General features: G+C 71.7%; 52 protein-coding genes (2 of these 52 cut by a window edge). 42 read left to right on the top strand and 10 right to left on the bottom strand.

Annotation, left to right across the window (positions count from 1 at the left end):
• Positions 1-29: the 3' end of a saccharopine dehydrogenase family protein gene (locus V6N00_RS14450; RefSeq protein WP_334233329.1), read on the top strand. It extends 1,288 nt beyond the left edge of the window; only the last 29 of its 1,317 coding nucleotides appear in the window; its start codon lies off the left edge, out of view; it ends in the stop codon at positions 27-29.
• Positions 30-156: 127 nt separating this feature from the next.
• On the opposite strand, the gene V6N00_RS14445 is transcribed toward V6N00_RS14450, so the two are convergent.
• Both V6N00_RS14445 and V6N00_RS14440 read right to left on the bottom strand, forming a co-directional pair.
• On the bottom strand, positions 157-1,215 hold the full coding sequence (locus tag V6N00_RS14445; RefSeq protein WP_334233328.1) for a GTP pyrophosphokinase: 1,059 nt from the start codon (positions 1,213-1,215) through the stop codon (positions 157-159).
• Entirely contained in the window at positions 1,215-3,302 is a 2,088-nt protein-coding gene (locus V6N00_RS14440) for a M3 family metallopeptidase (protein WP_334233327.1), read from the bottom strand. The genes V6N00_RS14445 and V6N00_RS14440 overlap by 1 nt, the downstream gene beginning before the upstream one ends.
• 118 nt (positions 3,303-3,420) lie before the next feature.
• On the opposite strand from V6N00_RS14440, the gene V6N00_RS14435 reads away from it, so the two are divergent.
• The 5 genes from V6N00_RS14435 to V6N00_RS14415 are packed head-to-tail and all read left to right on the top strand — an operon-like array spanning position 3,421 to position 6,360.
• Positions 3,421-3,657 (top strand): FitA-like ribbon-helix-helix domain-containing protein, encoded by a 237-nt coding sequence (locus tag V6N00_RS14435; protein WP_334233326.1) that lies wholly within the window; start codon positions 3,421-3,423, stop codon positions 3,655-3,657.
• Positions 3,654-4,073, top strand: a complete 420-nt coding sequence (locus tag V6N00_RS14430; protein ID WP_334233325.1) for a type II toxin-antitoxin system VapC family toxin — start codon at positions 3,654-3,656, stop codon at positions 4,071-4,073. The genes V6N00_RS14435 and V6N00_RS14430 overlap by 4 nt, the downstream gene beginning before the upstream one ends.
• Positions 4,061-4,855 carry a glycosyltransferase family A protein gene (locus tag V6N00_RS14425; RefSeq protein WP_334233323.1) on the top strand — a complete coding sequence of 265 codons (795 nt, stop codon included), beginning with the start codon at positions 4,061-4,063 and terminating at the stop codon, positions 4,853-4,855. The genes V6N00_RS14430 and V6N00_RS14425 overlap by 13 nt, the downstream gene beginning before the upstream one ends.
• 48 nt (positions 4,856-4,903) lie before the next feature.
• Positions 4,904-5,746, top strand: coding sequence for an endonuclease/exonuclease/phosphatase family protein (locus V6N00_RS14420; RefSeq protein WP_334233321.1), 843 nt, complete (start codon positions 4,904-4,906; stop codon positions 5,744-5,746).
• Positions 5,743-6,360 (top strand): DUF2238 domain-containing protein, encoded by a 618-nt coding sequence (locus V6N00_RS14415; RefSeq protein WP_334233319.1) that lies wholly within the window; start codon positions 5,743-5,745, stop codon positions 6,358-6,360. Before V6N00_RS14420 ends, V6N00_RS14415 begins: the two co-directional genes overlap by 4 nt.
• A 101-nt stretch (positions 6,361-6,461) precedes the next feature.
• On the opposite strand, the gene asnB is transcribed toward V6N00_RS14415, so the two are convergent.
• Positions 6,462-9,125: an asparagine synthase (glutamine-hydrolyzing) gene (asnB, locus tag V6N00_RS14410; protein WP_334233317.1), complete on the bottom strand. Its 2,664-nt coding sequence runs from the start codon at positions 9,123-9,125 to the stop codon at positions 6,462-6,464.
• A gap of 158 nt (positions 9,126-9,283) precedes the next feature.
• Here asnB and V6N00_RS14405 point away from each other — a divergent pair, with 158 nt between their 5' ends.
• From V6N00_RS14405 to V6N00_RS14395, 3 genes are read left to right on the top strand one after another with little or no spacing between them, the layout of a single operon-like run.
• A complete protein-coding gene (locus V6N00_RS14405; RefSeq protein WP_334233315.1) occupies positions 9,284-10,786 on the top strand; it encodes a ferredoxin reductase family protein in 1,503 nt (500 codons plus the stop codon).
• A gap of 45 nt (positions 10,787-10,831) precedes the next feature.
• On the top strand, positions 10,832-11,419 hold the full coding sequence (locus V6N00_RS14400; RefSeq protein WP_334233313.1) for an FMN-binding protein: 588 nt from the start codon (positions 10,832-10,834) through the stop codon (positions 11,417-11,419).
• On the top strand, positions 11,416-12,204 hold the full coding sequence (locus V6N00_RS14395; protein WP_334233311.1) for an FAD:protein FMN transferase: 789 nt from the start codon (positions 11,416-11,418) through the stop codon (positions 12,202-12,204). Before V6N00_RS14400 ends, V6N00_RS14395 begins: the two co-directional genes overlap by 4 nt.
• Positions 12,205-12,228: 24 nt before the next feature.
• On the opposite strand, the gene V6N00_RS14390 is transcribed toward V6N00_RS14395, so the two are convergent.
• On the bottom strand, positions 12,229-13,029 hold the full coding sequence (locus V6N00_RS14390) for an SDR family oxidoreductase (protein WP_334233309.1): 801 nt from the start codon (positions 13,027-13,029) through the stop codon (positions 12,229-12,231).
• 181 nt (positions 13,030-13,210) lie between these two features.
• Here V6N00_RS14390 and V6N00_RS14385 point away from each other — a divergent pair, with 181 nt between their 5' ends.
• The 15 genes from V6N00_RS14385 (at position 13,211) to V6N00_RS14315 (ending at position 31,053) form a co-directional block, all read left to right on the top strand.
• On the top strand, positions 13,211-14,620 hold the full coding sequence (locus V6N00_RS14385; RefSeq protein WP_334233307.1) for an aldehyde dehydrogenase family protein: 1,410 nt from the start codon (positions 13,211-13,213) through the stop codon (positions 14,618-14,620).
• Positions 14,617-15,570 carry an MBL fold metallo-hydrolase gene (locus V6N00_RS14380; RefSeq protein WP_334233306.1) on the top strand — a complete coding sequence of 318 codons (954 nt, stop codon included), beginning with the start codon at positions 14,617-14,619 and terminating at the stop codon, positions 15,568-15,570. Before V6N00_RS14385 ends, V6N00_RS14380 begins: the two co-directional genes overlap by 4 nt.
• Before the next feature lie 120 nt (positions 15,571-15,690).
• Positions 15,691-16,419 (top strand): IclR family transcriptional regulator, encoded by a 729-nt coding sequence (locus V6N00_RS14375; RefSeq protein ID WP_334233304.1) that lies wholly within the window; start codon positions 15,691-15,693, stop codon positions 16,417-16,419.
• Between the two features lie 167 nt (positions 16,420-16,586).
• Positions 16,587-17,576 (top strand): PDR/VanB family oxidoreductase, encoded by a 990-nt coding sequence (locus V6N00_RS14370; RefSeq protein WP_334233302.1) that lies wholly within the window; start codon positions 16,587-16,589, stop codon positions 17,574-17,576.
• 40 nt (positions 17,577-17,616) lie between these two features.
• Positions 17,617-18,843 carry a cytochrome P450 gene (locus V6N00_RS14365; protein ID WP_334233300.1) on the top strand — a complete coding sequence of 409 codons (1,227 nt, stop codon included), beginning with the start codon at positions 17,617-17,619 and terminating at the stop codon, positions 18,841-18,843.
• 2 nt (positions 18,844-18,845) lie between these two features.
• Complete coding sequence (locus tag V6N00_RS14360; RefSeq protein WP_334233297.1) at positions 18,846-20,279, top strand: MFS transporter; 1,434 nt, start codon at positions 18,846-18,848, stop codon at positions 20,277-20,279.
• A gap of 146 nt (positions 20,280-20,425) precedes the next feature.
• Positions 20,426-21,076 (top strand): pyridoxal 5'-phosphate synthase glutaminase subunit PdxT, encoded by a 651-nt coding sequence (gene pdxT, locus V6N00_RS14355; RefSeq protein ID WP_334233424.1) that lies wholly within the window; start codon positions 20,426-20,428, stop codon positions 21,074-21,076.
• A gap of 2 nt (positions 21,077-21,078) precedes the next feature.
• A complete protein-coding gene (locus V6N00_RS14350) occupies positions 21,079-21,837 on the top strand; it encodes a YebC/PmpR family DNA-binding transcriptional regulator (RefSeq protein WP_334233295.1) in 759 nt (252 codons plus the stop codon).
• Between the two features lie 16 nt (positions 21,838-21,853).
• Positions 21,854-22,501 carry a crossover junction endodeoxyribonuclease RuvC gene (gene ruvC, locus V6N00_RS14345; RefSeq protein ID WP_334233293.1) on the top strand — a complete coding sequence of 216 codons (648 nt, stop codon included), beginning with the start codon at positions 21,854-21,856 and terminating at the stop codon, positions 22,499-22,501.
• A 585-nt stretch (positions 22,502-23,086) separates the two neighbouring features.
• Positions 23,087-23,785, top strand: coding sequence for a Holliday junction branch migration protein RuvA (gene ruvA / locus V6N00_RS14340; protein ID WP_334233291.1), 699 nt, complete (start codon positions 23,087-23,089; stop codon positions 23,783-23,785).
• 22 nt (positions 23,786-23,807) lie between these two features.
• On the top strand, positions 23,808-24,890 hold the full coding sequence (gene ruvB / locus V6N00_RS14335) for a Holliday junction branch migration DNA helicase RuvB (RefSeq protein WP_334233423.1): 1,083 nt from the start codon (positions 23,808-23,810) through the stop codon (positions 24,888-24,890).
• Between the two features lie 286 nt (positions 24,891-25,176).
• Positions 25,177-25,647, top strand: coding sequence for a preprotein translocase subunit YajC (gene yajC, locus V6N00_RS14330; RefSeq protein ID WP_334233289.1), 471 nt, complete (start codon positions 25,177-25,179; stop codon positions 25,645-25,647).
• A 72-nt stretch (positions 25,648-25,719) separates the two neighbouring features.
• Positions 25,720-27,474 (top strand): protein translocase subunit SecD, encoded by a 1,755-nt coding sequence (gene secD / locus V6N00_RS14325; RefSeq protein WP_334233287.1) that lies wholly within the window; start codon positions 25,720-25,722, stop codon positions 27,472-27,474.
• Positions 27,474-28,463, top strand: a complete 990-nt coding sequence (secF, locus tag V6N00_RS14320; protein ID WP_334233285.1) for a protein translocase subunit SecF — start codon at positions 27,474-27,476, stop codon at positions 28,461-28,463. The genes secD and secF overlap by 1 nt, the downstream gene beginning before the upstream one ends.
• 205 nt (positions 28,464-28,668) lie before the next feature.
• Positions 28,669-31,053 carry a RelA/SpoT family protein gene (locus tag V6N00_RS14315; protein ID WP_416385091.1) on the top strand — a complete coding sequence of 795 codons (2,385 nt, stop codon included), beginning with the start codon at positions 28,669-28,671 and terminating at the stop codon, positions 31,051-31,053.
• Positions 31,054-31,085: 32 nt separating this feature from the next.
• On the opposite strand, the gene V6N00_RS14310 is transcribed toward V6N00_RS14315, so the two are convergent.
• Positions 31,086-31,637, bottom strand: a complete 552-nt coding sequence (locus V6N00_RS14310) for a protein kinase family protein (RefSeq protein ID WP_334233283.1) — start codon at positions 31,635-31,637, stop codon at positions 31,086-31,088.
• Positions 31,638-31,906: 269 nt separating this feature from the next.
• On the bottom strand, positions 31,907-33,991 hold the full coding sequence (locus V6N00_RS14305; protein ID WP_334233281.1) for a DUF349 domain-containing protein: 2,085 nt from the start codon (positions 33,989-33,991) through the stop codon (positions 31,907-31,909).
• A 290-nt stretch (positions 33,992-34,281) separates the two neighbouring features.
• On the opposite strand from V6N00_RS14305, the gene hisS reads away from it, so the two are divergent.
• Positions 34,282-35,634, top strand: a complete 1,353-nt coding sequence (hisS, locus tag V6N00_RS14300; protein WP_334233279.1) for a histidine--tRNA ligase — start codon at positions 34,282-34,284, stop codon at positions 35,632-35,634.
• Between the two features lie 84 nt (positions 35,635-35,718).
• Positions 35,719-37,590: an aspartate--tRNA ligase gene (aspS, locus tag V6N00_RS14295; protein WP_334233277.1), complete on the top strand. Its 1,872-nt coding sequence runs from the start codon at positions 35,719-35,721 to the stop codon at positions 37,588-37,590.
• 68 nt (positions 37,591-37,658) lie between these two features.
• On the opposite strand, the gene V6N00_RS14290 is transcribed toward aspS, so the two are convergent.
• Both V6N00_RS14290 and dtd read right to left on the bottom strand, forming a co-directional pair.
• Positions 37,659-38,246 (bottom strand): hypothetical protein, encoded by a 588-nt coding sequence (locus V6N00_RS14290; protein ID WP_334233275.1) that lies wholly within the window; start codon positions 38,244-38,246, stop codon positions 37,659-37,661.
• A 185-nt stretch (positions 38,247-38,431) separates the two neighbouring features.
• Positions 38,432-38,869, bottom strand: a complete 438-nt coding sequence (gene dtd / locus V6N00_RS14285) for a D-aminoacyl-tRNA deacylase (protein ID WP_334233273.1) — start codon at positions 38,867-38,869, stop codon at positions 38,432-38,434.
• Positions 38,870-38,980: 111 nt separating this feature from the next.
• Here dtd and V6N00_RS14280 point away from each other — a divergent pair, with 111 nt between their 5' ends.
• The 10 genes from V6N00_RS14280 (at position 38,981) to aroB (ending at position 50,323) form a co-directional block, all read left to right on the top strand.
• A complete protein-coding gene (locus tag V6N00_RS14280; RefSeq protein WP_334233271.1) occupies positions 38,981-40,441 on the top strand; it encodes a replication-associated recombination protein A in 1,461 nt (486 codons plus the stop codon).
• 356 nt (positions 40,442-40,797) lie between these two features.
• Positions 40,798-41,424 (top strand): 30S ribosomal protein S4, encoded by a 627-nt coding sequence (rpsD, locus tag V6N00_RS14275; RefSeq protein WP_188666284.1) that lies wholly within the window; start codon positions 40,798-40,800, stop codon positions 41,422-41,424.
• Positions 41,425-41,596: 172 nt separating this feature from the next.
• Positions 41,597-41,980, top strand: coding sequence for a DUF948 domain-containing protein (locus tag V6N00_RS14270; protein WP_334233268.1), 384 nt, complete (start codon positions 41,597-41,599; stop codon positions 41,978-41,980).
• 48 nt (positions 41,981-42,028) lie between these two features.
• The gene (alaS, locus tag V6N00_RS14265; RefSeq protein ID WP_334233266.1) at positions 42,029-44,707 is read left to right on the top strand and encodes an alanine--tRNA ligase; all 2,679 of its coding nucleotides are present in this window, start codon (positions 42,029-42,031) and stop codon (positions 44,705-44,707) included.
• Positions 44,704-45,252: a Holliday junction resolvase RuvX gene (gene ruvX, locus V6N00_RS14260; RefSeq protein ID WP_334233264.1), complete on the top strand. Its 549-nt coding sequence runs from the start codon at positions 44,704-44,706 to the stop codon at positions 45,250-45,252. Before alaS ends, ruvX begins: the two co-directional genes overlap by 4 nt.
• Entirely contained in the window at positions 45,249-46,433 is a 1,185-nt protein-coding gene (mltG, locus tag V6N00_RS14255) for an endolytic transglycosylase MltG (protein ID WP_334233262.1), read from the top strand. The genes ruvX and mltG overlap by 4 nt, the downstream gene beginning before the upstream one ends.
• Positions 46,424-47,401: a shikimate dehydrogenase family protein gene (locus V6N00_RS14250; protein WP_334233260.1), complete on the top strand. Its 978-nt coding sequence runs from the start codon at positions 46,424-46,426 to the stop codon at positions 47,399-47,401. The genes mltG and V6N00_RS14250 overlap by 10 nt, the downstream gene beginning before the upstream one ends.
• A 29-nt stretch (positions 47,402-47,430) precedes the next feature.
• A complete protein-coding gene (aroC, locus tag V6N00_RS14245; protein WP_334233257.1) occupies positions 47,431-48,639 on the top strand; it encodes a chorismate synthase in 1,209 nt (402 codons plus the stop codon).
• Positions 48,639-49,235: a shikimate kinase gene (locus V6N00_RS14240; RefSeq protein ID WP_334233255.1), complete on the top strand. Its 597-nt coding sequence runs from the start codon at positions 48,639-48,641 to the stop codon at positions 49,233-49,235. The genes aroC and V6N00_RS14240 overlap by 1 nt, the downstream gene beginning before the upstream one ends.
• Positions 49,232-50,323, top strand: coding sequence for a 3-dehydroquinate synthase (gene aroB, locus V6N00_RS14235; protein ID WP_334233253.1), 1,092 nt, complete (start codon positions 49,232-49,234; stop codon positions 50,321-50,323). Before V6N00_RS14240 ends, aroB begins: the two co-directional genes overlap by 4 nt.
• 59 nt (positions 50,324-50,382) lie before the next feature.
• On the opposite strand, the gene V6N00_RS14230 is transcribed toward aroB, so the two are convergent.
• Positions 50,383-51,162 (bottom strand): IclR family transcriptional regulator, encoded by a 780-nt coding sequence (locus V6N00_RS14230; RefSeq protein WP_334233251.1) that lies wholly within the window; start codon positions 51,160-51,162, stop codon positions 50,383-50,385.
• Between the two features lie 149 nt (positions 51,163-51,311).
• Here V6N00_RS14230 and V6N00_RS14225 point away from each other — a divergent pair, with 149 nt between their 5' ends.
• The 5 genes from V6N00_RS14225 (at position 51,312) to nusB (ending at position 55,774) form a co-directional block, all read left to right on the top strand.
• Entirely contained in the window at positions 51,312-52,634 is a 1,323-nt protein-coding gene (locus V6N00_RS14225) for an MFS transporter (protein WP_334233249.1), read from the top strand.
• Positions 52,631-53,899, top strand: coding sequence for a CaiB/BaiF CoA transferase family protein (locus V6N00_RS14220; protein ID WP_334233247.1), 1,269 nt, complete (start codon positions 52,631-52,633; stop codon positions 53,897-53,899). Before V6N00_RS14225 ends, V6N00_RS14220 begins: the two co-directional genes overlap by 4 nt.
• Complete coding sequence (locus tag V6N00_RS14215) at positions 53,896-54,669, top strand: enoyl-CoA hydratase/isomerase family protein (RefSeq protein ID WP_334233245.1); 774 nt, start codon at positions 53,896-53,898, stop codon at positions 54,667-54,669. The genes V6N00_RS14220 and V6N00_RS14215 overlap by 4 nt, the downstream gene beginning before the upstream one ends.
• Before the next feature lie 134 nt (positions 54,670-54,803).
• Complete coding sequence (gene efp, locus V6N00_RS14210) at positions 54,804-55,364, top strand: elongation factor P (protein ID WP_334233243.1); 561 nt, start codon at positions 54,804-54,806, stop codon at positions 55,362-55,364.
• Complete coding sequence (gene nusB / locus V6N00_RS14205) at positions 55,364-55,774, top strand: transcription antitermination factor NusB (RefSeq protein ID WP_334233241.1); 411 nt, start codon at positions 55,364-55,366, stop codon at positions 55,772-55,774. The genes efp and nusB overlap by 1 nt, the downstream gene beginning before the upstream one ends.
• A 68-nt stretch (positions 55,775-55,842) precedes the next feature.
• Here the strand turns inward: nusB and V6N00_RS14200 are convergent, their stop codons facing one another.
• Complete coding sequence (locus tag V6N00_RS14200) at positions 55,843-57,162, bottom strand: PrsW family intramembrane metalloprotease (protein ID WP_334233239.1); 1,320 nt, start codon at positions 57,160-57,162, stop codon at positions 55,843-55,845.
• A gap of 93 nt (positions 57,163-57,255) precedes the next feature.
• Between V6N00_RS14200 and pyrR the strand changes: the two genes are divergently transcribed.
• Positions 57,256-57,671, top strand: partial view of a bifunctional pyr operon transcriptional regulator/uracil phosphoribosyltransferase PyrR gene (pyrR, locus tag V6N00_RS14195; protein WP_334233236.1) — the 5' portion only. The gene runs 199 nt beyond the window's last position; the window shows 416 of its 615 coding nt (coding positions 1-416); its start codon is at positions 57,256-57,258; its stop codon lies beyond the right edge, outside the window.

Here is a 57,671-nt window from a genome sequence, read left to right as displayed (position 1 = left end):
GCTTCGACATCGGCATCCGGGCCGACTGAGCTGACGCTCCGCCAGCACATGGCCGGTGCCGCAGCCCGGCGCCGGTCGCGTGAGTCCGGTCGCGCCGAGCTCCGTCGCGGCCGTGCAGCGCCGCCGGCCGCGCCGACGGCAGTTCCGCGCCGCCGTTCAGTCCCGCGCCGGCAACTCCACCGGGTAGTAGTAGAGGCCCTTGCTGTTCTCCTCGACGTCGACGGTCAGCTCGTCGCCGACATCCAGGTGGTCGTCGACGTCGATGCGCGCGTCACTGCCGAGCAGTTCCTTGATCCGCGGGGCCGGGATGAGGCCCTGCCGGCCTTCCGCGTCCACGGCGAGGGCGAAGCGGGCCCCCGTCGTGCGCACGGTGACGGTGCGCCGGCCCCGGTGGGTCGCCGCCTCGCCGTCGATCACGACCGCTTCCCGGCGTTCCTCGCCGCCCTCGGTGCGGGCGTCCAGCTCCGTGGCCAGCTCGTCCGCGAGCATGTCCACCTCGGACAGCAGTCCCGCCATCGCCCGCGCCACCGAGGTGTGGAAGCGGTCCGGTTTCAGGGCGCCGCCGGGCTTGTACATGTCCTCGTGGGTCAGCTCGCTCCACGCGTCCTGCAACCGGGTCTTGACCTGCACCTCGACGCTCACCGCGTCGGGCCCGTCCGTCCCGTCGATGGGCACCCGCATCAGCAGGTGGAACGCCCGGTAGCCGGATTCCTTCGGGGCGGAGACGTAGTCGCGCACCTGGATGAGATCGACGTCCGAGTCGGCGGACGCGCAGTACTCCCGCAGCGCCTCCACCACGTCGGCCAGGTCGCGGGGCGTCTTGCAGAGCACCTTGAGGCCGACGACGTCGGGCACCACGCGCTCGGGGTCGGACCGGACGAACGGCGCCAGCTCGGGCTCGTCGCGCAGCACCCGGCGCATCTTGTCCGCGGCCCGGAGCCGGTCCTTGATGCGGGACTGGCTGACGTCGAGCCGGCTGGCGTCACCGCCCGCGGTGGTCGCCCGGGCGACCCGGGTCAGCACGCCCTGCGCCCGCTTCCGTGCCTGCTCCCAGTCCGGCATCCGGCGGGCGTACAGGTCCTCGACCGCACGGGCGATGTCCCGCTCGGTGGGCACGACGCTTGTCTCCGCGGTCCGCGGACGCGTCTGCCGCGTGGCGCCGGCAGGGGAGTGGGCCGGCGCGGCGGGGGTGGTGCGGTCGTTCCGGTCGGTCATCAGCCGAGCCCCCGGCGGGTCAGGAGCGGCTCGACCGCGGCGTCGCGCCCACGGAACGCCCGAAACGAGGCGAGCGGGTCACGACTGTTGCCGCGTCCAAGCAGCTCGCGGCGGAACGTGTCGCCGTTCTCGCGGGTCAGGCCGCCGTTCTCGCGGAACCACTCGACGGTGTCCGCGTCGAGCACCTCGGACCAGATGTAGGAGTAGTAGCCGGCCGCGTACTCGCTGGCGAAGATGTGCTTGAAGTAGCCGGTGCGGTAGCGCGGGGGCACGGCCTCGACGGCGAGCCCGGCCCGGGAGAGCGCCTCCTGCTCGAAGGCGAGGGGGTCGGCGACGGGCTCGATGCCGGTCTGCTCGTGCCAGGCGAGGTCGAGCAGCGCGGCGCCGAGGTACTCCGTCGTCGCAAAGCCCTCGCCCCACTGCTGGGCGGCGAGCAGCTTCCGGACCGTCTCGTCCGGCAGCGGCTCACCGGTGCGGTGGTGGCGCGCGTAGTTGGCCAGCACCTCCGGCCACAGCATCCACATCTCGTTGACCTGCGAGGGGTACTCGACGAAGTCCCGGGGCACGTCCGTGCCGCTGAGCCGGCGGTACGTGACGTCCGAGAGCAGTCCGTGCAGGGCGTGGCCGAACTCGTGGAAGCAGGTGGTGACCTCGTCGAGCGTCAGCAGGGCGGGCTCGCCCGGTGCCGGCTTCGTCAGGTTGAGGTTGTTGACGACCACCGGCTTGTCCCCGAGCAGGCGGGACTGCTCGACGATCGGGTTCATCCAGGCGCCACCGTTCTTGGTGGGCCGCGTCCAGTAGTCGCCGAGGAACAGGCCGAGACCCGTCCCGTCGGCGTCGTGCACCTCCCAGACCCGCACGTCGGGGTGGTAGCCGACCAGGTCGGTCCGCTCGGTGAAGCTCAGCCCGTAGAGCTCGTGGGCGGCGAAGAACACGCCGTCGGTGAGCACGCGGTCCAGCTCGAACCACGGGCGCAGCGCCGCGCCGTCGACGCCGTACCGCTCGCGGCGCACCGCGTCGGACCAGAAGGACCAGTCCCACGCCTCGACGGCCGTGCCCGCGGCCTCGGCCAGGGCGTCCCGCTCGTCGCCGGCGTTGCGGACGGCGGCCGGGGCGAGCCGCTCGAGCATGGCGCGGACGCTCGCGTAGTCCGGCGCGGTCTGGTTCTCGACGGCGTACTCGGCGTAGTTGGCGAAGCCGAACAGCTGCGCCTTCTCGGCGCGCAGGGCGGCCACGCGGGCCGCGATGGGGGTGACGTCGACGCGTGACGTGGGAGCGTCCCCGCCGTTCTCGGCGCTGTTGGCCGCCCGCGCACCGAGCCCGCGGTTGACGGACGCGGTGTGGATGCGCCGCCGGGTCGCGCCGTCCGTCAAAGTGGCGAGGACGGGCTGGTTGGACGGCAGGATCAGGGTGATGAGGTACTGGCCGGGGTGGCCGGCCTCCTCGGCGGCCTGCGCGGCGGCGGCGATGTCGTCCGCCGACAGGCCGTCCAGCTCCTCGGCGCTGTCGACCAGCACCGCGGCGTCGTTGCCCTCCTGCTGCACGAGGGCCGAGAACTCGGTCGTCAGCTCGGCGACGGTCGTGTTGATCTCGCGGACCCGCTGCTGGGCGACGTCGTCGAGTTCGATGCCGCGGTGCACGGCGTCGCGCAGGAGGTCCTCCGCGAGACGGCGCGTCTCGTCGTCGGCGTCCGTCAGATCCACCGCGCGGATCCGCTCGTAGAGGGCACGGTCGAGCACGACGTCGTCGTCGGCCGCCTGCATCGCCGGCTTGAGCGCGGCGGCCAGGTCCGTGATCGCGGGGGTCGCGTCGGCGAGCTGGACGGTGAAGAACGCCAGCGCGGCGCGGCGCAGCAACTGACCGGCGGTGTCCAGGCGTACCAGGGTGTTCTCGACCGTGGCCGGCTCAGGGTTGGCGACGATCAGCTCGATCTCCGCGCGGCGGGTCTCGATGCCGGCCTCGATGGCCTCCCGATAGTGTTCGGGCACGACGGCGCCGTAGTCGGGCAGGCCATAGGGCAGCGCGGAGGCGGTCAGCAGCGGGTTGGGCTGCGCGACCGGGGTGGTGGTCGGCGAGGTGGTCGTCATGCTTTCACTGTGCCACAGGCCACTGACAGAACCGCAGGGCGCATGACGGAACAGCGACGGCGCCCCGGTGCTTCGCCATCCTTGATAGCATTGCTGTCAATTCGGTGAGGAGGCGTTCATGTCGACCATCACGGTCCGCAAGCTGGCAGACGCGACGCATGACAGGCTGCGCGAGCGTGCCGCGAAGAATGGCCGCTCCGTCGAGGCTGAGGTTCGCGACATCCTCGACAACGCCGTCGGTCACGGGTCGGGCAACATTCTGACGGCCGTGCACGAGCAGTTCGACGGGCGGCACTTCCTGGATCTGGAACCGATCGACCGACCCGATCTGCCCAGGTCGGTGGACCTCGGGTGATCGTCGCTGACACGAATGTCGTCTCGGAATTGATGCGGCGGGAGCCCGACGCGGCCGTGGTCGCCTGGTCCGAGACGATGGCGCGTCATGACGTCGGCATCACGGCGATCACCGTCGAGGAGATCGAGCGAGGCATCGGGCGGGTCGCACCAGGACACCGGCGGGACGACCTCGCCCGCCGTTGGCAGTTGGTCGTCGACGGTCACGCCGACCGTGTCCTGCCGTACGACGAGATCGCGGCACGGCAGACCGCGAGGCTCCTCGTGAAAGCGCAATCAAGCGGTCGAATCATCGGGCTGGCCGATGCGGAGATCGCCGGGATCTGTCTGGCGAGAGCCGCCGATCTTGCGACCCGGAATCTGAAGGACTTCCGCGACATCGACGGATTGACGGTGCTGAACCCGTGGCAGAGCTGATCTCACCAGCCGCGGAACCCACCGTCTCCGTCGTCATCCCCGTCAAGGACGACGCCGTGGCCCTGACCGTGTGCCTGCACGCCCTGGCGCTGCAGTCGCGGCATGCCGACGAGATCGTCGTCGTCGACAACAACTCGACCGACGACTCCGCCGCGATCGCCCGCCGCGCCGGTGCTCGCGTCCTGCCGTGCCCGGCCCCGGGCATCCCCGCCGCCAGCGCCACCGGTTACGACGCCGCCACCGGCGACCTGATCCTGCGCCTCGACGCCGACTGCCTGCCGGCCCCGACCTGGATCGCGACGATGGTCGACGCATTCGCTCACAGCCCCGAGGTGGCGGCGTTCACCGGACGCGCCCGGTTCACGGACGGCCCGACGGCGCTGCGGGACCCGCTCGCCACGATCTATCTCGGCGCCTACGCCCTGGCCGCGTCCGCGGCACTCGGCCACCTCCCGCTGTTCGGCTCGAACCTGGGGATGCGCCGCGACGCCTGGCGCGACGTCCGTGAGTCGGTGCACCGGCACGACCCGCTGCTGCACGACGACCTCGACCTCTCCTTCCACCTGGGGGAGCGGCACCGGATCCGCTATCTGCCGACGGCGTCGATGGGCATGTCGATGCGGCCGTTCTTCAGCGGCCGCGCCTTCGCGCACCGGTTGCGGCGGGGGATGCGCACCGTCGTCATCCACTGGCCCGACGACCTGCAGCCGGTGCGGACCCTACGGCGTACCCGGACCGGCGTCGACCCGCTCCGTGCACGCCTCCGCCAACCGGCACGCTGACCTCTCGACAACCGAGACATCGGACGCTTCCCGTCGTACGGTGGAGCCATGAACGACGCGCTGATCGGGCCACCGGCGCGTCCCGACGTGCACGTCATGACCCTGAACGTGCGGCGGCGCATCCGGATGACGCCCCGCCGCGCGGACCGGTGGGCAAACCGTCGCCCGGCGGTCCAGGCGCTCGTGCGCGCCGAACGGCCCACCGTCCTCGGCGTCCAGGAGGCGATGCCCGACCAGGCGGACGCCCTCCACGAGGCGCTCGGGGAGCGCTACGGTCGGGTCGGCCACGGCCGCAACGCCGACGGCGGCGGCGAGGGCTGCCCCCTGTTCTACGACGCCGGTCGTCTCGAGCTGGTCGGCTGGGAGCAGGCCGCCCTCTCCGACACCCCGGACGTGCCGGGATCGACGTCGTGGGGCAACATGGTGCCGCGCATCATGGTCCTCGCCCAGCTGCGCGACCGCGCCACCGGCGCCCTCTTCCTCGCGGTCAACACCCATTTCGACCACCTCTCCCGGCGCTCCCGCGTTCGGTCCGCCGAGGCCGTCCGCAAGACGGTCGCCGGCCACGGGCTGCCGGCGATCGTGACCGGCGACCTCAACGCGGGCCAGCGGTCGCCGTCGGTGCAGACGCTGCTGGCCGACGACGCCCTCGAGGACGCCTGGAGCGCGGCGGACCTGCGGATCACCCCACCGTGGGGCACCTTCGCCAACTACCGGCAGCCGCGAGCCGGAGGACGCCGCATCGACTGGATCGTCACGACACCGGACATCGACGTCCGTCGCGCCGGGATGAACGCCCGCCGACCCGACGGCGTGTGGCCCACGGACCACCTGCCGGTCCAGGCGATCGTGCGGCTGCCCGACGCCGACGCCCCGGGTGACGTCCCGTGATCGAGAACTTCCTGCGGCCACCAGCAGCGGTCGGCGAGATCATCGCCGACGTCCTGCGCATCGTCGGCGTTCTCGGCATCGTCGTCGCCGGGGTCGGCTGGAGCCTGACCGACGCCGGGATCCTCGCCTTCGTGCTGCCCGGCCTGCTCGTGCCGCGCTTCCTCGGCGTGCGCTCGGGCTTCGACATCGTCTACGTCGCCTCGCTGCTCGTCGCAGGGTGGAGCAACGTCCTCGACCTGTACACGACGGTCGACTGGTGGGACGTGCCGGTGCACTTCGTGTGCACCGGGGTCGTCAGCGCGGCCGCCTACCTGCTGCTGGCCGAGCTCGGCATCGTGGCACCACCGCGGGCGGCGGGCGTCCGGGTGATCGCGCCCGTCGTGCTCACCGCCGTGATCGGGCTCGCCATGAGCGCGGTGTGGGAGATGGTCGAGTGGTTCGGCCGCACCTTCATCACCGCCCAGATCTTCGTCAGCTACGACGACACGATCGGCGACATGACGACGGGCGGGCTCGGCGCGATCGTCGCCGGCCTCGTGCTCGCCCGCGTGCGGCTGCTGCGAGCACCGACCGAGGCGCGGGTGCGCATGCCCGCCTCGATCCTCCGGGGCTGACGAGCGCAGCCAGCGCACGAGACCGTCGGAGACGACGAAGGGCGGGACCCGGAGAACCGGATCCCGCCCTTCTTGTCGAGCGACTGACGTCGAACGCGTGACTACCGCGCGACCACGATCGACATCGGGGTCTGCTCGGTGGTCTGGCCCTGCGGGTTGTCCTTGAAGATCGCCTCGACGGTGGCCTTGTCCAGGTCGGTGCCGTTGCCCAGGCAGACGACGCCGAGGTCGTTGGCGTCCATGATCGCCGTGCCCGCGAACGTCGCCGCGTACTGGGCGGGGACGGTCCGACGGATCAACTCGGACAGCCGGTCGGCGACCTTCTCGGGGTCCTTCGGGGCGAGCTTGACCGAGTGGGTGGAGGTGCCCACCTGGTACCCGGCGGCGCCGTCGATGGCGTTGATGTTGCCGCCGGCCACCTCGTAGAACACGCCCTTCTTGCCCTGGAACTTGCCGACGACGGAGCGGGCGGACGCGTAGAGGATCCGCGGCAGGCCCACCTCGTCGATCGCCAGCTGCATCGACCACGGGCTGGCCAGGCCGATGCCGCCGGGGTTGCGCACGACGGCCTTCGAGAGCATCCGCGCGGCGGGGGAGACCTTGATGTCCCACACCGGGATGGACCGGCCCTGAGTCATGGCGACGATCTTCTCGGAGACGAACAGGTACCACGGGGAATTGTTCAGCGCGGTGGCGTGGTCGTCACCGGCCTCCCCGATTCCGTCGACGAACCGGGACACGTAGCCGATCACGGCCGGCTCGAAGTCGGTGTCCCGGTAGAAGATGTCGGTGCGCAGCGGGTAGCGGCGGAACGTGTGGCCGTTCGGCACCGTCAGCTCGAGCTGCTTGCCCGGGTTCGGCTCGTAGTCCGTCTTGTCGACCTTGCCGGCCTTGGGAGCCGGGGCGCCGTCGATGAACTCGCGCAGCCACAGCTCGACGTTGAGCAGCCGCCAGAACACCATGGTCGAGGCACCGTTGCGGTCCTGCAGGTACTCCTCGAACGCGTACAGCACGGCGTCCTGATCCCAGTACGGCCGATCCTCGAAGGAGGACGAGAGGAAGATCTCGTAGATCCGCTCCTTCATCAGCTTGAACCACTCCGCCTCGGGGGTGGTGAAGCCGATCTTGTTCCGCCGGTCGCTGATCATCGACGGCAGGAGGCCGCGGGTCGCGTCGCGCAGGATCCGCTTGTTCCAGCCGTCCTTGATGATCGCCTCGTCCGAGAGCGAGAACAGGAACTTCACGACCTCCTTGTCGAGGAACGGCACACGCCCCTCGAGCGACCAGCGCATCGTGTTCTTGTCCTCGTACCGCAGCACCGACGGCAGCGACTTGCGGAACAGGTCGTCGATCAGGCGCAGCTTGAGGTTGTCGCCGATGACGCGGAACGTCTCGCCGGCGAACTTGCCGGTCCACTCCTTGCGCAGCAGCGAGGAGATCGTCAGGTCCTTCTTCAGCGTCAGCTTCGACTGGATCCGGAAGCGGCCGAGCCGGTAGAAGATGTCGGTGGCGTTGGCCATCTCCTTGGCCAGCTTGTCCCACTGCTTGTTCTTGCGCAGCTGGCCGAGGTAGGCGAAGTAGTAGGGGATGTAGCCGGCCATCATCTCGTCGGCGCCCTGCCCGTCGAGCAGCACGGTGACGGTCTCGGAGGCCTTCTTCATCACCCGGTACTGGGCGTAGGGGCCCGAGGAGATGATCGGCTCCTCCTGGGTGCGGACGAAGTCGAGCAGGTCCTCGGCGAACTCGTGCGCCTTCGGCAGGATCTTGTGGCTCTCGACGTTGCCCTTGACGCTGGCCAGGACGGCGTCGGCGTACTTCTCCTCGTCGTTGATCGAGTTGGGGAAGACGGCGGAGAAGGTCTGCTGCTTGGCGCCGAGCGAGTCGGTCGCGGCGGCCTTCTCCTGCATCAGCTTGTTGATGGTCACCACGACGGCGGAGGAGTCCAGGCCGCCGGACAGGGCCGTACCGACCGGCACCTCGGACTGAAGCCGGAGCCGCACGCCCTCGGTGAACCGCTCCCGGTACTCGTCGATGACGCTCTGGTCGTAGGGCCGCTCGACCGAGGAGAGCTCGGCCAGCTCCTCCTCGAGGCGGGTGAACTTCGCGACGGTGTGCTCACCCGTCGTCGTGTCCAGGACGAGCTTCTCGCCCGGGAGCAGCTTGTCGATGCCGGCGAAGAAGGTGGCCGACTCCTCGTCGTGGATGCGGAACTGCAGGTAGCGGTACAGGATCCGCTCATTGACCTTCCGCTCCAGCTTCTCCGCGGCGAGGATCGGGCGGATCTCGGAGGCGAACAGCAGCTTCTTCTCGCCGCCCTCGGTGAAGGACGCGAAGTACAGCGGCTTGATGCCGAAGTGGTCGCGGGCCAGGACCAGCCGGTTGTTGCGCCGGTCGTGGATGGCGAAACCGAACATGCCGTTGAAGCGGTCGAACGCGTCGTCGCCCCACTCCTCGTAGGCCTGCAGCACGACCTCGGTGTCCGAGACGGTGCTGAAGGTGCGGCCCAGGGCCTCCAGCTCGGCCCGCAGGTCGAGGTAGTTGTAGACCTCGCCGTTGTAGATCAGCACCACCTGTCCGTCGGCGCTGTACATCGGCTCCTGGCCGTGCGCGACGTCGATGATGGACAGCCGGCGGTGCGCCAGGCCGACCTGGCCCTCGGTGGCGTAGCCCTCGCCGTCGGGACCGCGGTGCACGATGCACTGGTTCATGGCCCCCAGCAGGTCCCGGTCCTCACCGAAACCGTAGTAACCGGCGATTCCACACATAGATACAGACCTCATCCTCGGGAGACGCGTGAATTTCCACGCTGATGGTTCAGCTGACCATGCTATCCGGGCCCGTCTGCCCGGCCGTCCGTGACTCGCACAGGTTCCGCACAGGTCCAGAACATGGCCGTACTAGCCCGACGCCCGACAGTAGTGATATGACCACACAACAGCCCACTCGCCCGCTGCGCCGCATCGAGCCGCGGGAGACGGGCACGGGGCGCGTTCCCCGGGCGACGACGGGCCGGCGGGACGTCCCGAGCGGACCGCCCCGTCCGCAGCAACGCCCGTTCGTCCCGGTGGGGGTCTCGCATCCTCCGCTGTGGTGGCGCGACGCCTCGGTGCTCGCGATGTGGACGGTGCTGCTGATCGTGGTCGCCCTGTGGGTGTCCGGTGGCGGCGTCCAGTCCCTCGGCACGCTCGGCGGAGCGCTCCTGTCGACGGGCCGGCTCACCGGGCTGGTGGCCTCGGCCCTGCTGCTCGTGCAGGTCTTCCTGATGGCGCGCATCCCCTGGTTCGAGAAGGCCTGGGGCCAGGACTCGCTCGCGCGGACCCACCGGCTGGTCGGGTTCACGTCCTTCACCCTGATGCTCGCGCACATCGTGCTCATCACGCTCGGCTACGCCGCCGGGACGCCCGCCGGCCTGTGGGGCACCATCGTCGACTTCACCCTCAACTACCCCGGCATGCTGCTCGCCATCGCCGGCACGGCCGCCCTGTGCATGGTGGTCGTGACGTCCTACCGCGCGGCCCGCCGCCGGCTGCGGTACGAGTCGTGGCACCTCATCCATCTCTACGCCTACCTCGGCGTCGGCCTCGCGCTGCCGCACCAGCTGTGGACCGGGCAGGAGTTCCTCTCCTCGCCGGTCGCCACCGTCTTCTGGTGGGGGCTGTACATCGTCTGCGCCGGCGCGGTGCTCGTCTACCGGATCGGCGTGCCGCTGTGGCGTTCGCTGCGGGCGCCGCTGCGCGTCGTCCACGTGCGCCGCGAGTCGGCGACCACCACGACCGTCGTCGTCGGCGGCCCGGGCGTGGCTCGGCTGACGGCGAAGGCCGGCCAGTTCTTCCAGTGGCGCTTCCTCGACGGTCCCGGCTGGACCCGGGCGCACCCCTTCTCCCTCTCCGCGGCTCCCGACGGGGCGACCCTGCAGTTCACCGCGAACCGGGCCGGCGACGGCACCTCCCGCCTGCACCGGCTCAAGGCCGGCACCCGCGTGCTGATCGAGGGCCCCTACGGGCGCATGCACCCCGGGGTGCGCACGCAGCGGAAGGTCACGCTCATCGGCGGCGGCATCGGGATCGCCCCGATGAAGTCGCTGCTCGAGGGGCTGGCGCAGGCGCCGGGCGACGTCACGGTCATCCACCGCGTCGGATCCGAGCAGGACCCCACCCTGGCCGCCGCGATCGACGAGACCGCCCGCCGCCGCGGAGCCCGGTACATCCGTCTGGCCGGGCCCCGCAACCGGGCCCGCGACAGCTGGCTGCCCGGGTGGGCGGACGCCTGGGACGACGCCGGTGCCCTGCAGCACCTGTGCCCGGACATCGCCGAGCACGACGTCTTCGTCTGCGGGGCGCCGGACTGGATGGACCGGGTGCGCGCCTCCGCGCTCGACGCCGGGGTCCCCGCCGACCGCATCCACCTCGAACGCTTCCAGTACTGACCCCCCGTTCTCCTCCCGCATCCTTTCCTTCCAGGAGTGCCCCTCATGCGTCGCATCGTCCTCTGGGCCGCCGTCACGGTGACCGTCTTCGTCCTGCTCTTCAGCTATCGCACCTCGACCAACGCCACACCCGCGTCGGCCGCGGTCGCCCCGGACACGTCCCGGTCGACGACGTCCAACGGGTCGACCTCCAGCGGCTCGGGGTCCGGCAGCTCGGCCAGCGGGTCGGGTTCGGGATCCTCCGGCACCTCCACCGGGTCCTCCGGCTCCTCCTCGTCGTCGGGCACCTCCGGCTCCTCCTCGTCGTCGGGCTCCTCCTCGTCGTCGGATTCGTCCGGCTCCGGGTCGACCGCGTCCGGCACCTACACCGGTGACGCCGTCGACACCCGCTGGGGTCCGGTGCAGGTGCAGATCACCGTCAAGAACGGCAAGATCACCGCCGCGGAGGCCGTCGTCTACCCGCAGGAGAACGGCCGCGACCAGGAGATCAACGCCGTCGCCATCCCGGCCCTGAACCAGGAGGTCGTCACCGCCCAGAGCGCGAACATCGACATGATCTCCGGGGCCACGGTCACCTCGGACGGGTACCTCAGCAGCCTGCAGTCCGCCATCGACCAGGCCCACCTCTCGTGAGCCTCGCGGCGTTCGGCCTGCCCGCGGTGCTGCCGGGCAGCATCCGCACCGTGCGGGCGTGGGTGCGCCAGGTGATGGGGCTGCCCGTCTCCGTGCACGTGCGGGCGGCGGACCCGGCCCGTCCCGACATCGACGCGGCGGTCGACGCCCTCTTCGCCGACCTCGAGCGCGCCGACGCGGTGTTCTCCCTGTGGCGGCAGAACAGCGACCTGAGCCGGATCCGCCGCGGCGTGCTGGCCGAGGCGGACGCGGACCCGTGGATCGCGGAGGTGCGTGACCTCACCGAGCGGGCCGTCGACGCCACGGAGGGCCTGTTCACGACGGACCTGACCGGCCCGGACGGCGCCCGCGGATGGGACCCGACCGGCGTCGTCAAGGGATGGGCCGTCGAGCGGGCCGCCGCGCACCTGCGGGCCGTGCCCGGCATCGCCTTCAGCATCAACGCCGGCGGGGACCTGGTGTGCGGCCGCGGACCGGCGTCGTCGCTCGTGGACCCGCACTGGCGGATCGGCGTCGAGAAGCCGGGTGCCCCGGGCGCGTTCAGCACCGTGGTGACGGTCACCGAGGGAGCGCTGGCCACCTCGGGCACGGCCGCGCGCGGCGACCACATCGTCGATCCGCGCACCGGTGCGCCGGTGGCCGGGGGCCGCACGTCGGTCACCGTCGTCGGGCCGGACCTGACGTGGGCCGACGTGTGGGCGACGGCGTGCTTCGTCGACCCCCATGCCCTCGGGCAGGCCGGCCCGGAGTGGTCCGGCTACCGGGTCGCGAACGTCACGGACTGATCGGACTCGCCGGCCGCGGCGGCGTCAGACACGGGCCGTGACGGTCTCCTGGTGGAATCGGAACGCCCCGAGACCACCGTCGACGCGGATGTCGCTGCCGTTGATCCACCGCGCGGCGGGGGAGGCGAGGAAGGCGACCACCTCGGCGATCGACTCCGGCGTCGCAGCCCCACCAGTGAGGCGGATGGCGCCCTCGACCTTGTCGACACCGTGGTCGCGCTTGAAGTCGTCCAGGATCGGCGTGCTCACGGGTCCAGGGCTCACCGAATTGATGCGCACGTGCCCGATCGCCCCGGCCGCGGCCGTCTGGGTGAGGACGCGCACGCATTCCTTGGAGAAGCGGTACGAGTTACCGGTGACCTCGGGATCCTGCTCGACGGAGCTCAACGCCTCCTCGTCGCTCGCGTGCGCGAGGAACTGCCGGATCGGCGTCGTGCGCTCGGTCCAGCCGTCGCCGACGGCGGACGCGAGATTGACGACGAAGCCGCCGTCCTTCAGTGCCGGCAGCAGGGCGTCCGTCAGCGCCCGCAGGCCCAGGACGTTGACCGCCAGGACGGTGCGCCACGGTGCGGTACCGGGCACCCCGGCGATGTTGGCGAGGCCGTCGATCGTTCCGGCCCGGGCGAGGACGGACCGGGCCGCCTCGACGGCGCCACGGCTCGTCGAGAGATCGGCCTGCACGATGTCGGCGGCGCCGTCGGGCACCTGACGGTCGATACCGATCACGCGGGCCCCGGCCCGGGTGAAGCGGGCCGCCGTGGCAGCGCCGATGCCCGAGGCCGCTCCGGTGACGACGACGGTCTTCCCGGTGAGGTCCGGCTCCATGGTTATCCCTTCGCTGACGGTCTGCTGGCGTGCGGCCTCCAGTCTGGACAGCGGCCGGGGCGGCAGCAATCGCGGTTTCCCACTGGGCGGAAGCGGGCCGTTGTGGGTGAGGGCGTCACCGGACACGCTGGTGGCCAGTACCGACGCCCTGGTCCGCGGCGTCCGTCGAGGAGGGACTGCCATGACGACCTATGACGTGTTCGACCCGGCCACGCTGGAACTGGTGGGCCGCGCGCCCCTGCACGGGGCGGAGGACGTGGACGCCGCGGTCTCCCGCGCCGTCGCCGGCGGGCGTGCGTGGGCGAGGGATCGCGAAGGACGACGAGCAGCCCTGCGCGCCGCGGCCGCCGCGCTGCGGACCGCGGCCCCCGGCATCGGCCGCCAGCTCTCGCTCGAGCAGGGCAAGGTGCTCCGTGAGGCCGTCGGTGAGGTGCTCGTCGCGGCCGACGTGTTCGACTACTACGCCGATCTGGCCTGGGACGAGCAGGAAGGCCTGCCGGAGCGACAGGGCCGCTCGTTGCTGGTGCAGCGCCGCCCGGTCGGCGTGGTGGCGGCCATCACCCCCTGGAACTTCCCGATCTCGCTGCTGAGCGTCAAGCTCGCGCCCGCCCTCGCGGCCGGCTGCACCGTCATCGCCAAGCCGTCGCCGACCACGCCGCTGTCGACGATCGCCCTGATCGACACCGTCGCCGGATACGTCCCGGCCGGCGTGGTCCAGTGGCTCACCGGCCGGCGTGAGGTCAACCGGGCCCTGAGCGAGCACCCCCGCGTCCGCAAGATCTCCTTCACCGGATCAACCGAGGTGGGCGCGGCGATCGCCGCGCAGGCGGCGCCGACGGTCAAACGGGTCACCCTCGAACTCGGCGGCAACGATCCCGCGATCGTGCTGCCCGATGCCGACGCCGCGTTCACGGCCGCCGGCGTCGTCGGCTCCGCATTCCGCAACGCGGGCCAGGTGTGCATGGCCGTCAAGCGCGTGTTCGTGCCGGCGGACCGCGAAGCCGAGTTCGTCGAGGCCATCGCCGCGGAGGCCGCGACGGCGGTCCTCGGGCACGGCGTCGCCGAGGGCACCACGATGGGTCCGATGCACAACCGATCGCAGCTGGACCTGGTGGAGGGTCTCGTGCGGCAGGCGCTCGACGACGGCGGTCGGCTGGCCGCGGGCGGGGGGCGGGGTACCGCGCTGCCCGGCTACTTCCTCGAGCCGACGGTCGTCGCCGGTGCTTCGTTCGACAGCCCGCTCGTGTCCACCGAGCAGTTCGGTGCAGCCCTGCCCGTCGTCGGGTACACGGACGTCGACGACCTCGTGGACCGGCTCAACGCGCAGGAGTTCGGTCTGGGTGCCTCCGTCTGGAGCCCGGATCTGGACCGGGCCCACGACCTGGCGTGCGGCATCGAGGCGGGCACGGTGTGGATCAACCAGCACACGCAGGTGGAGCTCGATGCGCCGTTCGGCGGCTGGAAGGCCTCCGGTGTGGGGCGTGAACGCGGCCTCGTCGGTCTCGAGCCGTACCTGGAGTACCGCACGGTCAACTCCCGCGCCCACGCGACCGCCGTCACCGCGACCGGCGCCGCGAGCGTGGCCCGATGACGGCGTCGTCCGGGGCTGCCGCCGACGCCTCGAACGTGACCGCGGGCCTGGACGTGATCACCCTCGGCACGGCGGCCGGTCCCGCCATCCGCAGCGGCGCACCCGGCATCGCCACGGCGATCGTCATCGACGGCCTGCACTACCTCGTCGACTTCGGTCTCGGCTGCACCCGGCAGGCGCACGACGCGGGTCTGCGCGGCCGGGACCTGCGCGCCGCGTTCATCACGCACCTGCACTCGGACCACGTCGGCGAGCTGCCGGCCTACCTGCTGTGGAACTGGGGAGCACCGGTGGACGGATTCACCGACGACGTGCCGATCCACGGGCCGGGACCGCGGACCGGTGCCATGATCGAGCATGTCCTCGCCGCTTTCGACGAGGACATCAGCATCCGCATCGTCGACGAGGGACGCCCGGACCTGCGGCGCATCGTCCGGCCCGTGGACATCGTGCTGCCGGCGGACGCCGCCGGGGCCGGCCCGGAGGCCACCCCGGCGATGCGACCGTTCGAGATCCACCGGGACGAGCGCGTGACGGTCACGGCGATCCTCGTGCAGCACCCGCCGGTGTTCCCGTCCTTCGCCTTCCGCTTCGACACCCGGTACGGCTCGGTCGTGATCTCGGGGGACACGACCGAGTGCGCGAACGTGGCGACGCTGGCGGCCGGCGCGGACCTGCTCGTGCACGAGGCGGTCGATCTCGCCTATTTCGCGTCGGGGGACTTCTCCGCCGAGTTCCTCAATCACCAGCAGATCTCCCACACGACGCCGGCGGGCGTGGGCCGCGTCGCGACTGCGGCCGGTGTGGGGCACGTCGTCCTGTCCCACCTGGCCGGGGTGGCCACGGATGCCCAGTGGGCCGCCGGGGTGGCCGCCGAGTTCGCCGGTCCGGTGACCGTGGCCCAGCCGGGGCAGCGCTTCGTTCCCGGGCGGGTGGCGGCGAGTAGCTGACCCGCCCGGGTACGGGCAGCGCTCTGCGGCGCTACCGTGGACGAGCACCGGGCGTCGGGCCGGGCGCGGGGTCGGTGAGGTGACACGGTGGCAGGACACGCGAGGGACGCCGGGAGGTCGGTGACCTCCCGGGCGCTCAACGTGCTCGCGGCGTTCGACCAGGAGCATCCGGTCCTCACGATGTCGGAGATCGCCCGGCGGTCGGGAACGCCCGTGGCCACCTGTCACCGGTTGATCGGCGAGCTCGCGGACTGGGGCGCGCTGGCCCGCACCGCGGACGGCCGCTATCAGATCGGCCACCGCCTGTGGTCGCTGGGAATGCTCGCTCCCGTGCAGAAGGGGCTGCGGGAGGTCGCCGCTCCCTACATGCACGACGTTCTCTTCGCCACCCGGCACGTCGTCAACCTGTTCGTCCTCGACGGCGGACGCGCCCTGCTGCTCGAGCGGATCGCCGGGACCGCCGTCGGCCAACCGGTGGCGCGCGTGGGGGAGCGCCTGGCCCTGCACACCAGTGCCGCCGGCAAGGTGCTGCTCGCCTACGCGCCGGCAGCCGTCGTGAACCAGGTCGTCGCCGAGCTGACCCGGGAGACGCGGCACAGCATCACCGACCCCGCCAGGCTCCGGCGCGACATCGCACGTGTGCACGAACGGGGCTACGCGACGACCGTCGAGGAGCACGCGCTCGGCACCTCCGGTCTCGCGGTTCCCGTGCGGGCGAGCGGAGGTCGCGTGCTCGCCGCTCTCGGCGTCGTCGGCATCGGCGCGACGCCGCCACCGGTCCAGCGCACCATCCCGGCCCTGCAGGTGGCGGCCAACGCGATCGCCCGCGCCCTCGACCGGAACGGCTGAGCGCAGGCCGGAACCACCGGCCGCGGGCCGACCGTTCGGGCCCGTCGGCGTGGGTCCCACCGTGCTTTCCGTCCAGTGGGAGAGAGGGCGTGATCTCCGGCACGTTGCGGTCCTATCGTCGTCCCGTGATGACAGGCAGCCGACAGGCTCGAGCGGAAGGACAGCGGATGACGGCTCACGCCGAGGTCTCGGACTCCCCGCTCACGGTGTCCGCCGACCAGGACGCGATCGTGATCGCACGGCGGCACGCGGCCGACGGCGTCGCGCACCTCACCCTGCAGTCCGCCGACGGAGGCTCCTTCCCGGCCTGGGAGGCGGGCGCCCACATCGACCTGCACGTGCCCGGGCACACACGCCAGTACTCCATCTGCTCCTCGCCGAGCGACCGGTCGAGCCTGGACATCGCCGTCCTGCACGACCCCGGGTCGCGTGGCGGATCCGCCTGGGTGCATGCCGAGCTGACCGTCGGGACACGGGTGGTCATCGGCGGCCCGCGGAACACCTTCGCCCTCGCGCCGTCACGCAAGTACCTCTTCATCGCCGGCGGCATCGGCATCACGCCGATGCTCGCGATGATCGAGGCGGCCGAGCAGGCGGGCAGGGAATGGCGCCTCGCCTACGGCGGCCGGAACCTGCGGACCATGGCCTTCGCCGAGGAACTGCTCGACACGTACGGCCCCGACCGCGTCCTGCTCTACCCGTCGGAGGAGACGGGCCGCCTGGACCTGGAGGCGCTGCTCGGGGTCCCGCGGGCGCTCATGCTCGTCTATGCGTGCGGCCCCCAGCGGCTCCTCGACGCGGTCGAGGACTACTGCCTCGGCTGGCCGGCCGGTGCGCTGCACATCGAGCGCTTCGCCGCCGCTGCGCCCGGGCAGGGTACCTCCGGCGCCTTCGACGTCGAGCTGAGCCGGACGGGACGTCGCGTCCACGTCCCCGCGGACCGCACAATCCTCGATGCCGTCGAGGACGCCGGGGTGCGGGTCCTCTCGTCCTGCCGGGCCGGGGTGTGCGGCACGTGCGAGATCCCGGTCCTCGCCGGCGACGTCGACCACCGGGACGCCGTCCTCACCGCCGAGGACCGGGCCCGCAGCGGCTCCATGATGGTCTGCGTCTCGCGTGCCGCTGCCGGCTGCAGCACGCTCACCCTCGACCTCTGACTCGACTTCTGACTCGACTTCTGACCTCCGGGAGGACCCCATGTCGCTCATGACCCGTCACGATGCGCCCGTGCTCGACATCGACCCGTTCTCCCCGGAGAGCCTCGTGGGCCGCTACACCCTGCACGAGACGCTCCGCGAAACCGGTCCCGTCGTGTACCTGGAGCAGTACGGCGTCTACGCCGTCAGTCACTTCGACGCCGTCCACGAGGTGCTCATGGACTTCGAGACCTACTGCTCCTCCGGCGGCGTCGGGCCCACGGACATCCGCACCGCATCGGAGTGGCGCCCCGCCGGCATCCTCGAGTCGGATCCGCCGACCCACACCGCCATGCGCCGTGGTCTGTCCAAGGTGATCCACCCGGGCTCCGTGCGTGAGTTGGCCGCCGGCTTCACCCCGACCGCGGAGTCCCTCGCCGAGACGCTGGTGGCCCGCGGTTCCTTCGACGCCGCCACCGACCTGGCCCAGGTGTACCCGCTGCGGGTCTTTCCCGACGCCGTCGGCATCCCCGACACCGGGCGGGAGAATCTCCTGCCCTACGGGAGCATGGCCTTCAACGCCTTCGGCCCGCGCAACGCGATCTACGAGCAGGCCTTCGTCGGCGGCGAGGCCGTGGCGGCGTGGGTCGAGGAAGCCTGCGCCCGAGGCAGCCTGCTGCCCGGCGGGTTCGGCGAGAAGATCTGGGAACAGGCCGACCTGGGCAACATCACCGACAGCGAGGCATCGTTCCTCGTCCGGGCCCTGCTCTCCGCCGGCGTCGACACCACCGTGGCCGGCATCGGCAACACCGTCCTGTGCCTGGCACGCGAACCGGAACAGTGGAGCCGCCTGCGGCGCGATCCCCACCTGGTCAAGTTCGCCGTCGACGAGGCGCTCCGTCTCGAGTCGCCGTTCCAGATGTTCCACCGCACCACGACGGTGGACACGGAACTGGCAGGCGTGCGGATCCCGGCCGACGCGAAGCTGCTGCTGTTCCTCGGCGCCGCCAACCGGGACCCGCGTCGGTGGGGCGACGCCGCACAGTCCTTCGACCTGGAGCGGAACGCCACGGGGCACGTCGCCTTCGGCATGGGCCTGCACCAGTGCATCGGGCAGCCGATCGCCCGGCTCGAGATCGAGCTGGTCCTCAAGGCCCTCGTGGCTCGCGCCGCCACGCTCGAGCTCGACGGCGACCCCGTCGAGCAGCTCCACAACACCCTGCATTTCTTCTCGTCCATCCCCCTGACGGTCTCCGCCGCGGCGCGGACCGGAGCTACGAAGGAGTAGCCATGACCCAGATCGCCGACCCCACCCCGCACCGGGGGACGGGGGAGTCCGCTAAGGACCCCGCCTCCTGGTCCTACGCCCGACGCCGCCGCTACGGTTGGGTCGTCACCGGCTCTCTCCTGTTCCTCATGATGCTCAGCTGGGCGGACAAGGCCGTCCTCGGCCTGGCGGCCGTGCCGATCATGAAGGACCTGCACATCACCCCGGAGATGTTCGGCGTGGTCAGCAGCGCCATGTTCTTCACCTTCGGCGTCGCGCAACTCGTCGCGGCGCCGCTGGCCAACAAGGTGCAGAGCCGGTGGATCCTGCTGGTCATCTGCATCCTGTGGTCGATCGCCCAGGCCCCGGTCCTGGTCTTCGTCTCCCTCCCCGCCCTGTGGGTCAGCCGGTTGCTCCTGGGCGCCGGTGAGGGACCGCTCGCTCCTGTCATGATGCACGGCGTCTACAAGTGGTTCCCCGCGAAGAAGGGCGCCACCCCGGCGGCGCTCGCGTCCTCGGGTGTGACGCTCGGCATCGTCGCCTTCGCCCCGGTGCTCGCCTGGGTGATCGGATCCTTCGGATGGCGCGCCGCGTTCGCCGTCCTCGCCGTCGTCGGGCTGCTCTTCGCCGTCTACTGGGCGTTCGTGGGCAAGGAAGGTCCGTACACGAGCCACGCCGCCGAGCGCGAACTCGACGGCGTCGGGGAGGCCGAGCTGGCCGCCCACGGGGCCGAGCCGGGCCTCGACGTGCCCGAGCCGCGGATCCCCTACCTGCGCACGATCCTCTCGCCGAGCTGGATCTTCGCCGTCCTGACGTCGTTCTTCGGCTACTGGACCTTCACCCTCGCCATGTCCTGGGGACCGGCCTACTTCCAGACGGTGCTCGGCCTGACGGGCCAGCAGGCCGGCAGCCTGATCGCCCTGCCGGCCGCGTGGGGTGCCGTCGCGACGGTCGGGCTCAGCGCGCTGACCCAGCGGCTGCACGGACGCGGGATCCCCACCCGTCGATCGCGCGCCTGGGTGCTCGGCGGCGCCGCCGTGTTCGGTGGCACCGCATTGTTCGCCGCATCCCTCGTCCCGAGCCCGGTGCTGGCCGTCGCCCTGATGGTGTTCGGTTTCGGCACGGCGCCGGCCCTGTTCGCCCTGAGCTACCTCGTCGTGGCGGAGCTGACCTCGGTGGCCCAGCGCGGGGCGAATCTGTCCATCGCCAACGCGGTCTTCACCACGGGCGGCGTCTTCGCTCCCGCCGTGTCCGGGTTCCTGATCGGCGGTGCTGCGACACCGGCTGCCGGCTACACGGAGTCCTTCGCCCTCGCCGGCGGACTGCTGCTGGTCTGCGGGGTCCTCAGCCTCCTGTTCGTCAACCAGCAGCGGGACCGTCGCCGGCTCGGGCTGGCCGCGCCGGCGGCTCCGACGGAGCCTCGGCCCGGTCGTCGTGCGGCGGCCGTCTCCGCCTGACGGGCCACTCGACGCCACAGGAGTGCCGGACCGGATCACCGGTCCGGCGCTCCTATCATGGACCGGTGCCTTCCTCTCTGACCCGTGATCTCGAACCCCGCGTTCTCGACACCGTCCCGCAGCCCGCGCTCGCCGGCGCGGACGGTCTGCGTCTCGGGGTGCTGGCCGTCCAGGGCGACGTCCGGGAGCACGCCGCGATCCTCGACGAGTTCGGCGCCGACGTCGTCCTCGTGCGCCGGCCCGGCGAGATCGACGGCCTCGACGGCCTCGTGATCCCCGGCGGGGAGTCCACCACGATGGACAAACTGACCCGGGCCTTCGACCTCGCCGAGCCGTTGCGTGACGCCATCGCCGGCGGCCTGCCCGTGTACGGTTCGTGCGCCGGGATGATCATGCTCGCCGACCGCGTCGCCGACCCAGCCCTGGACCGGCAGGGTGACCCGCAGCGCACCCTCGGCGGCATCGACATGACCGTGCGACGGAACGCCTTCGGCCGGCAGCGGGAGTCCTTCGAGGTCACACTGGACTTCACCGACGTCGGCGACGTGCCCGCCGTGTTCATCCGCGCACCGCTGGCCGAACAGGTCGGCGACGGCGTCGAGGTGCTCGCCCGCACGCCGTCCGACGCGCCCGCTCAGCACCCCGACGGGGATGCTGACCCGGAGGTCCGCGACACGGCCGGTAGAATCGTCGCAGTGCGGTCGGGGAAGCTCCTCGCCACGTCCTTCCATCCGGAGGTCACCGGCGAGCGGCGGATCCACGACCTGTTCATCCGGATGATCAGAGGAGAAGCGTAGGTATGTCGGGCCACTCCAAATGGGCGACCACCAAGCACAAGAAGGCCGTCATCGACGGCCGCCGCGCGAAGGCGTTCGCCAAGTTCATCAAGAACATCGAGGTCGCGGCGCGCATGGGCGGCCCGGACACGTCCGGTAACCCGGCCCTCGAGCTCGCGGTCTCCAAGGCGAAGAAGAACTCGGTCCCCAACGACAACATCGATCGCGCGGTCAAGCGCGGCGCGGGGCTGACCGGCGAGACGATCGACTACTCGGAGATCTTCTACGAGGCTCGCGGCCCCCAGGGGTCGGCGCTGCTCGTCGAGTGCCTGACGGACAACAAGAACCGCGCCGCCTCCGAAGTGCGCGTGGCGATCACCCGCAACGGCGGCACCGTGGCCGACCAGGGGTCGGTCAACTACCTCTTCACCCGCAAGGGCGTCGTCCGGCTGCCGAAGAACGACCTGTCCGAGGACGACGTCCTGATGGCCGTGCTCGACGCGGGCGCCGAGGAGGTCAAGGACGAGGGCGAGAACTTCGAGGTGATCTCCGAGGCCAGCGACCTGCCCGCCATCCGCGCCGCCCTGACCGACGCGTCCATCGAGTACGAGACGGACGAGGCCGAGTTCCTCCCGTCGATGCACGTGGACCTCGACCCCGACGCCGCCCGCAAGTTCCTGCGCCTGGTCGACGCCCTCGAAGAGCTCGACGACGTGCAGAACGTCTACTCCAACGCGGACATCAGCGAGGCCGTCATGGCCGAGCTGGACACCGAGGACTGACGGGACGGTCGACGGCGTGAGCCTGCGCGTGCTCGGGGTCGACCCGGGCCTCACCCGCTGCGGGCTCGGCGTCGTCGACGTGACCGCCGACCGGCGCGCCACCCTCGTCGAGGTCGGCGTCGTCGGGACCCCGGCGGGCACACCGCTCGACGCGCGGCTCTTCGCCATCGACGCCGCCGTCGAGCAGTGGCTGGATCGCCACAACCCGGACGTGCTCGCCGTCGAGCGGGTGTTCAGCCAGCTCAACGTCTCCACCGTGATGGGCACAGCGCAGGCGTCCGGCGTCGTCATCGCCGCAGCGGCCCGGCGCGGCATCGCGGTCGCGCTGCACACGCCGACCGAGGTCAAGGCCGCCGTCACCGGCAACGGTCAGGCGGACAAGGGCTCGGTCGCCCGGATGGTCGTGCGCATCCTCCGCCTTCCTGAGGCACCGACACCCGCGGACGCCGCCGACGCCCTCGCCCTGGCCATCACCCACGCGTGGCGGTCGGGGCTGAGCGCCGTCGCGTCGTCGACGGCCGACGCCGGGTCGACCTCGCGGGCGGCCGCCGCGGCGCGGGCCGGTCAGCGCACGCCGGGCGGCACGCTCACCGCGGCGCAGAAGCTCTGGGTGCAGGCCGAGGCCAGCGCCCGCCAGGCCGGTCACGGCCGCCGCCACCGGTAGGAGCGGCAGCCGGTTCGTCCTTGCTGCCGCAGCCACGTCGCTCCGTCCCAGGACACGTCGAGCCGGCGGGGGACAGGACGACCCGCGCAGGTCGTCCTGTGGCCCGGACCCACGACACGCCGACGTCCGTCGGGACAGGGTGATCCGACCGGCTCGTCCTGCGCCCCGTCCCGGGACACTCCGACGCGCTGAGGGATACGGCGTCACGGCCCCCGTGCGTGCGGCGTGTCGTGGGACCCAGTGCACGTCCCGACCTGCACGTCCCGACCTGCACACCCTCTCGTATCGTCGCGATCGGTGACAGATCCGACGGGCTCCGGCTGGGCCGCGCTCACCCGGTCCCAGGACCCGCCGGCGTCCATCGGGATCGGGCGTCGCAGCCCGGATCCGTGCGGCGTGTCGTGGGACCCGGTCTCGACCGTCGACCTTCCCGCGGCGTCCGACGTCGCCCCCTCCGGCGATGGGCGCCTCGCCGCGACGCGCGTGGTGATGCCGGGTGCTGTCGGTGCGCTCCCGTAGGGTGTTCGTAGATATGTTCGACCCCGCGATCCCCGCCCGGATCCCGCCCGAGAGGAGTGACCCGTCGTGATCAGCTCGCTTCGCGGCACCGTGACCCACGTCGGCCTCACCTCCGCGGTGATCGACGTCAACGGTTTCGGCATGCTCGTCAACGCCACCCCGCAGACCCTCGCCTCCCTCCGCCCGGGGGAGAGCGCCACCGTCGCGACGTCGATGGTCGTGCGCGAGGATTCGATGACCCTCTTCGGCTTCCCCGACGCCGAGCACCGCGAGGTGTTCGAGACCCTGCTCGGCGTCAGCGGCGTCGGTCCCCGGCTGGCCCTGGCGGTCCTCGCCGTACACGATCCGGAGACGGTGCGGATCGCCGCGGCGTCGGGCGACGACAAGGCGTTCAGCAAGGTCCCCGGCATCGGCCCCAAGGGTGCGCGGCGCATCGTCCTCGAGCTCGCGGACAAGCTGGTGCCCACGGGCGCGACCCCGGCGGCTGCGACGCCGGCCGGTCCCGTGTGGCAGCCGCAGGTGCTCCAGGCGCTCACCGGGCTCGGCTGGTCGGAGAAGGACGCGACGGCGGCGCTCGAGTCGGCCACGGCGGACGAGCCCGACGTCGCGGCCCGCGGCAACGTCGCCGAGATCCTCCGCCTCACGCTGCGCTGGCTCGGCCAGGACACCGGACGCGCCTCGCGCAGTGCCGGCACCCGCGCCCGGACGTCCACCCTCTCCCCGGCCGCCACCGACGACGACACCGTGACGGCCGGCCGTGGCTGAGAGCCAGGACGCCGGCGCCCGCATGGTCTCGGCCGACGGCGAGCCCGAGGAGCGGATGATCGAGGCCGCCCTGCGGCCCAAGAGCCTCGACGACTTCGTCGGGCAGAAGCGCGTGCGTGAGCAGCTCTCCCTCGTCCTGGAGGCCTCGCGCCTGCGCGGCCGCAGCGCCGACCACGTCCTGCTCTCGGGTCCGCCCGGACTGGGCAAGACGACGCTGGCCATGATCATCGCCGCCGAGATGAACGCACCGCTGCGCATCACGTCCGGCCCGGCCATCCAGCACGCCGGTGACCTCGCTGCGATCCTGTCCTCCCTCAGCGAAGGGGAGGTGCTCTTCCTCGACGAGATCCACCGCATGTCCCGGCCCGCCGAGGAGATGCTCTACATGGCCATGGAGGACTTCCGCGTCGACATCGTCGTCGGCAAGGGTGCGGGCGCCACCGCCATCCCGCTCGACCTGCCGCCCTTCACCCTGGTGGGCGCCACCACGCGGGCCGGGCTGCTGCCCGGCCCCCTGCGGGACCGGTTCGGCTTCACCGGCCACCTCGAGTTCTACGCCGTGGACGAGCTCGAGCGCGTGCTGCGCCGCTCGGCCGGCCTGATGGACCTCGCCGTCAACTCCGCCGGATTCGCGGAGATCGCCAAGCGCTCCCGGGGCACGCCGCGCATCGCCAACCGGCTGTTGCGCCGGGTCCGGGACTGGGCGCTCGTGCACGGGGTCCAGCAGATCGACGCCCGATCCGCCTCCGCAGCACTGGACATGTACGAGGTCGACGCGCGCGGCCTGGACCGCCTCGACCGGGCGGTGCTGCACGCCCTCGTCAGCAAGTTCCACGGCGGCCCTGTCGGCCTGTCCACCCTCGCCATCGCGGTGGGGGAGGAGACCGAGACCGTCGAGACCGTCGCCGAGCCGTACCTGGTGAGGGAGGGCCTTCTCGGCCGCACGCCGCGCGGACGCATCGCGATGCCGGCCGCCTACGAGCACCTCGGCATCGAACCGCCCGCCGGTTACGCCGCGGCGTCCCTCTCGGCCCGGCTGGACGAGGACGGCCCCGTCGCCGGCGGAACCGTTCCGTTGTTCGCGACGGACCAGCTCGACGACTGACCAGTTGGCGACGGACCAGGTCGCCGTGGATCCATCAGCCGTGGATCCATCAGCCGCGGATCAGTTCGACGACTGATCCGTTCCCCGCCCCGGCGGTCGCAGGTGCACCGATCCATGTCGATGCACGCACGTCAGCGCGCCGTCGTCACGGGCTCCGGCTGGGTGGCCTAGACTGAGCCGACACTCGTGATGCCTCTGCGCGCCCGATCAGGTTGCCGTGCCACCATCAGGAGTGCTCGCCGCTGGACGGCGTGATCCTGCACTCGACGAATGGACTCTCAGGACCGTGGATCCCCTTTTCCTCATCATGATCGTCGTGCTGATCTTCCTGATCTTCACGATGTTCCGTCGCAACAAGAAGGCCCAGGCCGAGGCTCAGGCGCGCAAGTCGTCGATGGCTCCCGGCCAGGAGGTCATGACCAGCTACGGGCTGTTCGGCACCGTGCTGTCCGTCGACGCGGCCGAGAACAAGGTCGTCCTCGAGCTCTCGCCCGGCAACACCGCCACCGTGCACCTGCAGTCCGTGACCAAGATCCTGGACCCGGCGGAGCCCGCTGCCGATGACGCCGGGGCCACGGCGACGGGTGCCCCCGTTGCCGCCGAGCCGCTCGACACGCCCGTCGGCACCGATCGTCCGCGCACCGACGCGCCCGCCACGGACGGCTTCGCCGGCTCGGACGCGACCGCGACCCGCGCGGAGACGCCGGAGGAGACCATGCGGCGCCTCAACGAGCACAACGACAACAACAACCGCTGACCCGACGCCGGCGCCCACCACACCAGGCTCACCCGCGGGGTGGGCGCCGCGTCCGCAGGAGACCCTCCCCCCATGGCAAAGAACCGGGCTGGTACGAACCGGACGGTGTCCGGTGCCCGTCGCACCATCATCTGGCTGGCCGTCCTCTTCATCGCGCTCGGCGCCGTGCTGACCGGCGGCGCCCTGACCGGTCAGGCGAGCGCCGCTCCGAAGCTCGCGCTCGACCTCGAGGGCGGCACCGAGATGATCCTCGCGCCGCGCACTCAGTCGGGCGCGGACATCAACGAGGAACAGCTCGCGCAGGCGGTGGAGATCATCCGGCAGCGTGTGGACGGCTCCGGTGTCGCCGAGGCGGAGATCAGCACCCAGTCCAGCCGCAACGTCGTCGTCAGCATGCCGGGCATCCCGAGCGCGCAGACCCGGGAGCTGATCCAGGCGTCGGCGGACATGACGTTCCGTCCCGTCCTCCAGGTCGGTGACGCCGCCCCGGTGACGGGGGCGAACCGGGCGAAGGACTCGGCGCTGCCGAATCCCAAGGCCAAGCCGACCAACGCGAGCGACGCCAACTGGATCACCGGGCCGGTGTACCGCGCGTTCGAGGCGAAGGACTGCCGGCCCGCCGCCGCTGCCAAGCAGCAGCCGCCGACCGATCCGGCCAAGCCCGCGATCGCCTGCGACGCGTCCACGGGCGGCAAGTACATCCTCGGCCCCGTCGAGGTGCCCGGCGCGGACATCCAGACCGCGAGCTTCGGCCAGACGACGGGCGCGAACGGCGCCAACACGGGCCAGTGGGCCGTGAACATCCAGTTCAACGGCGCTGGCACCGACAAGTTCCGCGCCGTCACGCAGCGCCTGTTCGGTCTGCAGCAGCCCCGCAACCAGTTCGCCATCGTGCTCGACGGCCGGGTGCTCTCCGCTCCGGTGACGCAGGCCGTGATCACGGACGGCAAGCCGCAGATCACCGGCAACTTCACCCAGGACTCGGCCAAGGCCCTGTCCGAACAGCTCAAGTACGGCGCCCTGCCGATCAGCTTCGAGATCCAGAGCGAGCAGCAGATCTCCGCCACGCTCGGCAGCCAGCAGCTGCTGATGGGCATCATCGCGGGCCTCATCGGCCTCGCCCTCGTGTGCGTCTACTCGCTCTTCCAGTACCGCCTGCTCGGCTTCGTGACCATCGCGTCCCTCGTGGTCGCGGGCGTGCTGACCTGGCTGGCGATCGCCATCCTCGGCTGGACCGCCAACTACCGCCTGTCCCTGGCCGGTGTCGCCGGCCTGATCGTCGCCATCGGGCAGACGGCCGACTCCTTCATCGTCTACTTCGAGCGCATCCGCGACGAGCTGCGTGAGGGCCGGTCGGTCATCTCCGCCGTCGACCACGGCTGGAAGCGCGCGAAGCGGACGGTGCTCGCCTCGAAGGCGGTCAACCTGCTGGCCGCCGTCGTGCTCTACTTCGCCGCGGTCGGCAACGTGCGCGGCTTCGCGTTCACCCTCGGCCTGACCGCGATCGCCGACCTCATCGTCGTGTTCATGTTCACGCACCCGACGATGGTGTTGCTCGCCCGTACCCGCTTCTTCGGCGGGGGACACCGCATGTCCGGGCTGGACCCGGAGCGGCTCGGCGCGGTGCCGTTCTACCGCGGCGCCGGGCGCATCCGTGAGCCGGTGCTCGCCGGGGCGGGCAGCACGCCCGTCCGCAAGGGACGCAACGCCGGCGCCAGCCGTGAGGCCGAGCGGCGCATGACGATCGCCGAGCGGCGCGCCGCGGAGCAGCGCGTCGGTGCCACCCATGATCGTTCCGGCAGCACCGCTGTCGGAGAGGACGAGTGATGATCAGTTTCTCCCGCTTCGGCAACGACCTCTACAGCGGTCGCCGTTCCTTCGACTTCGTCGGCAAGCGACGGATCTGGTTCCTCATCGCGATCATCGCGATCGTCGGCTCGATCCTCGTGCCGACCCTCAGCGGCGGCTTCAACCTCGGCATCGAGTTCCGCGGCGGCTCGGAGTTCACCGTCTCCGGCACCAGCCACACCGACATCGATCGCGGCGAGAAGGCGGTCAGTTCGGTCGCCGGCGACAAGAACGCGACCGTCACCAACATCGCGCCCGGCACCATGCGGGTGCAGACGGAACGGCTCAGCGACGACCAGACGCTGCAGGTGCGCGACGCCCTGCGCAGCGCGTACGACGTGTCCGCCGGCCAGGTGACGTCGACCTTCGTCGGACCCACCTGGGGCGCGGACGTCACCCGGCAGGCCCTCCAGGGGCTCGTCATCTTCGTCGTGATCGCCGCCGTGCTCATGGCCCTGTACTTCCGCACCTGGAAGATGTCGGTGGGCGCCCTCGGCGGGCTGGTGACCGTGATGGTCGTGACCGCCGGGCTGTACGCCCTGAGCGGCTTCGAGGTGACCCCGTCGGCGATCATCGGCTTCCTCACGGTGCTGAGCTACTCGCTCTACGACACCGTGGTGGTGTTCGACAAGATCCGCGAGAACACCGCGAACATCGCGACGAACACACAGCGCAGCTTCGCCGAGGAGGTGAACCTCGCGATCAACCAGACGCTCGTCCGGTCGATCAACACCTCGGTGGTGGCGATCCTGCCGGTCGCGGCGATCCTCTTCATCGGGGCCTACCTGCTGGGTGCGGGCACGCTGAAGGACCTCTCGCTCTCGCTGTTCATCGGCATCATCCTCGGCACGCTCACGACCCTCTTCATCGCCGCGCCGCTGTACGCCGCGCTGCGGTCGCGGGAGACGGACCTGGTCCACCAGGCGGAGCGCGTGACCGCGCGGCGCGAAGCGGCGACGACCGTCTGACGACGCCGACGCCGGCCCCTCGATGCGGGCCGGCGGACGCGTCCCGAACGCCACGCCGGCCGTCGCAACGGCCGAGAGTAAACGTTTGCGTTCGGAGGGCATAAACTGTCACAACCGTTCTCGCGGACGGCCGGTGCGGTGATGCGCACGGTCGTCCCACGTCCTCGGCGGCCGTACCACTGCTGACCGAGTAAGGGAGGTGGCAGTGGCCGAGAAGAGCCAGACCCCCGGGTCCATGGCCGCACAGTCGGGCGCGCCCGCCGTCCTGGACACCACCACCGGCACGCCTCCTCGCGATCCCGCCGGTAGCCGGCCGAGCCCCTCGCCCGCGGCCCCTCCGGCCGGGCGGCGTGAGCGCACCCGGTCCCGGATCGCCCGTCTGACCGGGCGGGGGACGACGGCGTATTCGCCGATCCTCGAGCCACTGATGCGCACGGTGCGGGCCAACAACCCGCGCGAGGACCTCGACCTCATCCAGCGGGCCTTCGCCGTCGCCGAGCGCGCGCATCGCGGGCAGAAGCGCAAGAGCGGTGACCCCTACATCACCCACCCGGTGGCGGTCGCCACGATCCTCGCCGAGCTCGGCATGTCCGGCTCCACCCTCGCCGCGGCCCTCCTCCACGACACCGTGGAGGACACCGAGTACACGATCGAGCAGCTGAGCAAGGACTTCGGCGAGGAGGTCGCCCGCCTCGTCGACGGCGTGACCAAGCTCGACAAGGTGACGTTCGGCGACTCCGCGCAGTCCGAGACGGTGCGCAAGATGATCGTCGCGATGTCCAAGGACATCCGCGTGCTGCTGATCAAGCTCTCCGACCGGCTCCACAACGCGCGGACCTGGCGTTTCGTCTCGCCGGAGTCCTCGGCGCGCAAGGCCCGGGAGACGCTGGAGATCTTCGCGCCGCTGGCCCACCGCCTGGGGCTGAACACGATCAAGTGGGAGCTCGAGGACCTCTCGTTCGCCGCGCTGTACCCGAAGGTCTACGAGGAGATCGTCCGGCTCGTGGGGGATCGCACCCCGGAGCGGGAGAAGAATCTCGCCGCGGTCAGTGCCAAGATCGCCGAGGACCTGCGGTCCGTGCGGATCCGCGCCTCCATCAGCGGCCGGCCGAAGCACTACTACTCGATCTACCAGAAGATGATCGTCAAGGGTCGCGACTTCGACGACATCTACGACCTGACCGGTGTGCGCGTGCTCGTCGACTCGGTCCGGGACTGCTACGCCACCCTCGGTGCGCTGCACGCGCGGTGGAGCCCGCTGCCGGGCCGGTTCAAGGACTACATCGCGATGCCGAAGTTCAACATGTACCAGTCGCTGCACACGACGGTGATCGGACCGGGCGGCAAGCCGGTGGAGATCCAGATCCGCACCCACGAGATGCACAAGCGCGCCGAGTACGGCATCGCGGCGCACTGGAAGTACAAGGACCGCACCCTCGCCACGGACGCCTCCGGCAGCCACGACACCACCGACATGAACTGGCTGCGCTCCCTCGTGGCCTGGCAGCAGGAGACGACGGACCCCAACGAGTTCCTCGACTCGCTGCGGTTCGAGATCAATGCGAAGGAAGTCTTCGTCTTCACGCCCAAGGGCGAGGTCATGGCGCTGCCCGCCGGTTCGACCCCGGTCGACTTCGCGTACGCCGTGCACACCGAGGTCGGTCACCGCACGATCGGCGCCCGGGTCAACGGCAAGCTCGTGCCGCTGAACAGCGAGCTCGCCAACGGCGACTGGGTCGAGATCTTCACGTCGAAGGCGGAGAGCGCCGGCCCGAGCCAGGACTGGCAGAACTTCGTCAAGTCGCCCCGCGCCCGCAACAAGATCCGCGCCTGGTTCTCCAAGGAACGGCGCGAGGAGAACATCGAGAAGGGCAAGGACCAGCTCACCAAGGCGATGCGCAAGCGACGCCTGCCGCAGCGTCTGATCACCCACGACCTGCTGGTCGCCGCCGCCGACGAGTTGCGCCACGCCGACATCTCCGCGCTGTACGCGGCCATCGGCGACAACCAGGTGTCCGCTGGGCGCGTGGTCGACTGGCTGGTCGAGTCGATCGGTGGCCACGAGGGCGCCGAGGAGGACCTGTCCGAGACGGTCTCGGCCGCTGCACCGGAGCGGCCCCGGTTCTCGGACTCCGGCATCCTCGTCAAGGGCGTCGGCGATGTGTGGGCCAAGCTCGCGCGCTGCTGCACCCCCGTTCCCCCGGACCCGGTGGTCGGGTTCATCACGCGTGCGCACGGCGTGTCCGTGCACCGGGCCGACTGTTCCAACCTCGGCCCCATGCGCGCCGAGCAGGAACGGTTCGTCGAGGTCGAGTGGGCGCCGACCCAGTCCAGCGTGTTCCTCGTCGAGATCCAGGTCGAGGCGCTCGACCGCAAGAGTCTGCTCTCCGACGTGACCCGCGTCCTCTCGGAGAACCACGTCAACATCCTCTCCGCGACGGTGTACACCTCGAGCAACCGGCAGGCCATCAGCCGGTTCTCGTTCGAGATGGGTGATCCCCGCTACCTGAACCACGTCCTCACGGCCGTGCGCAAGATCGACGGCGTCTACGACGTGCATCGCACCACGGGCGGCGCACGTCTGACCTGACGAGCTGCTCTCCGGTAGGGCGGCTCGCCAGGTCAGGCCGGCAGCAGGGCGTCGAGCCGCCCCTGCGCGACCGTGCGTCCGGGCCGCCGGGGCAGGTCCGCCAGCCGCTCCCGCACCTGCCCGCGCGCGTCCGGGGTCAGCCCACGGATCGCGGCGCGCAACAGCGGCAGGTCCTCCGTGCCGCCGTACTGGGCGAGGTCGAGGACGGTCTGCGGCAGCGAGGTGGTGAGCACCCCCGCCACCACCGCCGCGTCGACCCCGGCGCACACCGTCTCGTGGACGCGCAGTCCGGGCGGCGCCCGCTTCGCCCGCCGCCGCGCGTCGAGGAGTACGTCGACCACCGCCGGGGGAGACCCGCCCACGTGCAACCAGACCGCCGTCGCGCGGCACACCAGGGCGCGACGGCGGTACACCGGGTCGAGGAGGGCGTCGAGGGCGAGTGCCCGGAGGGCGAGAGTCTCGGGCATCCCGACCGCCACGTGCACGTCCTGAATCACGCGCCGAAGGACGCCGTCCCGCGTCATGACGGCCAGTTCCTCGGTGCGGAACGGTCGACCGGGTCGGAGCAGGGGGACGGTGGTCATGCCGTCAGTCTCGCCCCGCGGCGAGGGGTCGACGCCGCTGCCGACCGGGTCTGTGGACAATCGGGCTCATCAGGTCGGCTGGGGAGGGAGAACCGGGGGAGGTCCACCACAGGGCGGCCGCGGGGACGATCGCGCGAACGCCCGTCGCACGACCTGGACCGGCCCGTCAGCGGGCGGCGAGGACAGCCGCGGACCGCCGCACCCGGAACGGCGACGGCGCCGGCACCCCCGTGGGGTACCGGCGCCGTCGTCGGCCGATTCGGGTCAACTCAGCGGAAATCCTGAGCGGATCGCTGCAGCGTCTCGAGCCACTGCTGCCGCGCCTCCAGCGCCTGGCGGGCCTGGGCGATGCGGTTCTGGTCGCCCGCGGACTCGGCGGCGGTCAGGTCGTCCTGCAGGGAGGCGATGGTCGACTCGAGCTGGCTGAGCGCGCTGTTGGTCCGGGCCTTCGTCTCGGGATCGGTGCGGCGCCAGTGCTCACGCTCGGCCTTCTGGACGGCGTCCTCGACGGAGCGCATGCCGGACTCCATGCGATGCATGTCGCCGCGCGGCACCTTCCCGGCGGCCTCCCAGCGCTCCTGGATGGAGCCGAGCGCCTTGCGGGCCGCCGCGAGGTCGGTGACCGGCAGCAGACCCTGGGCCTCGCGCAGCAGCTGCTCCTTGACCTTCAGGTTCTCCGAGAACTCGGCGTCCACGGCCGCGTTGGCCTGCGACCGCGCCGAGAAGAACGTGTCCTGCGCCGCCCGGAAGCGGGCCCACAGCGCGTCGTCGTCCTTGCGGCTCGCCCGGGGCGAGGCCTTCCACCGGTCCATCAGGCGCCGATACTCGCCGGCGGTCGCACCCCAGTCGGTCGACCCGGCGAGCGCCTCCGCCTCGGCTATGAGCTTCTCCTTCTCGCGCCGCGCCGTCGCGTTGGTGTCGTCCAGCTGCGAGAAGAACGCCCGGCGGTGCTTGTCGAACGTCGTCCGAGCCGTCCGGAACCGCTTCCACAGGCCGTCCTCGGCGCTGCGGGGGAGCCGGACGCCGCTCTTCTGGGCGCTCTTCCACGCGTCGAACAGCTCGTTCATCCGCGTGCTGCTGGCCTTCCACTGCACGGTGGACGGATCCTTGCCGGCGAGTTCCTCGGCCTCGACGACGATCGCCTCCCGGGCGCTCACCGCCTCCTGCCGCGCCTGCTCGTGGACCTTCTTCTCCTCGCCCTCGAGCTCCGTCACCTTCTCGACGAGCACGTCGAGGCGCTGCTCGAGGTCGCGGACGTCGCCGACCATCGCCCGCTCGGCCAGCTGCTCGCGCGCGTGGTCGATCGTGCGGCGCATGTCGGCGCTCGGGGCGTGGGCGAACACCCGCTGCTCGAGCAGTTCGACCTTGCCGCGGACCTCGTCGAACTTGCGCACGAAGTAGGCCAGCGCCTCCTCCGCAGGGGCGCCCGGGTACTGCCCGGCGACCTGCTCCTGGCCCTCCACGATGAGGTAGACGGTCCCGTCCGCGTCGACACGGCCCCAGCGGGCCGCTTCCTCCGGCGTCATCGACGGCGTCGGGGGAGCGATCACCGGCAACGACGACGTCTCCGGGTGCGGGCCGCGGACGGCGGCCGGGGTCGGCGGTGCCGGGTGCGGAGTCGCCCGAGGCCCCGGGCGCGGTGCGCCGGGCTTCGGCGTGGCAACCCCGGGCGCGCCAGGGCGCGGGGCACCGGGACGGGGAGCAGGGGGGTGCGGTGCGGCGGGGTGGGGAGCGGCAGCGGCCGGCGTGGGGGCGGCGGAGGGCTCCGGTGCCGACGGCGCGGCAGGTGCCTTGGTGGTCACCGCCTCGTTCGCCGGCGCGGACGCGTCGGTCGCCGGTGACGCGGGCTCGACGGACGCGTTCTCGTCCGGCGCAGCGTCAGCGGAGTCCGCACGGGACGCCGCGTCCTCGGGGGCCGGGCCGCCGGGCTCGGCGCTCGGGTGTTCCAGCGAGGACGTGTCGCTCTCGTCGTCGGCCGTCGGGTCCACGGGTCGGTCGTCCCCGCTCTCCGGCGCGGAGGCGGGCTCGGACGCCGGCTCGGTCACGCGCTCGGGCTCCCTCGGAGTGGCCTCGGCCGGCGCGTCGGCGTCGGCGGCGTCCTCCGTGAAGGTGGTCGGCTGGTCGTTCTCGCGCCGGCCGTTGTCGGGTGCGTCCGCCGGCTCACCGGTCTCGGCGTCCGTGGAGGCCGTCGGCGCCGCGCCGGATGCGTCGGCATCACCGGCGGCCGGGGACTCGACGAGATGGTCGGGGGCGTCGGTGGGTGCCGCCGTCGGATCGGGCACCACCGTGTTCTCGGTGCCGGACTGCTCGGCGGGCTGGACGCTGCGTTCGTCGGATTGCTGACTGTGTGTCACCGCTGAAACTTCCTACTCGGTACTGCACCGGCACCCGGACGGGCGGATACTGCCGAAGACAGGCACCGGCGACATGACTCAGGAGCCTGAGTCTAGCGTCACAGTGTCGGGCCCCGCATCGGCGTCGTCCGCGGCTTCCTGCGGCAGCCCGGGTCCCGGTGAGCAGCGCGGTTGGGAGCGGATGCGGCGCGCGGAATAGACTGTCAGGCGCGCGTGATGACCTCGCCCGATCGGTCGTCGCCACGCGATCCCCGCATCGAACCGCCCGAATCGAAAGGTGTTGCCGCTCCATGGCCCGTCAAGCATCCCTGTCCGGCTTCACGGAACTCCTTCCGGCCGAACGGGTGGTGGAGCTGCATGTGCTCGACAGCCTGCGTCGCACCTTCGAACTGCACGGCTTCTCCTCGCTCGAGACCCGCGCCGTGGAGACCGTCGGCTCGCTCCTGCAGAAGGGCGAGATCGACAAGGAGGTCTACGCCGTCAGCCGGCTGCAGGCCGACGAGGACGAGCGCGGCGGCCGCACCGACCCCCAGCAGCTCGCCCTGCACTTCGACCTGACCGTGCCGTTCGCCCGATACGTCGTGGAGAACGCCGGCTACCTCGCCTTCCCGTTCAGGCGCTACCAGATCCAGAAGTGCTGGCGGGGGGAGCGTCCCCAGGAGGGCCGGGCCCGCGAGTTCACCCAGGCGGACATCGACGTCGTGGGCGACGGCGAGCTGCCCTTCGTGTACGACGTCGAGATGGCCCTGATCGCCGCCGAGGCCCTGGAAGCCCTGCCGATCGGCGACTTCGTCATCCGCATCAACAACCGCAAGCTCGCCGAGGGCTTCTACCGTGGCCTCGGCGTCACCGACCCCGCCGCCGTGCTGCGGGCCGTCGACAAGCTCGAGAAGATCGGTGAGGACGGCGTGGTCGCCGAGCTGGTCGAGACGGGCGGGGCCACCGAGGAGCAGGCGCGCGCTGCGCTGCGCCTGGCCGCGATCCGCACCCCCGACACCGGTTTCGTCGAGCAGGTCCGCGCGCTCGGCGTCGAGCACCCGCTGCTCGAACAGGGTCTCACCGAGCTGGCCGAGGTGATCGGGCTGGCCAGCCGCCGGGCACCCGGCCGCGTCGTCGCCGACCTCTCCATCGCCCGGGGCCTCGACTACTACACCGGCACCGTCTACGAGACCGTCCTGGTCGGCCACGAGTCGCTCGGCTCGATCTGTTCGGGCGGGCGCTACGACGCCCTCGCCGTCAAGGGTGACCGCCGGTTCCCCGGCGTCGGTCTCTCCGTCGGCGTGACCCGGCTGCTCGCGCGGGTACTGGCCCAGAAGCTCGCGACCGCGACGCGGCCCGTGCCCACCGCCGTGCTCGTCAGCCTCGCCGACGAGGACGGCTGGGCGGCCGCCGACGACGTCGCCACCCTGCTGCGCGCCCGCGGCGTCCCCACCGAGGTCGCCGCCACCGCCGCGAAGTTCGGCAAGCAGATCAAGTACGCCGATCGCCGCGGCATCCCCTTCGTGTGGTTCACGACCACCGACGGCGACGGCGTGCGCCACGAGGTCAAGGACATCCGCTCCGGCGAGCAGGTGCCCGCCGACCCGGCCACCTGGGCCCCGCCGGCCGACGACCTGCTGCCGCGCGTCGTTCCCGGCACCTGACCCACCCGTTCCACCCCACCATCCCGAACCGCCCGGTCGGTAGACTCGACCGGACGTTTCCCCTTGTTCTTCGGAAGGACCCCTGTGCTGCGCACCCATGAGGCCGGCTCCCTGTCGGCCGAGCAGATCGGACAGACCGTCACCGTCGCCGGGTGGGTGGCCCGCCGGCGCGACCACGGTGGCGTCGCGTTCCTGGATCTGCGGGACGCGAGCGGGATCGTCCAGGTCGTTGTGCGCGACGAGAGCGTCTTCCACGGGTTGCGCAACGAGTTCGTCCTGCAGGTCACCGGCGTGATCGAACGGCGGCCCGAGGGCAACGAGAACCCGACACTGCCGAGCGGCGAGGTCGAGCTGATGGCCGACGACGTCGTCGTGCTCAACACCTCCGCACCGCTGCCGTTCCAGGTGGACGAGCACGTGGAGGTCGGCGAGGAGGCGCGGCTGCGTCACCGCTACCTCGACCTGCGCCGGCCCGGCCCGTCCGCGGCGATGCGGCTGCGCTCGACCGCCAACAAGGTGGCGCGGGACCTGCTGCACGACGACGGGTTCACCGAGGTCGAGACCCCGACCCTGACCCGGTCCACCCCCGAGGGCGCCCGCGACTTCCTGGTCCCGGCCCGCCTGGCGCCCGGCAGCTGGTACGCCCTGCCGCAGTCCCCGCAGCTGTTCAAGCAGTTGCTGCAGGTCGGCGGGATCGAGAAGTACTACCAGCTCGCCCGCTGCTACCGGGACGAGGACTTCCGCGCCGACCGGCAGCCCGAGTTCACCCAGTTGGACATCGAGGCGTCCTTCGTCGAGCAGGACGACATCATCGATCTCGGCGAGCGGATCGTCGCGGCGCTGTGGAAGCTGATCGACGTGGAGATCCCGCGACCGATCGCGCGGATGACCTACGCCGACGCGATGGCGAAGTACGGCACGGACAAGCCGGACCTGCGCTTCGGCCTCGAGCTGACCGAGCTGACCACCTTCTTCAAGGACACGACCTTCCGCGTGTTCCAGGCCCCGTACGTCGGTGCCGTCGTGATGCCCGGCGGCGCCTCCCAGCCGCGGCGCACGCTGGACGCCTGGCAGGAGTGGGCCAAGCAGCGCGGCGCGAAGGGCCTGGCCTACGTGCTCGTGCAGGAGGGCGGCGAGCTCACCGGCCCGGTCGCCAAGAACCTCACCGACACCGAGCGGGCCGGCCTGGCCGACGCCGTCGGCGCCTCTGCGGGGGACTGCATCTTCTTCGCCGCCGGCGACGCCAAGTCCGCCCGAGCCCTGCTCGGCGCCGCGCGCGTGGAGATCGGTCACCGCACCGGGCTGATCGCCGATGGCGACTGGGCGTTCGTGTGGGTCGTCGACGCGCCGCTGTTCGAGCCGGCCGCGGACGCCGTCGCCTCCGGTGACGTCGCCGTCGGGCACGGCGCCTGGACCGCCGTCCACCACGCCTTCACCTCCCCGAAGCCCGAGTTCCTCGACACCTTCGACACGGACCCGGGGTCGGCGCTGGCCTACGCGTACGACATCGTGTGCAACGGCAACGAGATCGGCGGCGGCTCGATCCGTATCCACCGCCGGGACGTGCAGGAGCGCGTGTTCGCCGTCATGGGGCTGAGCGAGGCCGAGGCGCAGGAGAAGTTCGGCTTCCTGCTCGAGGGCTTCAAGTTCGGCGCCCCGCCGCACGGCGGCATCGCGTTCGGTTGGGACCGCGTCGTCGCGCTGCTCGCCGGGTACGACTCGATCCGCGAGGTGATCGCGTTCCCGAAGACCGGCGGCGGCTATGATCCGCTGACCGCTGCGCCCGCGCCGATCACCCCGGAGCAGCGCAAGGAGGCCGGCGTCGACGCGAAGCCCGAGCCGACGTCGCAGGCCGTGAAGAACGAGCCCGAGGGCGGCACCGGCATCAAGACCGAGCCGGCCGAGTCCGCCGCTCCGGAGAAGTCGCAGAGCGCCGAGGGCGACGCCGCGAAGTAGCTCACCTCGTGACGCCGGCTCGTCGATGGGTGTCCCGTCCCGCCCCCTGAGTGAGGGCAGGGGAGCACCTACCGGCGAGCCGGCGTCGTTCTGGAGGAGGACGGTGAGGCGCGGATCGCCGCGACGACGGCGGTCAACGTGGGCGGCAGCGGCTCGGTGAGGGACGTCCCGGGCAGGGTGCGCACCCGTTCATCGTCGTCGACGATCAGTCGTCCGGTCGGGCCGCTCAGGATCGCGCGCCTGCCGTCGACGGCCTGGTCGAGGAAGAAGACGGCCCGCTCGCCGGCGCGCAGCAGCGGATCGTCCTCGACGGTGACCGCCCGGCCGTCCACGACCCCTCCGGTCTGGCGGATCGTCAGCGTGCCGGTGACGCCGGCGCGACCGGCGACCCAGCGGGTGACCGCGACCGGCGTGTCCAGGAACGGCAGCCCCTCCACGACGGAGGTGCGCGCGCCCGGCAGCACCGTTCCCACGACGACGACGTCGGCCGCGCGGGTCAGATCCGCGAGCCTCGGGTAGCCCGTCGTCCAGCTCCCGCTGAGGTCGGCGGCCACCGGGGGCGGCGTCACCTGGACGGCCGCGGCGTCCCGCGCCGGTGGCGTGTCCGTGACGGCGGGGACGCAGCCGGAGACGGTCAGGGCCAACGCGGCCGCCACGGCGGTCACCATCCGTCGTGCCACGCAGCACCCCCACGTCTCGACCCGGGTGCGCCGCCCCCAGCGCGTCGCCCGATGCACGATGCTGACCCGTGTCCCGCCAGCTCGTCAAGAGACGCTCCATCGACGCCTCGTGAGTGCGTGCGGTGTGCCTCGGTCGGCGAGCCGGCGGCGCGTGCGCCGGGTCAGGCGAGGTCGGCGCTGTCGACCAGGACGGTGAAGGGGCCGCTGTTGACCGACTCGACGTCCATCGTCGCACCGAACACGCCGGTCTCGACCCGGGCACCGCGGTCGCGCAACTCGGCGACGAACCGCTCGTACATCGGTTCGCTGTGCGCCCGTCCGGCCGCGCGACTCCAGGACGGGCGCCGCCCCTTGCGGACGTCTCCGTAGAGGGTGAACTGGCTGACCACGAGCAGGGGCGCGCCTGCGTCCGCGCACGAGACCTCGCCGTCGAGGATCCGCAGCCGCCAGCACTTCTCCGCCACGGCGGCGCACGTGGCCTCCGTGTCCTCGTGGGTGACGCCGAGCAGCACGAGCAGCCCCGGTCGGTCGATCGCACCGACGACGTTTCCGTCGACGGTCACCCGGGCCCGGCTCACACGCTGCAGGACGGCTCGCATCCGGGCAGTCTCCCACGAGGCACTCGCCCGGACGGCACGCGCGCGCCGTCGCTGGCGGTGGACCGTGGCTGCCGTCGGCTTCCGTCGGTGCGGGGACGTAGCCTGAAGGACGTGCAGGATCTCTTCAGCGCCGCCGCCGATCCGGATGACGAGGACGACGTCGTCGCCCCCCGACGCGGCCGCGAACGGCAGCCCCTGGCCGTGCGCATGCGCCCGCGCAGCGTCGAGGAGATCGTCGGGCAGCAGCACCTGCTCAAGGACGGCTCGCCGCTGCGGGTGCTCTCGGGCAGCCAGGCCGGCCCGACCGGACCGTCCTCGGTCATCCTGTGGGGCCCGCCGGGAACCGGCAAGACGACGATCGCCCACGTCATCGCCCGCGCCGGCGGTCGCCGCTTCGTCGAGCTCTCCGCCATCACCGCCGGCGTCAAGGACGTGCGCACGGTGATGGACGACGCCCTGACCCACCGGGATCTGCACGGCACCACCACCGTGCTCTTCCTCGACGAGATCCACCGGTTCAACAAGGCGCAGCAGGACGCGCTGCTGCCCGGCGTCGAGAACCGGTGGGTGGTGCTCGTCGCCGCCACGACCGAGAACCCGTCCTTCTCCGTCGTGTCCCCGCTGCTGTCCCGCTCGCTGCTGCTGACGCTGCGGTCCCTCACCGACGACGACATCAGCGGGCTGCTGCGCCGCGCCGTCGAGGACCCGCGGGGCCTGGACGGGACCGTCGCGGTCGAGGACGACGCCCTGGCCCACCTCGTACGCCTGGCCGGCGGCGACGCCCGGCGCGGGCTCACCGCCCTGGAGGCCGCCGCCGGCGTCGCCTTCGCCGAGGCCGCCGAAGCGCGTGCGTCAAGCACGGCGACGGGCACGGCATCGGACAAGAGCACGAAGAACCAGCCGGACCGGCAGGACGGCGAGGAGGACGGCCGGATCCCCGTCACCCTCAGCCACGCCGAACGCGCGCTGGACCGGGCCTCCGTGCGCTACGACCGGGCCGGGGACGGGCACTACGACGTGGCCAGTGCCCTGATCAAGTCGATCCGCGGCTCCGATGTCGACGCTGCCCTGCACTACCTGGCCCGCATGGTCGAGGCGGGGGAGGACCCGCGCTTCATCGCCCGCCGCCTCGTCATCTCCGCGTCCGAGGACGTCGGCATGGCCGACCCGACCGCGCTGCAGACGGCCGTGGCCGCCGCTCAGGCCGTCCAGCTGATCGGCATGCCCGAGGGGCGCATCGTACTCGCCGAGGCCGTCGTGCACCTGGCGACCGCGCCCAAGTCCAACGCGGCGTACCTGGGCATCGACGCCGCGATCGCCGACATCCGCGCCGGCAAGGGCCAGTCCGTGCCTGCGCATCTGCGCGACGCGCACTACGCGGGAGCGAAACAGCTCGGCCACGGCAAGGGCTACCGGTACAGCCATGACGCTCCGCACGGCGTCGCCGCCCAGCAGTACGCCCCGGACGACCTCGTGGGCCGCGAGTACTACCAGCCCACCGACCGCGGCGTCGAGCGCGACATCGGCGCGCGCCTCGACCGGTTGCGGCAGATCCTCCGCGGACGCTCCTGACGACGCGCGCCTGACGCGTCTGTCAGACGCGTCCGAGCCTCACCGGAGGGGCGCCGCTGCGGCGGTCGGCGGCCCGTATGCGGTAGGATGGACCGGTTGGCTGGCAAGCCACCACACCCCCTGTGCTCGCACCCGGTGTCGAACCGGGCTCGAACCCGTGGGTACGTGGCGGCTGTAGCACGGGTAGCGGCTGCTCCACGCTCTCCGCTCCACGGCCGGACGGCACGGCATCGACGACGCGAGTCGACGACGTCGGACCGACCGGATCGCGACGGAGGCCAGACCACACAGACATGAGTCGATCGATCCGCAGATGCTGCGGTCCGGATCGGCCACCGCAACCATGAAAGGTAGACGTGACTGCACAAGCACGTGTGCGCCGCCAGGCGCGCAAGTCCCGAGCCCTCGGGATCGCCCTGACGCCGAAGGCGGCCAAGTACTTCGAGCGTCGTCCGTACCCGCCGGGTGAGCACGGTCGTGCCCGCCGCAAGCAGGATTCCGACTACGCCGTCCGTCTGCGCGAGAAGCAGCGGCTGCGCGCCCAGTACGGCATCCGCGAGAAGCAGCTCGAGCGCGTCTTCGTCGAGGCCCGTCGCACCGAGGGTCTGACCGGTGAGAACCTCATCGAGCTGCTCGAGATGCGTCTGGACGCCCTCGTCCTGCGTGCCGGCTTCGCCCGCACCATGGCGCAGGCCCGCCAGATGGTCACCCACCGCCACATCATGGTGGACGGCCGCCGGGTGGACATCCCCTCGTTCCGCGTGAAGGAGGGTCAGACCATCCACGTGCACGAGCGCAGCGAGAAGATGACCCCCTTCCAGGTCGCCGCCGCCGGTGCTCACCGCGACGTGCTGCCGACGCTGCCGGGGTACCTGGACGTCTCGCTGGAGAAGCTGCAGGCCCGCCTCGTGCGGCGCCCGAAGCGCTCCGAGGTCCCCGTGACCTGCGAGGAGCAGCTGGTCGTCGAGTACTACGCTCGCTGACCCGCCTTCGACCCGAAGCACCACGAACAGCCCGCGGCCCCGCCGCGGGCTGTTCGTGCCTTCCCAGACACACGTTCTACAGTGGACCGGGGCCGGCGACTGGACGCCGAACTCTGCCGCTGTGCCCGTGCGACCCCGCCCGAGCGCGACCCCGACGACCGAGGAGACCCCGATGACTGGTGGAGACATCGCCGGGCTGATCGCCGCCGGCGTCTTCGCTGTCCTCGTCATTCTCCTCGCCGTGCCGATCCTCAAGCTCGGTGCCGTGTTCGACGAGGCCAGGCGTGCCATCCGCGGGGTCAGCAACGAGACGACGCCGCTGCTGCAGGAGGTCACCGGCACCGTCGTGACCACCCACGAGCAGCTGCGCCGCGTCGACGACATCTCCCGCCACCTCGCCGCGACCGCCGCCAGCCTCTCCGCCCTCTCGGGCAGCGTCGCGGCCCTGATCGGCACCCCGCTCGGCCGGCTCGCCGCCCTGGGACAGCGTCGCCGCAACGGCCACGGCTCCCGGGCGACCGGTGGCGGCATGCCGCCGCAGTCGCCCACCGCCTGACCTGACACTCTTTCCCCACCCGACCACGCGAAGGACCGCCCTCCGACCATGAAGACTCACGAGATCACCGACCGCTGGAAGTCCTTCTTCGCCGCACGCGGGCACGAGGTCGTGCCCTCCGCGTCGCTGGTCTCCGCGGACCCGACCGTGATGTTCAACATCGCCGGCATGGTGCCCTTCATCCCGTACCTGACCGGCCGGCAGACCCCGCCGTACTCGCGGGCCACGAGCGTGCAGAAGTGCATCCGCACCCTCGACATCGACGAGGTCGGCAAGACCGCCCGCCACGGCACCTTCTTCCAGATGGCCGGCAACTTCTCCTTCGGCGACTACTTCAAGGAAGGCGCCATCACGTTCGCGTGGGAGCTGCTGACCACGCCGGTCGCCGACGGCGGGTTCGGCCTGGACCCGGAGCGGCTGTGGGTCACCGTCTACCTCGACGACGACGAGGCCGCCGGGATCTGGCAGGAGAAGATCGGCATCCCCGCCGAGCGGATCCAGCGCCTCGGCATGGAGGACAACTACTGGCACACCGGCCAGCCCGGCCCTGCCGGCCCGGACTCGGAGATCTTCTACGACCGCGGTGAGCGGTACGGCGTCGGCGGTGGCCCGGAGGCCAACGACACCCGGTACATCGAGATCTGGAACCTCGTGTTCATGCAGTACCAGCGCGGCGAGGGCAGCGGCTACGACTTCCCGATCCTCGGTGAGCTGCCGAAGAAGAACATCGACACGGGCCTGGGCGTCGAGCGGCTCGCGATGATCCTGCAGGGTGTCGAGAACATGTACGAGACGGACCAGGTGCGGCCCGTGCTCGACGCCGCCGCGCGCCTGTCCGGCAAGGAGTACACCTCCACGGAGGACAAGAGCGACCCGGCCTACGACGACGACGTGCGGATGCGCGTGGTCGCCGACCACGTCCGGTCCGCCCTGATGCTGATCGCCGACGGCGTCTCCCCGTCCAACGAGGGTCGCGGCTACATCCTGCGCCGCCTGATCCGCCGCGCGGTGCGCGCCATGCGCCTGCTGGGCGTCGAGCGGCCGTGCCTGCCCGACCTGCTGCCCGCGTCCCGCGACGCCATGAAGGGCACCTACCCGGAGGTCGAGGCCGACTTCGCCCGGATCAGCCGCATCGCCTACGCCGAGGAGAAGGCGTTCCTGCGCACCATCGCGTCGGGTACCGCCCGGCTGGACGAGGCGGTCTCCGCCTCCCGTGCCGCCGGCACCCCGCTCTCGGGCCAGGACGCCTTCACCCTGCACGACACCTACGGCTTCCCGATCGACCTGACCCTGGAGATGGCCGCCGAGGCCGGGCTGAGCGTCGACGAGACCGGCTTCCGCACCCTCATGGCCGAGCAGCGCGACCGCGCCCGGGCCGACGCCAAGGGCAAGAAGTCCGGCGGCGTGGACCTGAGCGTCTACCGCGACCTGATGGCCGAGGGCACCACGACGTTCACCGGCTACGACGAGCTGACCACCGGCTCCCGCGTGCGCAGCCTGATCAGCGACGGCGTCCTCAGCGGCAGTGCCCGCGCCGGGGACGCGATCGAGATCGTGCTCGAGGAGACCCCGTTCTACGCCGAGGCCGGCGGCCAGGCGGCCGACACCGGCCTGATCACCGGCGACGGGTACATCCTCGAGGTCACCGACGTGCAGGCGCCCATCAAGGGGCTGAGCGTGCACAAGGCGATCGTCCGCGAGGGCGAGGTGTACCCCGGAGCCGTGGCCACGGCGGCCGTGGACGCGGAGCGCCGTCACGCCGGCGAGCAGGCCCACACCGGCACGCACCTCGTGCACGCGGCTCTGCACCAGGTGCTCGGGCCGGAGGCGCTGCAGCGCGGCTCCTTCAACAAGGCCGGCTACCTCCGGTTCGACTTCGCGTGGGGCGAGCAGATGTCCGCCGCCGCCCGCAGCGAGGTCGAGGAGGTCAGCAACCTCGCCATCCGCGGCAACCACGAGGTGATCACCCGGGTGATGCCGCTGGCCGAGGCGAAGGCGCTCGGCGCGACCGCCCTCTTCGGGGAGAACTACGGCGACACGGTGCGGGTCGTGGAGATCGACGGCGCGTGGTCCCGCGAGCTGTGCGGTGGCACCCACGTCGACGCGACGTCCCGGATCGGCTCCCTGACTCTGCTGGGCGAGCAGTCCGTCGGCTCCGGCAACCGCCGCGTCGAGGCGTTCGTCGGCATGGAGGCCTTCCGGCACATGGCCGCCGAGCGGGCGCTGGTCACCGAGCTCTCCGAGATGCTCAAGGTGCCCTCGCCGCAGCTGCCCGAGCGGCTCGCCGCGACGCTGACCAAGCTCAAGGCCGTGGAGAAGGAACTGGACCGGCTCCGCGCCGCGTCCCTGGCCGCCTCCGCTGCGGCGCTCGTCGACACGGCGCAGGACGTCGACGGCGTGCGTCTCATCGCGCACGACGCCGGCCAGGTCTCCGGCGCCGACGACCTGCGCACCCTCGCCCTGGACCTGCGCACCCGGCTCGGCTCCGTTCCCGCCGTGGTCGCCCTCACCGGCGTCGCGAAGGACCGGCCGCAGGTGCTCGTCGCCACCAACGAGGCGGCGCGCACGGCCGGCGTCAAGGCCGGCGCGCTGGTGCGGACCGCCGCCGGTGTGCTCGGCGGCGGCGGTGGCGGCAAGGACGACATCGCCCAGGGCGGTGGCTCCGACGCCGGGAGGATCCCGGCGGCGCTGGCTGCCGTCCGCGACGCCGTGGCGGGACGTGCGTGATCGGTTCTGAGGGATCCGCGGCCGTCACCGGCGTGCGGATCGGCGTGGACGTCGGGCAGGTCCGGGTCGGCGTCGCCGCCAGCGACCCGCACCTGATCCTCGCGACACCGGTCGCGACGCTGCCGCGAGACACGGGTGCCGACGCAGACATTGCGACTATTGTGAGCGAGACACTGGCGCGCGACGCCGTCGGCGTGTACGTCGGGCTGCCGCGAACCCTCGCCGGTGAGGAAGGATCGAGTGCGCGGATGGCCCGGGACTACGCCCAGCGCCTCGCCGACCGTCTCGCGGGACAGCGCGAGCCGCACGCGACGCCCGTCGAGGTGTGGCTGATCGACGAGCGACTGAGCACCGTCGTCGCGCACCGCTCCCTGCACGCCGCGGGACTGCCGATGAAGAAGCACCGCAGCAGGGTCGACCAGGTCGCCGCGACCGGCATCCTGCAGCAGGCCCTGGACGGGTTGCGCGCGGGCCGCCGGCCCGGTGAACCCGTCCACCCGACCACCCCGGCGGAGACCCCGCCCGATGATGGAGACCGTTCGTGAGCCATCTCTCCCATGGCCGTACCGAGGACACCAGTACCGGGTCCCTGGACGCCATCCCCGGTTTCGGGCCCGACGACGAGGACAGCCGTCCCCGTGACCGTCGCGCCCGCCCCCCGCGGCGCGTGCGGCGGCGTCGCACCGTCGTCGTCCTCGCGGCCGTCGCCCTCGTGACGGCCGCCATCGTCGTGCTCACCACGACCCTCGTCCTGCCGTTCATGGCGCGCTTCCAGACCCCGGACTACCCGGGCCCCGGCCAGGGCTCGGCGATCGTCACGGTCGCGCAGGGGGACACCAACCAGGAGATCGGCGCGACCCTCGTCCAGCAGGGCGTCGTCGAGAGCACCAAGGCCTTCAACGAGGCCCTCCAGAAGGAGAGCGGGGGCAAGTTCATCCAGCCGGGCCAGTACCAGCTGAAGAAGGAGATGAAGGCCTCCGACGCCCTGGCCGCGATGCTCGACACCAAGACGAGCGCGGTGCACTACGCCGCGATCAACCAGAACCTGCGGCAGAGCGACGTCTTCACCATCCTGGCGAAGGCGACCAGCATCCCCGTGGCCCAGTTCCAGGCGCTGGCGAAGAACCCCGGCCAGTTCGGGCTGCCCGCCAAGGCGCCCAGCCTCGAGGGCTACCTGCACCCGGGGGAGTACCGGTTCGCCCTGAACGCGAAGCCGAAGGACATCATCGCCCAGATGGTCGCCCGGACGAAGAAGACCCTCACCGACGCCGGCATCACCGACCCGAACGAGCAGTACCGCATGCTCACCATCGCCTCGATCATCGAGGCGGAGGCCGGCGAGGCCGACTACGGCAAGGTCTCCGGCGCGATCTACAACCGGCTCGGGCCGGACAACAAGGAGACCAGCGGCCGCCTCGACTCGGACGCGACCGTCAGCTACGGCCTCGGCCGGCGCAGCTACCAGATCTCCGACCAGGAGAAGCAGGACGCGAGCAACAAGTACAACACCTTCGCCAACCCGGGCCTGCCGGTCGGGCCGATCGGGTCGCCGGGCGCCAAGTCGATCGCGGCGGCCAAGCACCCGGAGAAGGTGCCCTACTTCTACTGGGTGACCGTCAACCTCGACACGGGCGAGACGAAGTACGCGGTCACGCTCGAGCAGCACCAGCGCAACGTGGACGAGTACACCGCCTGGTGCGGCGCCCACCCCGGCAAGTGCGACTGACCCCACCCGACGGCACCGGCGCGGCCACGGACCCCGACGACGGTCGGGATCCGGCGGTGCGCCGGAACGCCACGGTGCGTCGGAAGGCCGCAGTGCTCGGCCACCCCATCGGGCACTCGATGTCCCCGCCGATGCACACGGCGGCCTACCGGGTGCTCGACGTGGCCGTGGACTACCGCGCGATCGACACGACGCTCGAGCAGCTCGACGACGTCCTGGCCCGGGTCCGCTCCGAGGACGGCTGGACCGGGCTCTCGGTGACCATGCCGCTCAAGGCCGGGACGGCCGAGCGCGTCGACGTCCTCGCGGGACGGGCCGAGGCCCTCGGCGTCGTCAACACGGTCACCGTGGCCGGTGACGCCGGCGCCCGCGTGCTGACCGGGCACAACACCGACGTCGACGGCATCGTCAACGCCGTCACCCACGCCGGTGCCGGCCCGGGGCTGCGGGGCGCCATCCTCGGCGGCGGGGGCACCGCGACCGCGGCCGTCGCCGCGATGGCCGACCTGGACGCCCGCGAGGTGGACGTCTTCGTGCGCGACTCCTCGCGTGCGGCCAACGTTCGCCGGGTCGGTCGCAAGCTCGGCGTCGAGCTGACCTTCTGCGACTGGGACGACGCCGTCGACAAGCTCGCCGAGGCGGACCTCGTCGTCGCGACCCTGCCCCCGCGCGGAGCCGACGGGCTGGCCGCTGCGATGGATCAGGCCCACACCCCGGTCCGGCCCGGCGCGGTGCTGCTCGACGCCGCCTACGACCCGTGGCCCTCGGCCCTGGCCGACCACTGGAGGCGCGCCGGCGGCGTCATCGTGCCCGGCCTCGAGATGCTGCTCTACCAGGCGGTCGAGCAGGTGCGCCTGTTCGTGCCCGAGTGCTTCGCCGACGGGCCTTCCGGCGCCCCGATCGGCACCGACGACACCACTCTCGTGGACGCCATGTGTGACGCGGTCGGCCTGCCCCGACGCGGGTGAGCGGTCCGGCGCGTGGGAGGATGAGAGCCATGCGTTGGTTGACTGCGGGAGAATCACACGGGCCGGCGGTCGTCGGCATCCTTGAGGGCGTTCCCGCCGGTGTCGAGGTGACCACCGCGCAGATCCAGGCAGCGCTGGCCCGACGCCGGCTCGGTTACGGGCGCGGCGCCCGCATGTCGTTCGAGAAGGACGCGGTGCGCGTCCTCGGCGGCGTCCGGCACGGTCTGACACAGGGCGGCCCCGTCGCCATCGAGGTCGGCAACACCGAGTGGCCCAAGTGGGAACAGATCATGTCCGCCGACCCGGTCGACGCCGAGGCGGTCGCCGGGCTCGCCCGCAACGCCCCGCTCACCCGCCCGCGCCCGGGCCACGCCGACTTCACCGGCATGCAGAAGTACGGGTTCGACGAGGCCCGCCCCGTGCTCGAGCGGGCCAGCGCCCGTGAGACCGCGACCCGCGTGGCCCTCGGAACCGTGGCCGCCGCCTTCCTCCACCAGCTCGGCATCGGGCTCGTCAGCCACACCGTCGCCGTCGGCACCGTGGCCGCTCCCGAGGGCTCGGCCGTGCCCGCCCCGGGCGACGTCGACGCGCTCGACGCCGATCCGTTGCGCTGCTTCGACCCGGAGACCTCCGCGGCGATGGTCACCGAGGTCGACGCCGCCCACAAGGAGGGCGAGACCCTCGGCGGTGTCGTCGAGGTCCTCGCCTACGGGCTGCCGCCGGGACTGGGCAGCTACGTGCACTGGGACCGCCGCCTCGACTCCCGCCTCGCCGGCGCCCTGATGGGCATCCAGGCGATCAAGGGCGTCGAGGTCGGCGACGGCTTCACGACCGCCGCCCGCCGCGGCTCCGCCGCCCACGACGAGATCGTCCGCGACGAGCGCGGCGTCATCATCCGCTCCTCCAACCGTGCCGGCGGCATCGAGGGTGGCATGAGCATCGGCGACACCCTGCGCGTGCGGGCCGCCATGAAGCCCATCGCCACCGTGCCCCGCGCACTGCGCACGATCGACGTCGCGACCGGCGAGGAGGCGAAGGCCCATCATCAGCGCTCCGACGTGTGCGCCGTCCCGGCCGCCGGCGTGGTGGCCGAGGCGATGGTCGCCCTCGTGCTCGCCGACGCCGTGACCGAGAAGTTCGGCGGCGACTCCGTCGCCGAGACGCGGCGCAACCTGGAGTCGTTCCTCGCCGCGGTCCCCGACGCCCTGGACTCGATCGGTAGCGGCGCGGCTCAGTGATGGAGCATCATCCGGGCCAGCCCGCCGCCCTGCTCAAACCCGTCGTCATCATCGGCCCGATGGCGGCCGGCAAGTCCTTCCTCGGGATGTGGATGGCCGACCTGTTCGGCTACACCTTCATCGACGCGGACCAGGTGATCGTCAGCCGCCACGGCTCGATCCAGGAGATCTTCCTCGAGCAGGGGGAGGAGCGCTTCCGCGAGCTGGAGCGCGAGACGATCTGCGACCTGCTCGGCGCGCACCGGCTCCCGGCGCACGACGTGCACGCCAACGCGTCCGGCACCGACAGCGGGGCGATGATCCTCTCTGTCGGCGGTGGCGCCCCGATGAACCCCGCGATCGCCCACGCCCTGGCCGACACCGTCGTCGTCTACCTGCAGACGGACCTGGAGACGGTGCTGCCGCGCATCACCGGCAGCTTCACCCGCCCCATGCTCCGGCCCGACCCGCAGGCGCGGTGGTCCGCGCTCTACGAGGCACGGCGACCCACCTTCGAGCGGCTCGCCGACATCACCCTGGATGTGCCCGGCCGGCCCATCCAGGACATCGCCATCGAACTGAACAACCGCCTGCTCCACTGGGAGGAGAACGCGTGAGCACCACGACCACCACCATCCGGGTCACCGGGACGACGCCCGCCGAGACCTACGACGTCCACGTGGGTCGCGGCCTGCTCGGCCTCCTGCCCGAGACCCTCGGCGAACGGGTGCGGCGCGTGCTGATCATCCACCCGCGGGCCCTGCGCTCGACGGGGGAGACCGTGCGGCAGGAACTGCTCGACGCCGGGTACACCGCGCTGCTCGCGGAGATCCCCGACGCCGAGGAGGGCAAGCACATCCAGGTCGCCGCCTTCTGCTGGCAGGTGCTCGGGCAGAACGACTTCACTCGGTCCGACGCCATCGTCTCCGTCGGCGGCGGCGCCGTGACCGACGTCGCCGGCTTCGTCGCGGCGACCTGGCTGCGCGGCGTGAAGGTCGTGCACCTGCCGACCTCCCTGCTCGGCATGGTCGACGCCGCCGTGGGCGGCAAGACCGGCATCAACACCGCCGAGGGCAAGAACCTCGTCGGCGTCTTCCACCCACCCGCCGGCGTCCTCGTCGACCTCGACGCCCTCGCCACCCTGCCGCGCAACGAGCTCGTCCCGGGCCTGGCCGAGGTGGTCAAGTGCGGGTTCATCGCCGACCCCGTCATCCTCGACACGATCGAGCAGCAGCCCGAGGGCGCGACCGACCCGGGCTCGGACGTGCTCCGCGACCTCGTCGAGCGGGCGATCACGGTCAAGGCCGACGTCGTGTCGACCGACCTGAAGGAATCCGGGCGCCGGGAGTTCCTCAACTACGGACACACGCTCGCCCACGCCATCGAACTGGCGGAGCGGTACCAGTGGCGCCACGGCGCCGCCGTCTCCGTCGGCCTCGTCTATGCGGCGGAACTGGGCCGGCTCGTGGGGCGGACGCCCGACGACGTCGCCGACCGGCACCGGTCCATCCTCGAGGGCCTCGGCCTGCCCGTGACCTACCGCGGCGACCGCTGGAAGACCCTCCTCGACGGCATGCGCCGGGACAAGAAGGCCCGCGGCGACCTGCTGCGCTTCATCGTCCTCGAGGGCCTCGGCAGGCCGAGCATCCTCGAGGTGCCGGACACCTCGCTGCTGTTCACGGCCTTCCAGGAGATCGCCGACTAGAGACCGGCGCAGGGGCTCCGGTCACGGGTCGCCGGTCGATACGACTCCGTCGTCGAGGCTCACAGCACCGGCGTGACCGACCCCATCGCGGTGCTGGCCCGGTGGGCGGCGTCCGCCACGGCCGGCCCGAGCCGGGCGACGTCGTCGGGCCCGATCCGCTGGAGCGGGAAACCGACGCCGAGCACGGCCGCGAGGTCGCCCGTGTGGTCGAACACCGGGGCACTGATCGACCCGACGTCGGCGTTGCGCTCCCCGAAGGCGGCGAAGAAGCCCTGCGCGCGGGCGATGTCGACCTGCTGGTCCAGCTCGACCCAGGTCAGCGGTGTCCGGTCCGTGTACCGCGTGAGATCGGCGTCGGCCAGCGCGTCCCGGGCCTCCGGATCCCACGCGAGGAAGATCTTGCCGGGCGCGCCGGCGTGCAGGGGCATCACCTGGCCCACGTGGAACGGGCGGATCACCACGTGCCGGGTCTCGGCGACCGCGACGACGGTGCGGTGGGGGCCGTCCCGCACGTAGAGGCAGGCCGTCTCGCCGGTCTCGTCGCGCAGGGCGTGGAGGATGGGCCGGACCGTCCGGACGATGTCCAGGCCGATGGTGCCCGGCGCTGCCCACCGCACGAGTTGGATGCCGATCCGATAGGTGTCGCCGTCCTTGTCGAGCAGGCCCTCCCGCAGCATGTTCTGCACGAGCCGCTGGCACGTGCTGGCCGGCAGCCCGGTGCCCCGGATGATCTCCTGCAGCGTCAGCTCGGGCACCTCCACCGTGAAGCACTGCAGGATCGCGGCGACCTTGACCAGGACGAGCAGCGGCGCCGCGTTCCCTCCGGCATCCCTCGGCACGACGTGCCCCCTCTCGCTTCACGCTCTCCCGCGTGCTGACGGTCCCGTATGACGGGCGCGTCGGTTGACAGCCTGCTGTGTGACCCGAATCATGGGTCAGTGACCCACGATACAAGTTCGAGCACGACTGCCGCTCCGATGGAGGAACGATGAGTGTCCCCACAGTCACCAGAACCCAGGCCTCCCGCCGCGCCACCTACGCGAGCGTGGTCGGCACCACGATCGAGTGGTACGACTTCTTCCTCTACGGGACAGCCGCGGCCCTGGTGTTCCCGCAGCTGTTCTTCCCCGGCGGCCAGGACTCGTTCAACGGGGTGATCGCGGCGTTCGGAACGCAGTTCGTCGGCTTCGTGGCCCGCCCGGTGGGTGCGGCGATCTTCGGCCACTACGGCGACCGGATCGGCCGTAAGACCACCCTGATGGTCACCCTCCTGCTGATGGCCATCGGCACCGTGCTGATCGGCGTCCTTCCGACGTACCAGGCCGTCGGCCTCTGGGCGCCGATCCTGCTGACCCTCCTGCGCATCGTCCAGGGCATCGGCGTCGGCGGCGAATGGGGCGGCTCCGTCCTGATCGCCATGGAGTGGGGACACCAGGAGCGCCGCGGCCTCGCCGCGAGCTGGCCCCAGCTCGGGGTGCCGCTGGGCCTCGTCCTCTCGACCGGCGTCGTCCGCCTGGTCTCCGGCATCACCGGCTCCGACTTCATCACCTACGGCTGGCGCATCCCGTTCCTGCTGAGCATCATCCTCGTCGGTGTCGCCCTCTTCGTCCGGCTGCGCGTCGTCGAGAGCCCCGACTTCGAGGCCGTGCGCAAGGCGGACCGCGTTGTCTCGGCGCCGATCATCGAGGCGATCCGTCGCCAGCCCAGGGAGATCCTGCTCTCGGCCCTCGTCCGGATGTCCGAGCAGGCGCCGTTCTACCTCTTCATCACCTTCGTCATCACGTATGCGACGAAGCACCTGAAGTTCAGCAGCGACGCGATCCTCGTCGACACGCTCATCGCCGCCGCCGTCGGACTGATCAGCATCCCGGTCTTCGGCAGGCTCTCGGACCGGTTCGGCCGCAGGCTCGTCTACGGCATCGGCATCGTCCTGACGGCGTTGTACGCGTTCCCCTACTTCGGTCTGCTCAACACCGGCGACGGCCTGCTGATCGGCGTCGGCGTCGTCGTCAGCCTGATCCTGCACGACATCCAGTACGGACCCCAGGCCGCGCTGATCGCCGAGAGCTTCGACCCGGACATCCGGTACACGGGTGCGGGGCTGGGCTACCAGCTGGCCAGCGTGATCGCGGGTGGACCGGCGCCGCTCATCGCGGCGGCCCTGCTGCAGGGCACCGGAGGATCGACCGCCATCTCGATCTACATCATCATCTGCGCCGTGATCAGCATGCTCGCCCTCCTGCTGCTGCCCCGCGTCCGGGCCGCCCGGGCCGCAGGCACCAGCTCGGTCGACGAGGCGACGCGCGCATGACGGCCGAGTCCGCGACCCCCGACGACACCGCCCCCGACACCGCCCCTGACGGCGCCGCTGGTTCCTCCGCGGGAGCGCGCGGTCCGCTGCGCGACCTCGTCGTGCTGGACCTCAGCCGCATCCTGTCCGGTCCGTTCGCGACCATGACGCTCGCCGACCTCGGCGCCGACGTCATCAAGGTCGAACAGCCCGGCCAGGGCGATGACACCCGGCAGTGGGGTCCGCCGTTCGCGGGGGACCAGGCCGCCTACTTCCTGTCCGTCAACCGCAACAAGCGCAGCCTCGCCGTCGACCTGAAGACCCCCGAGGGACTGGATGCGGTCCGGCGGTTGGCGGCGAAGGCCGACGTCGTGGTCGAGAACTTCCGTCCCGGCACGGCCGAGCGCCTGGGCCTGGGGTACGAGGAGCTCTCGGCCGCGAATCCGGGCCTCGTGTACGCGTCGATCAGCGGGTACGGCCAGACCGGGCCCGACGCGACCCGCGCCGGCTACGACGCGATCGCCCAGGCGCGCAGCGGGATCATGAGCGTCACGGGCGAGACGGACGGTCCGCCCGTGCGGGTCGGCGTCAGCAGCGCCGACCTGGTCGCCGGCACCTGGGCCGTGATCGGCATCCTCGCCGCGCTGCGCGAGCGGGACCGGACCGGTGAGGGCCAGTGGGTGGACGTGAGCCTGCTCGACGGGTCCGTCTCGTGGCTGACCTACGTGGCCGCCGGCTACTTCGCGAGCCGGGAGGTGCCGCGCCGCTACGGGTCGGCCCACCCCACCATCGCGCCGTACCAGGCGTTCCCCACGGCCGACGGCTTCATCATGATCGCGGTCGGCAACGACAGCCTGTGGCGCCGGTTCGCCCCGGCGGTCGGCCGGCCCGACCTCACCGAGGACCCGCGCTTCACCACCAATCCGCTGCGCGTCGCCCACCGGGACGAGCTGATCGGGATCGTCGAGGAGACCCTCGCCGGCGGGACCACCGCCGAGTGGCTGCGCCGCCTCGAGGATGCGGGCGTCCCGGTGGGCCCGATCCAGAACGTCGCCGAGGCCGTGGCGGACCCGCAGGTCGTCGCCCGCGGCATGGTGCAGGAGGTCGAGCACCCGACGGCGGGCCCGCTCAGGACGCTGGCCTGTCCCATCCGGTTGACCAGGACGCCGGCGTCGGTGCGGACCGCGCCGCCGCTGCTGGGCCAGCACAGCGACGAGATCCTCACCGCCCACGGCTTCAGTGCCGAGGATGTGCAGGGCCTGCGCGCCGCGGGTGCGATCGAGTGACGGCCCCCGTGACGCCGGACGTCGACTCGGTCACCGTGGTGGAGGACGGGTCCGTCGCCGTCGTCACCTTCGGGTCCGGGCGGCACCACAACGCTCTGAGCACCGGGCAGTGGGCCGCCCTGGCGGAGGTCGCGCGCGATCTGGCCGGGCGCCCGTCGCTGCGCGCCGTCGTCCTGCGCGGACGGGAGGGCGACTTCTGCTCGGGCTCCGACCTGCGGGAGTGGGACGGCGCGACCTCCGACGAGGTGGACCGGAGCTTCGCGACGCTCGAGGGCGCGCTGCGTGCCGTCGAGGACCTGCCGATGCTCACGGTGGCGGTGATCGAGGGCGTGGCCGCCGGCGGCGGTTGCCAGCTCGCCCTGGCCTGCGACCTGCAACTGAGCGCTGCGTCCGGGCGGATCGGCATGCCGATCGCCCGGCTCGGCATCCTCATCCCGGTGACGTTCGCGACCCGGATGTCGGTGCGCGTGGGCCCGTCCCGGGCCAAGGACCTGCTCTACCGCGGCCGGATGCTCCCGGCCCTCGAGGCGCAGCGGATCGGGCTGATCACCACGGTGGTCGACGACGACGACCTCGACGCCGAGCTGGCCGCTCTGCAGGCGAGCTGGGAGCACCTGTCGGCGGCGTCGCTGCGGGCCGCGAAGGCCGCCGTGGACCGGGGCCTGGCCCCCGTGACCGGGCCGTCGCGGGCCCAACCGCCGGCCCGGACGACCGACCCGGACGAGTTCCCGACCCGGATCGCCGCGTTCTTCCACCGCCGCAGGCGGTGATCCCGGCCGCGAGGCCACGGACCGCCCTGTAGGATGGTCCGTGGCTTTTGAGCCGACCGGCGCCCGTGCCGGAAGCCGGCGAGACCGGCGTCTCCCGGTCGGCGAACACGAACGAGACTTCGAAAGAGCGGTCTGTGGCTACCACGAACGACATCAAGAACGGCAGCGTCCTGAACCTCGAGGGCAACCTCTGGAACGTCATCGAGTTCCAGCACGTCAAGCCCGGCAAGGGTGGCGCGTTCGTGCGCACCAAGCTGCGGAACGTGCGCACCAGCAAGGTCGTCGACAAGACGTTCAACGCCGGCACCAAGGTCGACTTCGCGACGGTGGACCGGCGCGACTACCAGTACCTGTACCAGGACGGCGCCGACTTCGTCTTCATGGACACCGCGGACTTCGACCAGCTGACCGTCTCCGGCGAGACCGTCGGCGACGCCGCGAACTTCCTGCTCGAGAGCATGACCGTGCAGATCGCCCTGCACGACGGTGAGGTCCTCTACATCGAGCTGCCGCCGTCGGTGGTGCTCGAGATCACCTACACCGAGCCCGGCCTGCAGGGCGACCGGTCCTCCGCCGGCACCAAGCCCGCGACCGTCGAGACCGGCTACGAGATCCAGGTGCCGCTGTTCCTCGAGACCGGTACCCGGGTCAAGGTCGACACCCGCACCGGGGACTACCTGGGCCGCGTCAACTGATGAGTGCCCGCGGCAAGGCCCGGCGCCGGGCCTTCGAGATCCTCTTCGAGGCCGAGCAGCGGTCGCTGCCGACCGGGGAGATCCTCGCGCTGCGGCGGCGGAACACCGAGGCCACGTACGGGGAGTACACCGAGCAGATCATCGACGGTGTGATCACCCGGCAGGCCGAGATCGACGAGTACCTCACGACCTATTCGCAGGGCTGGACCCTGGACCGGATGCCCTCGGTGGACCGCGTCGTCCTGCGGGTCGGTGCGTGGGAGCTGCTGTTCAACGACGACGTTCCGGACAACGTGGCCGTCGCCGAGGCCGTCGCGATGGCGAAGGAGCTCTCGACGGACGACTCGCCGTCGTTCATCAACGGCCTGCTCGGCCGGCTCCAGCAGCTCAAGCCGACGCTGCTCGCCTGACGCTCCACCGCCGGCTGCCCGTGGCCGCCGCCGGCTGATGTCGTCTCCGGATGTGCCGAGAGCACGCGTCACCGGGCGCTCGTGAGCACCTCGCTGCGGGCCGCGGTGACGGCGTGCAGGAGCCGCAGTTCCTCCTCCTGCTGCCCGCCCCGGTCGACGCCCGCGATGATCCGCTGCCGGGTGAAGGCCAGCGCCGTCGCATCCCTGACGAACCGCTTCATGGGCGCCCGGACGCCGCGGCTGCCGGCCCAGGCGAGCGCCTGACGGCGGCCGGCGCGGGTCGCGAGCATCTGCACCTCGGCCGGGGTGAACCAGCCGGCCGTCACGTAGTCGCCCAGCCGGGCCCGGGTCAGGCGCACCTCACCCCGGCCCAGCAGGACGAGGCCGACGATGCCGAGCACGAACAGCGGCACCTCGATCATCACGTAGAAGCCGATGAAGCTGCCGGCCAGGGTGGCCCCGCCGTTCCACAGCGCGTGCAGCGCCACCGCCGGCACGAGCCCGAGGACGAAGGCCAGCAGGATGCGCGCCGTGCCCCGGCGGCGGGATGCCCAGCCCAGCGCGAAGCCGACACACGAGGTGAACATCGTGTGTGCGAAGGGGGAGAGCAGGCCCCGCCCGATGAAGATGGCCGCGAGGGACCCGTCGATCACCCCGGCCTGCGCGAGCGTCGACCCGAAGTAGAGGATGTTCTCCGTGAAGGCGAACCCGGCGGCCACGAGCATCGCGTAGACGACGCCGTCCACGGGCCCGTCCACGTGCCGGCGGCGCAGCAGCACCAGCAGCAGGACGCCGAGCCCCTTCGCGAACTCCTCCACGACGGGGGCCTGCAGCACCGAACCCAGCACCTGCGACGTCGTCGGGTCCGTGGTCGCCTGCAGGTACCGCCGCACCGGCTCCCCGATGGTGATCGTCACCGCGATGGACCCGGCCGCTCCCCACAGGAACGCGAACGCCTTGGTCACGAACGGCTCGGGCTCCCACCGGTCGAGCCACCGCACCGCGAAGAGCACGATCGACAGCGGCACGAGCGCGAGCACCCAGCAGACGAGGAAGGCGGTCGCCCCGATCCGGGAGACCAGCAGCATCCCGACGGCGACGGCCGCCCCCGCGAGGAACACGAACAGCAGCACGAGCACGACGGTGCCGGCCACCCCGCGACGGCGCTTCGCCGGTGCCTGCCAGAGCGGGGGCACGGCGACGGCCCGCTCGGGTGCGGGCGAGGACTGTGGCCGGGTGGGGGAGCGCCACGCCGGGGCCGTCCACGCCGGATCGGCCGACCCCGAGGGGCGCGCGCCCGGTGCCGGGGAGGAGGCGCGACCGGCGTCGAAGGGCGGCTGGTCGTAGGGATCGAAGCTGCGGTCCGGCCGTCGGCCCGGGGTCGTCATAGCCCCCAGAATAGGGGCGGCACCGTGGTAGCGTGGATGCCGCACCCACCCTTTAATGACCGTCCTGTGAGGCGGGGAAGGAGGAGGCAGCGGATGAGCGTGCCCCCGATCGGGAGCCGGACCAGGACCCGAGTCGTCCTGTCGGCCGCCGACATCGACCGGGCGTTGACCCGGATCGCCCACGAGATCATCGAGGGGAACAAGGGGGCGGACGATCTCCTCCTCCTCGGCATCCCCCGCCGCGGCCATCCCCTGGCCCGCCGGCTCGCCGCCCGCATCGCGGCCACCGAGCCCGGCGTCGACCCGGACGCCATCGTCGGCCAGCTCGACGTCACCATGTTCCGCGACGACCTGCGCCGCCACCCCACCCGGGCCCCCTACGCGACGACGCTGCCCGCGTCGGGTGTCGACGACAAGGTCGTCGTCCTCGTCGACGACGTGCTCTACTCCGGCCGCACCATCCGCGCCGCCCTCGACGCTCTCGCCGACCTCGGCCGGCCCCGCATCAT

The sequence above is a fragment of the Tersicoccus mangrovi genome (assembly GCF_036881825.1).
Taxonomy (GTDB): domain Bacteria; phylum Actinomycetota; class Actinomycetes; order Actinomycetales; family Micrococcaceae; genus Tersicoccus; species Tersicoccus mangrovi.
This window is presented reverse-complemented; position numbering and strand designations above follow the sequence as displayed.

Bases quoted from the DNA above. Each gene is read 5' to 3' on its own strand.
- V6N00_RS14310 (WP_334233283.1), bottom strand. From the start codon at position 31,637: ATGACCACCGTCCCCCTGCTCCGACCCGGTCGACCGTTCCGCACCGAG.
- V6N00_RS14435 (WP_334233326.1), top strand. From the start codon at position 3,421: ATGTCGACCATCACGGTCCGCAAGCTGGCAGACGCGACGCATGACAGG.
- V6N00_RS14400 (WP_334233313.1), top strand. From the start codon at position 10,832: ATGCGTCGCATCGTCCTCTGGGCCGCCGTCACGGTGACCGTCTTCGTC.
- secF (WP_334233285.1), top strand. From the start codon at position 27,474: ATGATCAGTTTCTCCCGCTTCGGCAACGACCTCTACAGCGGTCGCCGT.
- V6N00_RS14380 (WP_334233306.1), top strand. From the start codon at position 14,617: ATGACGGCGTCGTCCGGGGCTGCCGCCGACGCCTCGAACGTGACCGCG.
- V6N00_RS14405 (WP_334233315.1), top strand. From the start codon at position 9,284: ATGACCACACAACAGCCCACTCGCCCGCTGCGCCGCATCGAGCCGCGG.
- V6N00_RS14440 (WP_334233327.1), bottom strand. From the start codon at position 3,302: ATGACGACCACCTCGCCGACCACCACCCCGGTCGCGCAGCCCAACCCG.
- V6N00_RS14220 (WP_334233247.1), top strand. From the start codon at position 52,631: ATGACGGCCGAGTCCGCGACCCCCGACGACACCGCCCCCGACACCGCC.
- V6N00_RS14390 (WP_334233309.1), bottom strand. From the start codon at position 13,029: ATGGAGCCGGACCTCACCGGGAAGACCGTCGTCGTCACCGGAGCGGCC.
- V6N00_RS14270 (WP_334233268.1), top strand. From the start codon at position 41,597: ATGACTGGTGGAGACATCGCCGGGCTGATCGCCGCCGGCGTCTTCGCT.
- ruvB (WP_334233423.1), top strand. From the start codon at position 23,808: ATGGTCTCGGCCGACGGCGAGCCCGAGGAGCGGATGATCGAGGCCGCC.
- V6N00_RS14420 (WP_334233321.1), top strand. From the start codon at position 4,904: ATGAACGACGCGCTGATCGGGCCACCGGCGCGTCCCGACGTGCACGTC.
- V6N00_RS14360 (WP_334233297.1), top strand. From the start codon at position 18,846: ATGACCCAGATCGCCGACCCCACCCCGCACCGGGGGACGGGGGAGTCC.
- V6N00_RS14225 (WP_334233249.1), top strand. From the start codon at position 51,312: ATGAGTGTCCCCACAGTCACCAGAACCCAGGCCTCCCGCCGCGCCACC.
- V6N00_RS14200 (WP_334233239.1), bottom strand. From the start codon at position 57,162: ATGACGACCCCGGGCCGACGGCCGGACCGCAGCTTCGATCCCTACGAC.
- secD (WP_334233287.1), top strand. From the start codon at position 25,720: ATGGCAAAGAACCGGGCTGGTACGAACCGGACGGTGTCCGGTGCCCGT.
- nusB (WP_334233241.1), top strand. From the start codon at position 55,364: ATGAGTGCCCGCGGCAAGGCCCGGCGCCGGGCCTTCGAGATCCTCTTC.
- V6N00_RS14365 (WP_334233300.1), top strand. From the start codon at position 17,617: ATGTCGCTCATGACCCGTCACGATGCGCCCGTGCTCGACATCGACCCG.
- dtd (WP_334233273.1), bottom strand. From the start codon at position 38,869: ATGCGAGCCGTCCTGCAGCGTGTGAGCCGGGCCCGGGTGACCGTCGAC.
- V6N00_RS14385 (WP_334233307.1), top strand. From the start codon at position 13,211: ATGACGACCTATGACGTGTTCGACCCGGCCACGCTGGAACTGGTGGGC.
- hisS (WP_334233279.1), top strand. From the start codon at position 34,282: ATGGCCCGTCAAGCATCCCTGTCCGGCTTCACGGAACTCCTTCCGGCC.
- asnB (WP_334233317.1), bottom strand. From the start codon at position 9,125: ATGTGTGGAATCGCCGGTTACTACGGTTTCGGTGAGGACCGGGACCTG.
- V6N00_RS14350 (WP_334233295.1), top strand. From the start codon at position 21,079: ATGTCGGGCCACTCCAAATGGGCGACCACCAAGCACAAGAAGGCCGTC.
- V6N00_RS14240 (WP_334233255.1), top strand. From the start codon at position 48,639: ATGGAGCATCATCCGGGCCAGCCCGCCGCCCTGCTCAAACCCGTCGTC.
- V6N00_RS14445 (WP_334233328.1), bottom strand. From the start codon at position 1,215: ATGACCGACCGGAACGACCGCACCACCCCCGCCGCGCCGGCCCACTCC.
- alaS (WP_334233266.1), top strand. From the start codon at position 42,029: ATGAAGACTCACGAGATCACCGACCGCTGGAAGTCCTTCTTCGCCGCA.
- V6N00_RS14370 (WP_334233302.1), top strand. From the start codon at position 16,587: ATGACGGCTCACGCCGAGGTCTCGGACTCCCCGCTCACGGTGTCCGCC.
- aroC (WP_334233257.1), top strand. From the start codon at position 47,431: ATGCGTTGGTTGACTGCGGGAGAATCACACGGGCCGGCGGTCGTCGGC.